At 63.2% G+C, this 57,671-nt stretch carries 51 protein-coding genes (1 of these 51 running past the window's edge); 41 read left to right on the top strand and 10 right to left on the bottom strand.

What is annotated here, in order from left to right:
• The 10 genes from alaS to nusB all read left to right on the top strand — a co-directional run.
• On the top strand, nt 1-1,734 hold the 3' portion of the coding sequence (gene alaS / locus PQ627_RS18605) for an alanine--tRNA ligase (protein ID WP_274262842.1). It extends 945 nt beyond the left edge of the window; only the last 1,734 of its 2,679 coding nucleotides appear in the window; its start codon lies off the left edge, out of view; its stop codon occupies nt 1,732-1,734.
• A gap of 2 nt (nt 1,735-1,736) precedes the next feature.
• Nucleotides 1,737-2,327 carry a Holliday junction resolvase RuvX gene (gene ruvX, locus PQ627_RS18600; RefSeq protein WP_144658939.1) on the top strand — a complete coding sequence of 197 codons (591 nt, stop codon included), beginning with the start codon at nt 1,737-1,739 and terminating at the stop codon, nt 2,325-2,327.
• Nucleotides 2,324-4,084: an endolytic transglycosylase MltG gene (gene mltG, locus PQ627_RS18595; protein WP_274262841.1), complete on the top strand. Its 1,761-nt coding sequence runs from the start codon at nt 2,324-2,326 to the stop codon at nt 4,082-4,084. Before ruvX ends, mltG begins: the two co-directional genes overlap by 4 nt.
• Nucleotides 4,081-4,935: a shikimate dehydrogenase gene (locus PQ627_RS18590; protein ID WP_274262860.1), complete on the top strand. Its 855-nt coding sequence runs from the start codon at nt 4,081-4,083 to the stop codon at nt 4,933-4,935. Before mltG ends, PQ627_RS18590 begins: the two co-directional genes overlap by 4 nt.
• A 26-nt stretch (nt 4,936-4,961) precedes the next feature.
• Nucleotides 4,962-6,161, top strand: a complete 1,200-nt coding sequence (gene aroC, locus PQ627_RS18585; RefSeq protein WP_274262840.1) for a chorismate synthase — start codon at nt 4,962-4,964, stop codon at nt 6,159-6,161.
• The gene (locus PQ627_RS18580; protein WP_274262839.1) at nt 6,161-6,727 is read left to right on the top strand and encodes a shikimate kinase; all 567 of its coding nucleotides are present in this window, start codon (nt 6,161-6,163) and stop codon (nt 6,725-6,727) included. Before aroC ends, PQ627_RS18580 begins: the two co-directional genes overlap by 1 nt.
• Nucleotides 6,724-7,815, top strand: a complete 1,092-nt coding sequence (gene aroB / locus PQ627_RS18575) for a 3-dehydroquinate synthase (RefSeq protein WP_274262838.1) — start codon at nt 6,724-6,726, stop codon at nt 7,813-7,815. The genes PQ627_RS18580 and aroB overlap by 4 nt, the downstream gene beginning before the upstream one ends.
• Complete coding sequence (locus PQ627_RS18570) at nt 7,812-8,333, top strand: tetratricopeptide repeat protein (RefSeq protein WP_144658934.1); 522 nt, start codon at nt 7,812-7,814, stop codon at nt 8,331-8,333. Before aroB ends, PQ627_RS18570 begins: the two co-directional genes overlap by 4 nt.
• Nucleotides 8,334-8,488: 155 nt before the next feature.
• Nucleotides 8,489-9,052, top strand: coding sequence for an elongation factor P (gene efp, locus PQ627_RS18565; protein WP_011774957.1), 564 nt, complete (start codon nt 8,489-8,491; stop codon nt 9,050-9,052).
• Nucleotides 9,052-9,462, top strand: a complete 411-nt coding sequence (nusB, locus tag PQ627_RS18560; protein WP_144658933.1) for a transcription antitermination factor NusB — start codon at nt 9,052-9,054, stop codon at nt 9,460-9,462. The genes efp and nusB overlap by 1 nt, the downstream gene beginning before the upstream one ends.
• A gap of 69 nt (nt 9,463-9,531) precedes the next feature.
• Here the strand turns inward: nusB and PQ627_RS18555 are convergent, their stop codons facing one another.
• Entirely contained in the window at nt 9,532-10,773 is a 1,242-nt protein-coding gene (locus PQ627_RS18555) for a PrsW family intramembrane metalloprotease (protein ID WP_443192764.1), read from the bottom strand.
• A 155-nt stretch (nt 10,774-10,928) separates the two neighbouring features.
• Here PQ627_RS18555 and pyrR point away from each other — a divergent pair, with 155 nt between their 5' ends.
• From pyrR to PQ627_RS18490, 13 genes are all read left to right on the top strand, one after another.
• Nucleotides 10,929-11,513 (top strand): bifunctional pyr operon transcriptional regulator/uracil phosphoribosyltransferase PyrR, encoded by a 585-nt coding sequence (pyrR, locus tag PQ627_RS18550; protein ID WP_144658931.1) that lies wholly within the window; start codon nt 10,929-10,931, stop codon nt 11,511-11,513.
• Complete coding sequence (locus PQ627_RS18545; RefSeq protein ID WP_274262837.1) at nt 11,510-12,538, top strand: aspartate carbamoyltransferase catalytic subunit; 1,029 nt, start codon at nt 11,510-11,512, stop codon at nt 12,536-12,538. The genes pyrR and PQ627_RS18545 overlap by 4 nt, the downstream gene beginning before the upstream one ends.
• The gene (locus PQ627_RS18540) at nt 12,538-13,863 is read left to right on the top strand and encodes a dihydroorotase (RefSeq protein WP_274262836.1); all 1,326 of its coding nucleotides are present in this window, start codon (nt 12,538-12,540) and stop codon (nt 13,861-13,863) included. The genes PQ627_RS18545 and PQ627_RS18540 overlap by 1 nt, the downstream gene beginning before the upstream one ends.
• Nucleotides 13,863-14,384 carry a PH-like domain-containing protein gene (locus PQ627_RS18535; RefSeq protein ID WP_274262835.1) on the top strand — a complete coding sequence of 174 codons (522 nt, stop codon included), beginning with the start codon at nt 13,863-13,865 and terminating at the stop codon, nt 14,382-14,384. The genes PQ627_RS18540 and PQ627_RS18535 overlap by 1 nt, the downstream gene beginning before the upstream one ends.
• Nucleotides 14,365-15,609 carry a glutamine-hydrolyzing carbamoyl-phosphate synthase small subunit gene (carA, locus tag PQ627_RS18530; protein WP_274262834.1) on the top strand — a complete coding sequence of 415 codons (1,245 nt, stop codon included), beginning with the start codon at nt 14,365-14,367 and terminating at the stop codon, nt 15,607-15,609. Before PQ627_RS18535 ends, carA begins: the two co-directional genes overlap by 20 nt.
• Nucleotides 15,609-18,917: a carbamoyl-phosphate synthase large subunit gene (carB, locus tag PQ627_RS18525; RefSeq protein ID WP_144658926.1), complete on the top strand. Its 3,309-nt coding sequence runs from the start codon at nt 15,609-15,611 to the stop codon at nt 18,915-18,917. The genes carA and carB overlap by 1 nt, the downstream gene beginning before the upstream one ends.
• Nucleotides 18,910-19,782 carry an orotidine-5'-phosphate decarboxylase gene (gene pyrF / locus PQ627_RS18520; RefSeq protein ID WP_274262833.1) on the top strand — a complete coding sequence of 291 codons (873 nt, stop codon included), beginning with the start codon at nt 18,910-18,912 and terminating at the stop codon, nt 19,780-19,782. The genes carB and pyrF overlap by 8 nt, the downstream gene beginning before the upstream one ends.
• Before the next feature lie 157 nt (nt 19,783-19,939).
• Entirely contained in the window at nt 19,940-20,266 is a 327-nt protein-coding gene (mihF, locus tag PQ627_RS18515; protein ID WP_144658924.1) for an integration host factor, actinobacterial type, read from the top strand.
• Nucleotides 20,267-20,287: 21 nt separating this feature from the next.
• Nucleotides 20,288-20,860, top strand: a complete 573-nt coding sequence (gene gmk, locus PQ627_RS18510) for a guanylate kinase (protein ID WP_144658923.1) — start codon at nt 20,288-20,290, stop codon at nt 20,858-20,860.
• 38 nt (nt 20,861-20,898) lie between these two features.
• Nucleotides 20,899-21,159 (top strand): DNA-directed RNA polymerase subunit omega, encoded by a 261-nt coding sequence (gene rpoZ, locus PQ627_RS18505; RefSeq protein WP_017197559.1) that lies wholly within the window; start codon nt 20,899-20,901, stop codon nt 21,157-21,159.
• Between the two features lie 27 nt (nt 21,160-21,186).
• A complete protein-coding gene (coaBC, locus tag PQ627_RS18500) occupies nt 21,187-22,446 on the top strand; it encodes a bifunctional phosphopantothenoylcysteine decarboxylase/phosphopantothenate--cysteine ligase CoaBC (RefSeq protein WP_274262832.1) in 1,260 nt (419 codons plus the stop codon).
• Nucleotides 22,447-22,522: 76 nt separating this feature from the next.
• Nucleotides 22,523-23,752 (top strand): methionine adenosyltransferase, encoded by a 1,230-nt coding sequence (gene metK / locus PQ627_RS18495; RefSeq protein ID WP_274262831.1) that lies wholly within the window; start codon nt 22,523-22,525, stop codon nt 23,750-23,752.
• A 163-nt stretch (nt 23,753-23,915) separates the two neighbouring features.
• Nucleotides 23,916-26,042, top strand: coding sequence for a primosomal protein N' (locus PQ627_RS18490; protein ID WP_274262830.1), 2,127 nt, complete (start codon nt 23,916-23,918; stop codon nt 26,040-26,042).
• On the opposite strand, the gene PQ627_RS18485 is transcribed toward PQ627_RS18490, so the two are convergent.
• Genes PQ627_RS18485 through PQ627_RS18470 form a run of 4 tightly spaced genes read right to left on the bottom strand, consistent with a single transcriptional unit; the run spans nt 26,039 to nt 29,965 of the window.
• Nucleotides 26,039-27,136 (bottom strand): glycosyltransferase family 4 protein, encoded by a 1,098-nt coding sequence (locus PQ627_RS18485; protein ID WP_274262829.1) that lies wholly within the window; start codon nt 27,134-27,136, stop codon nt 26,039-26,041. The genes PQ627_RS18490 and PQ627_RS18485 overlap by 4 nt on opposite strands.
• Entirely contained in the window at nt 27,133-28,077 is a 945-nt protein-coding gene (locus PQ627_RS18480; protein ID WP_274262828.1) for an alpha/beta fold hydrolase, read from the bottom strand. Before PQ627_RS18480 ends, PQ627_RS18485 begins: the two co-directional genes overlap by 4 nt.
• Nucleotides 28,078-28,086: 9 nt before the next feature.
• A complete protein-coding gene (locus tag PQ627_RS18475) occupies nt 28,087-28,968 on the bottom strand; it encodes an aldo/keto reductase (protein WP_144658917.1) in 882 nt (293 codons plus the stop codon).
• Between the two features lie 34 nt (nt 28,969-29,002).
• Complete coding sequence (locus PQ627_RS18470) at nt 29,003-29,965, bottom strand: sugar-binding transcriptional regulator (RefSeq protein WP_144658916.1); 963 nt, start codon at nt 29,963-29,965, stop codon at nt 29,003-29,005.
• A 122-nt stretch (nt 29,966-30,087) separates the two neighbouring features.
• Between PQ627_RS18470 and PQ627_RS18465 the strand changes: the two genes are divergently transcribed.
• From PQ627_RS18465 to holA, 8 genes are all read left to right on the top strand, one after another.
• A complete protein-coding gene (locus PQ627_RS18465) occupies nt 30,088-31,872 on the top strand; it encodes a glycerol-3-phosphate dehydrogenase/oxidase (protein WP_274262827.1) in 1,785 nt (594 codons plus the stop codon).
• Nucleotides 31,873-32,041: 169 nt separating this feature from the next.
• Complete coding sequence (locus tag PQ627_RS18460; protein ID WP_274262826.1) at nt 32,042-32,794, top strand: MIP/aquaporin family protein; 753 nt, start codon at nt 32,042-32,044, stop codon at nt 32,792-32,794.
• Between the two features lie 79 nt (nt 32,795-32,873).
• A complete protein-coding gene (glpK, locus tag PQ627_RS18455; protein ID WP_144658913.1) occupies nt 32,874-34,388 on the top strand; it encodes a glycerol kinase GlpK in 1,515 nt (504 codons plus the stop codon).
• Nucleotides 34,389-34,701: 313 nt separating this feature from the next.
• Entirely contained in the window at nt 34,702-37,230 is a 2,529-nt protein-coding gene (gene leuS, locus PQ627_RS18450) for a leucine--tRNA ligase (RefSeq protein ID WP_262278562.1), read from the top strand.
• Nucleotides 37,231-37,289: 59 nt separating this feature from the next.
• Nucleotides 37,290-38,273 carry a DegV family protein gene (locus PQ627_RS18445; RefSeq protein WP_274262825.1) on the top strand — a complete coding sequence of 328 codons (984 nt, stop codon included), beginning with the start codon at nt 37,290-37,292 and terminating at the stop codon, nt 38,271-38,273.
• Between the two features lie 128 nt (nt 38,274-38,401).
• Nucleotides 38,402-39,286, top strand: a complete 885-nt coding sequence (locus tag PQ627_RS18440) for a helix-hairpin-helix domain-containing protein (RefSeq protein WP_274262824.1) — start codon at nt 38,402-38,404, stop codon at nt 39,284-39,286.
• Nucleotides 39,279-40,997, top strand: a complete 1,719-nt coding sequence (locus PQ627_RS18435) for a ComEC/Rec2 family competence protein (RefSeq protein ID WP_274262823.1) — start codon at nt 39,279-39,281, stop codon at nt 40,995-40,997. The genes PQ627_RS18440 and PQ627_RS18435 overlap by 8 nt, the downstream gene beginning before the upstream one ends.
• Nucleotides 40,916-41,932 (top strand): DNA polymerase III subunit delta, encoded by a 1,017-nt coding sequence (holA, locus tag PQ627_RS18430; RefSeq protein WP_274262822.1) that lies wholly within the window; start codon nt 40,916-40,918, stop codon nt 41,930-41,932. Before PQ627_RS18435 ends, holA begins: the two co-directional genes overlap by 82 nt.
• Nucleotides 41,933-42,034: 102 nt before the next feature.
• On the opposite strand, the gene rpsT is transcribed toward holA, so the two are convergent.
• Together rpsT and PQ627_RS18420 are read right to left on the bottom strand one after the other, a co-directional pair.
• A complete protein-coding gene (rpsT, locus tag PQ627_RS18425) occupies nt 42,035-42,295 on the bottom strand; it encodes a 30S ribosomal protein S20 (protein ID WP_144658908.1) in 261 nt (86 codons plus the stop codon).
• Between the two features lie 169 nt (nt 42,296-42,464).
• Nucleotides 42,465-43,001 (bottom strand): type II toxin-antitoxin system PemK/MazF family toxin, encoded by a 537-nt coding sequence (locus PQ627_RS18420; RefSeq protein ID WP_274262821.1) that lies wholly within the window; start codon nt 42,999-43,001, stop codon nt 42,465-42,467.
• A 160-nt stretch (nt 43,002-43,161) separates the two neighbouring features.
• Here PQ627_RS18420 and lepA point away from each other — a divergent pair, with 160 nt between their 5' ends.
• Together lepA and hemW are read left to right on the top strand one after the other, a co-directional pair.
• Nucleotides 43,162-45,015 (top strand): translation elongation factor 4, encoded by a 1,854-nt coding sequence (gene lepA / locus PQ627_RS18415; protein WP_144658906.1) that lies wholly within the window; start codon nt 43,162-43,164, stop codon nt 45,013-45,015.
• Complete coding sequence (hemW, locus tag PQ627_RS18410; protein WP_274262820.1) at nt 45,016-46,245, top strand: radical SAM family heme chaperone HemW; 1,230 nt, start codon at nt 45,016-45,018, stop codon at nt 46,243-46,245.
• A gap of 46 nt (nt 46,246-46,291) precedes the next feature.
• Here hemW and PQ627_RS18405 read toward each other — a convergent pair whose 3' ends face one another.
• Nucleotides 46,292-46,705: a DUF4870 domain-containing protein gene (locus tag PQ627_RS18405; RefSeq protein WP_144658904.1), complete on the bottom strand. Its 414-nt coding sequence runs from the start codon at nt 46,703-46,705 to the stop codon at nt 46,292-46,294.
• A gap of 119 nt (nt 46,706-46,824) precedes the next feature.
• A complete protein-coding gene (locus tag PQ627_RS18400) occupies nt 46,825-47,676 on the bottom strand; it encodes a DUF3097 domain-containing protein (protein WP_274262819.1) in 852 nt (283 codons plus the stop codon).
• 230 nt (nt 47,677-47,906) lie between these two features.
• On the opposite strand from PQ627_RS18400, the gene hrcA reads away from it, so the two are divergent.
• Genes hrcA through PQ627_RS18385 form a run of 3 tightly spaced genes read left to right on the top strand, consistent with a single transcriptional unit; the run spans nt 47,907 to nt 50,854 of the window.
• Complete coding sequence (gene hrcA / locus PQ627_RS18395) at nt 47,907-48,914, top strand: heat-inducible transcriptional repressor HrcA (protein WP_274262818.1); 1,008 nt, start codon at nt 47,907-47,909, stop codon at nt 48,912-48,914.
• Nucleotides 48,915-48,962: 48 nt separating this feature from the next.
• A complete protein-coding gene (gene dnaJ, locus PQ627_RS18390; RefSeq protein ID WP_144658901.1) occupies nt 48,963-50,090 on the top strand; it encodes a molecular chaperone DnaJ in 1,128 nt (375 codons plus the stop codon).
• Between the two features lie 2 nt (nt 50,091-50,092).
• Nucleotides 50,093-50,854, top strand: a complete 762-nt coding sequence (locus PQ627_RS18385; RefSeq protein WP_274262817.1) for a 16S rRNA (uracil(1498)-N(3))-methyltransferase — start codon at nt 50,093-50,095, stop codon at nt 50,852-50,854.
• A 36-nt stretch (nt 50,855-50,890) separates the two neighbouring features.
• Here PQ627_RS18385 and PQ627_RS18380 read toward each other — a convergent pair whose 3' ends face one another.
• On the bottom strand, nt 50,891-51,829 hold the full coding sequence (locus PQ627_RS18380; protein WP_274262816.1) for a GerMN domain-containing protein: 939 nt from the start codon (nt 51,827-51,829) through the stop codon (nt 50,891-50,893).
• A gap of 273 nt (nt 51,830-52,102) precedes the next feature.
• On the opposite strand from PQ627_RS18380, the gene PQ627_RS18375 reads away from it, so the two are divergent.
• The 5 genes from PQ627_RS18375 to PQ627_RS18355 all read left to right on the top strand — a co-directional run bounded on the left by PQ627_RS18375 (nt 52,103) and on the right by PQ627_RS18355 (nt 57,597).
• Nucleotides 52,103-53,185 carry a PhoH family protein gene (locus PQ627_RS18375; RefSeq protein ID WP_144658899.1) on the top strand — a complete coding sequence of 361 codons (1,083 nt, stop codon included), beginning with the start codon at nt 52,103-52,105 and terminating at the stop codon, nt 53,183-53,185.
• Nucleotides 53,182-53,655: an rRNA maturation RNase YbeY gene (gene ybeY / locus PQ627_RS18370; protein WP_274262815.1), complete on the top strand. Its 474-nt coding sequence runs from the start codon at nt 53,182-53,184 to the stop codon at nt 53,653-53,655. The genes PQ627_RS18375 and ybeY overlap by 4 nt, the downstream gene beginning before the upstream one ends.
• On the top strand, nt 53,652-54,983 hold the full coding sequence (locus PQ627_RS18365; RefSeq protein ID WP_274262814.1) for a hemolysin family protein: 1,332 nt from the start codon (nt 53,652-53,654) through the stop codon (nt 54,981-54,983). The genes ybeY and PQ627_RS18365 overlap by 4 nt, the downstream gene beginning before the upstream one ends.
• Nucleotides 54,967-55,929, top strand: a complete 963-nt coding sequence (gene era, locus PQ627_RS18360; protein ID WP_144658896.1) for a GTPase Era — start codon at nt 54,967-54,969, stop codon at nt 55,927-55,929. The genes PQ627_RS18365 and era overlap by 17 nt, the downstream gene beginning before the upstream one ends.
• Before the next feature lie 108 nt (nt 55,930-56,037).
• Nucleotides 56,038-57,597, top strand: a complete 1,560-nt coding sequence (locus PQ627_RS18355; protein ID WP_274262813.1) for an LCP family protein — start codon at nt 56,038-56,040, stop codon at nt 57,595-57,597.
• Nucleotides 57,598-57,671 lie beyond the last annotated feature (74 nt).

The raw sequence follows: 57,671 nt of genomic DNA, 5'->3' as shown, positions 1-57,671 counted from the left end.
CGCCTGATCCGCCGTGCAGTGCGCGCCATGCGCCTGCTCGGTGTCGAGAAGGCCTGCCTGCCTGACCTTCTTCCCGTGTCCCGTGATGCCATGAAGGGGGTCTACCCCGTAGTGGAGACCGACTTCGCCCGCATCAGCCGCATTGCCTACGCTGAAGAAAAAGCCTTCCTCCGCACCATCGCTTCGGGCACTGCGCGCCTGGAAGACGCTGTGGCCGAATCCAAGGCCGCGGGAGTCCCGCTCTCCGGCGCTGACGCCTTTACCCTGCACGACACCTATGGCTTCCCCATCGACCTGACTTTGGAGATGGCAGAAGAGGCAGGCTTGAAGGTCGACGAGGCAGGTTTCCGTGCGCTCATGCTCGAGCAGCGTCAGCGCGCCCAGGCCGATGCCAAGGGCAAAAAGGGCGGCCACGCCGACCTCACCGCCTACCAGGAGCTCCTGGGCCAGGGTGAGACCGTGTTTACCGGCTACGACGAGCTCGAGGGCGAGTCGAAGGTCCGGGGCATCGTCAACGGCGGCCGGGCAGTTTCGCACGCCTCCACCGGCGACGAAATCGAGCTCGTCCTGAATGAAACCCCGTTCTATGCCGAAGCCGGTGGCCAGTCCGCCGATACCGGCCTCATCACCGGCGATGGCTTCGTCGTGGAGGTCCTTGACGTCCAGCGTCCCATCAAGGGCCTGAGCGTGCACAAGGCGATTGTCCGTGAAGGCGAGATCGCCTCCGACGCAGTGGTGCGCGCCGCCGTCGACCGTGAACGCCGGCACGCAGCCGAGCAGGCGCACACGGGAACGCACATTGTCCACGCTGCCCTGCACCAGATCCTTGGCCCGGAGGCCACCCAGCGTGGTTCCTTCAACAAGGCCGGATACCTGCGCTTCGACTTTGCCTGGGGTGAGGGACTGAGCCCGGCAACGCGGTCTGAGATCGAAGAAGTTTCCAACATCGCCATCCGGAACAACTACCGCGTTGACACCAAGGTGATGGGCCTGGCAGAAGCCAAGGCACTCGGTGCCATGGCACTGTTCGGCGAGAACTACGGCAGTGAAGTCCGGGTCGTGGAGATCGACGGCGCGTGGTCGCGTGAACTCTGTGGCGGTACGCACGTGTCCAACACGTCACTCATCGGCAGCCTGTCGCTGCTCGGCGAACAGTCCGTTGGTTCCGGAAACCGCCGCGTCGAGGCCTTCGTAGGCCTTGATGCGTTCCGCCACCTGGCTGCCGAGCGCGCGCTGGTGACCGAACTGACAGAGCTGTTGAAGGTTCCTTCCGGCCAGCTCGCCGACAGGATTTCCAGCACGCTGAACAAGCTCAAGGCGACCGAAAAGGAACTCGACCGGCTCCGCAAGGAACAGCTCGCCGCCGCGGCCGCCAACCTTGTGGGGACGGCAAAGGACGCCGGCGGGGTGCGCGTTGTCGCCCACGACGCCGGACAGGTCGGTGGTGCGGATGACCTGCGGAACCTTGCCCTGGACCTGCGTAACCGCCTCGGCTCGGAGGCCGCGACGGTTGCGGTCGCCGGCGTCAGCAACGATCGCCCGGTCATTCTGATTGCCACCAATGAAGCTGCCCGTGGTGCCGGGGTCAAGGCAGGAGCGCTTGTCCGCCTGGCCGCCGGTATCCTCGGTGGCGGCGGTGGCGGCAAGGACGACGTCGCACAAGGCGGCGGCACCGACGCTGCGAAGGTCTCCGAGGCCCTCACAGCCGTGGTGGACGCGATAGCCAAGCGCTGACAGTGTCCACACGTACTAACGACGACGTCTACCCCCGTGGCATCAAGCTGGGGGTAGACGTCGGTACCGTCAGGGTGGGCCTTGCCCAGTGCGATCCCGATGGAATCCTCGCCACGCCGTTCAAGACTGTAGGGCGGGACGCCAAAAAGAATTCCGATGTCCGTTTGGTGGTCAAGCACGCCGCGGAGTTGGCTGCGGTGCAGATTTTCGTCGGCCTTCCACGCACCATGAAGGGCGAAGAACGGGGCTCCGCCGCCATGGCCGCAGAATATGCTGTGCTGCTGGTCAGGGAGCTGGCCCGCGCCGGTTTGGACGTTCCGGTGAACCTCGTCGATGAGCGGCTTTCCAGCGTGACGGCACACCGCAACCTGCACGAAGCTGGCATGAGCAGCAGGAATCACCGTAAAGTGGTTGATCAGGTTGCTGCTGCTGGAATACTCCAGCACGCGATCGACATGCAAAAAGCCAGAGGAACGGACGTCGGCCGCCGAGTGCAGGCACCGGCGGAACCCGAAAAGCCCAGCAGTGCCCCAACGCTGCAGGCTGCCTCCGGCAACGAACCTGATTCTTCTACGAGGGGACTGCAACTGTGAGCCCGGTCAACAACGACCCCTCCAGCGGTACCGGCGGCGGCATGCCGCTGACCCGCAAAGAGCTGCGGGCGCGGGAGAGATTCCTCGCCACGCAGAACCACAACGTCGTACCCGTTCCCGAAGCGACGCCGGGGGAGGATTCCCCCGCAGCCGAAACTGAGGCAGAACTTCCCCGCCCCGTTCCCGCGGTTCCGGCTGCCCAGGCTCCTGCAGCCCCTCCTGTTCCAGCAGCTCCTCCCGTTCCTGTAGCTCCTCCGGTTCCAGTGGCTCCTCCTGCTCCCGTCCAGAAGCCGGAAGTCGAGGTACCGCATACCGCGGAGGAACAAGCAGCACCGGCTGCTTCCTCGAAGGATGACCAGACAGCTGGCGTCGGTCACGTGGAGCATGCCGCACAGACAGAACACGAAGAATCCGGCCACACCCACGGTGATGGTGAACTGGTTTTTGCTGAATCCGGCAGCACACCAGTGGAAGCCCACGACTACACCGCGCATGACGCCCACTACGGCGTGGACGCGCATGCCGGATTCCATGACGAGGTCCACCATGACGAGGTTCACCATGAAGACCTCCACCATGGCGAACTGCACCATGACGAGCTCCACCATGACGAATTTCATCACGATGAGGTCCACCATGATGACCATGCCCACGAACTCCTTGCACCGGTAGCGACCCCCGCCTCCAAAGCTGCCGCGAAAAAGGCGCGCCGCCGCCGTCGTGTCCTTGCTCTCCTGTTGACGCTTGCTGTCTTTGTCACCGCCGTCGCTGTCGGAGCGCAGTTCTTGAAGCCCCTGCTTGGCATGGACAAGATCACGGACTACCCGGGTCCCGGGACCGGCTCCGTCAGCGTCACCGTTCCCCAAGGCGCAGGACCCAAGGCGGTAGCAAGCGATCTCGTGCAAAAGCACGTCGTGGCCGACGCGGACGCCTTCGTTAAGGAGTTCGTCAGCCAGGGCGGTGAACTGTCCCCGGGTGAATTTACCTTCAAGACCGAAATGAAGAATTCGGACGCCGTGGCGGTCCTGGTCAACAAAGACTCCTCCAAGGTCATGTACTTCGCCCTGAGCGCCGGGCTGCGGATCAACGAATCCTTGGACGCCATTGCCAAGGGCTCCGGCATCCCGCTGGAGCAGCTCAACGCCCTCAACCAGGCTCCTGGACAGTTCGGACTTCCCGCCAAGGCAAAGAACCTCGAAGGCTTCCTGGCGCCGGGAGAGTACCGGTTCGATCTCGGAACTTCCGCCAAGGACATCATCCAGAAGCTGGTCACCACCACCCTGGATGAGCTTAAGTCGCAGGGCATCACTGATCCCGCCAAACAGTACGACGTCGTCACCATCGCCAGCATTGTTCAGGCGGAGGGCGGACAGGCGGACTACGGAAACGTGGCAGGCGCCATCTACAACCGGCTCAAGCCCAACAACGTGGAGACCAGTGGGCTTATCCAATCCGACGCGACGGTCACATACGGGCTTGGCCGGAAGTCCTTCCACGTCACGGAGGAAGAAAAGGCCGACAAGTCGAATCCGTATAACACCTACGCGAACGTGGGCCTGCCCGTGGGTCCGATCGGTTCTCCAGGCAAGACGGCGATCGACGCCGCTGCCAAGCCGACGGTCAACGACTACATGTACTGGGTGACGATCAACCTGGACACCAAGGAGACCAAGTTCTCCAAAACGCTGGCTGAGCACAACACCTACGTTGAGCAATACAACGCCTGGTGCCAGGCCAACGCGGGACGGTGCGTGTGACGCTTCGGGCCGCGGTCCTGGGTCATCCGATCTCCCACTCGAAGTCCCCGGCGCTCCACTTGGCCGCCTACGCCAAGTTGGGTCTTGACATTGGGTACTCGGCGATTGACGTCACGGTGGATCGTCTTCCGGCCTTCATGGAGTCACTCCGGGGGGACGAGTCCTGGTGCGGCTTGTCGGTGACCATGCCGCTCAAGACGGCAATGATCCGGGAAGTCGATGAAGTTCGCGGTGCCGGGGCCCAGTTGGGTGTCATCAACACCGTGGTTTTCGAGCACGACGGCGGAGGGGTGCGGCGCGCTGGATACAACACCGACGTCGCGGGAATCGTCGAGTCGGTGCGGCACGCCGGGGTCGCTTCGGCACCCCATGCTGCCATCCTCGGTGGTGGCGGTACCTCCGCTGCGGCAGTAGCCGCGGTTCATGAGTTGGGTGCCGGCCATGTAGACGTCTTCGTCCGCGACGCTTCACGCGCATCAGACGCAGAAGCCGCGGCGGCCGCCGTCGGGATTTCCCTCGCCGTGCGGCCGTTGACCGAAGCTGCCACCGCTGTGGCGGCAGCTGAGCTTGTCATCTCCACTTTTCCCCCGCGGGCCGCCGATGGCCTGGCCGAAGAATTGGCGTCTTTGCCGGGAACCGGTGAAGGTGTCCTGCTGGATGTTGCCTACGATCCCTGGCCCAGCCGCATCGCCGAAGTGTGGAGCGGCAATGGGGGAGCGGTAGTCCCAGGGCTGGAGATGCTGATGTACCAGGCGGCGGAGCAGATACGGCTCTTTAGCGGACGTGATGTTGATGCCGCCGTCATAGATGTGATGTGCGACTCAGTCGGGCTTCCCCGACGGGTGTTCTAGAGGCCTTACATGGCAGGATTGGTTATATGTTGCGTTGGTTGACTGCCGGTGAATCCCACGGTCCGGCTCTGATCGGAATTGTTGAAGGCGTGCCCGCCGGTGTTGAACTCACCAGCGGGCAAATTCGTGACGCGCTGGCGCGCCGCCGCCTGGGCTATGGCCGGGGTGCCCGCATGAAGTTCGAGCAGGACGAGGTCACCATCATGGGCGGCGTCCGTCATGGCATCACCCAGGGCGGCCCTGTAGCCATCCAGGTGGGAAACACCGAGTGGCCCAAGTGGGAGCAGATCATGTCTGCTGATCCCGTGGATGCCGAACTCCTGGCCGACCAGGCCCGGAACGCCCCCTTGACGCGGCCGCGCCCCGGACACGCTGATTTCACGGGCATGCAGAAGTACGGCTTCGACGAAGCCCGGCCGGTACTTGAACGCGCCAGTGCACGGGAGACTGCCAGCCGCGTTGCGCTCGGTACCGTCGCAGCGCAGTTCCTGAAGCAGCTTGGCATCGAACTCGTCAGCCACACTGTTTCCATTGCCAGCGTCGCTGTCCCCGAGGGGCGTCCCTTGCCGGTCCCCGGCGACGTGATCGCGCTTGACGCCGACCCCCTGCGTTGCTTCGACCGCGAGACGTCCAACGCCATGGTTGCCGAGGTAGACGCTGCGCACAAGGAAGGCGAAACCCTTGGCGGTGTGGTTGAGGTCCTCGCGTACGGGCTTCCCCCGGGACTGGGCAGCTATGTCCACTGGGACCGCCGCCTCGACTCGCGCCTGGCAGCAGCCCTCATGGGCATCCAGGCGATCAAGGGCGTCGAAGTGGGCGATGGCTTCCTGACCGCTTCCCGCCGCGGATCCGCCGCCCACGATGAAATCGTCAAGGATGGGGATGGCAGGATCGTCCGCCAGACCAACCGTGCCGGCGGCATCGAAGGCGGCATGAGCATCGGCGAGGTCCTGCGTGTCCGCGCCGCCATGAAGCCGATCGCCACGGTCCCGCGCGCATTGCGCACCATTGACGTGAGCACGGGCGAGCCAGCAAAGGCCCACCACCAACGTTCAGACGTCTGTGCCGTTCCCGCAGCAGGTGTTGTCGCCGAAGCCATGGTGGCCCTGGTCTTGGCCGAGGCCATCACCGAGAAGTTCGGCGGCGACTCCGTCGCCGAAACCGCACGCAACCTGCAGAGCTACCTGGACAACATCCCGGCAACCCTGGACACGGTCGGCCGGTAGTGATCCGCTCTGTCCTGGACGCCTCCGCGGGCCGTCCCGTTGTTTTGGTGGGCCCTATGGCTGTTGGCAAGTCGGCCATAGGCCAGCAGCTTGCCCAGCAGCTTGGTCTCCCGTTCGTGGACACCGATGCCGTAGTCGTCGCTGCCCACGGCAGCATCGCTGACATCTTCGCTGGTCGGGGCGAACACGCCTTCCGCGAAATTGAAGCCAGGGCCGTGGCGAAATCGATCGAGTCTGCGAAGGAGCAGCCGGCGATCATCTCCCTCGGCGGGGGAGCAGTCCTGGACTCCGGGACCCAGCAACTGCTGGGGGAGTGCACCGTGGTCTACCTGGAGTGCGACGCCGAAACGGTGGCGGACCGCATTGCGCGGAACACCGGCAGGCCACTGCTTCAAGGCGACGCGATGACGCGCTGGGAAGCACTTTTTGCCACCAGGCGTCCTGTCTACGAACGGCTGGCGGACATCGTCATGGACGTGCGTACAGGAACCGTGGTGGACATCGGCCTCCAGCTGGAGGAACGGCTGCGCCAGCATGCAGCCTTGAAAGAGGAAGTTGAAAAGTGAGTAACGAAGCAACTGTCATCAAGGTGACCGGCCAGTCAGTCAACGAAAATTATGACGTCGTGGTGGGCCGCGGTTTGCTGGAGAGTCTTCCGGCAAAACTCGGTGAGCGCGTCCGGCGGGTACTTGTCATCCACCCCCGCGCCCTCCGCCTGACCGGTGATACGGTCCGCGACGAGCTGGAGAGCGCTGGATTCACTGCGCTCACTGCTGAAATCCCTGACGCGGAAGAAGGCAAGCACATCCAGGTTGCTGCATTCTGCTGGCAGGTCCTGGGCCAGAACGATTTCACCCGCTCGGATGCGATCGTTGCAGTCGGCGGCGGTGCAGTCACCGATCTTGCCGGCTTTGTCGCAGCCACGTGGCTTCGCGGCGTCAAAGTCATCCACATGCCCACGAGCCTCCTGGGCATGGTGGACGCGTCCGTCGGCGGCAAAACCGGCATCAACACAGCCGAAGGAAAGAACCTCGTCGGTTCGTTCCACCCGCCGGCAGCCGTACTGGCCGATCTCGATACGCTCCAGACCCTTCCGAAGAACGAGCTCATCTCCGGCATGGCCGAGGTCATCAAGTGTGGATTCATCGCCGATCCCGCGATCCTCGAGCTGATCGAGAAGAACGCGGACGCGGTAATGGACCCGGGATCCGAGGTGGTCCGCGAACTGATTGAACGCGCCATCGCGGTCAAGGCGGACGTCGTCTCCCAGGACCTCAAGGAATCCGGCCTGCGCGAAATCCTGAATTACGGCCATACACTCGGTCACGCCATAGAGCTGGTGGAACGGTACTCGTGGCGCCACGGTGCTGCCGTAGCCGTGGGAATGATGTTCGCAGCAGAGTTGTCCCGCAGCGTCGGCCGCTTGTCCGATGCCGACGCTGACCGGCACCGCACCATCTTGGAAAGCCTTGGCCTGCCCATTACCTACCGCCGGGACCGCTGGCAAGGCCTGCTCGACGGCATGCGCCGCGACAAGAAGTCCCGTGGCGACCTGCTCCGCTTTGTCGTCCTGGACGGAGTTGGCAAGCCCGGAATCCTGGACGTCCCCGACACGTCCCTTCTCTTCGCCGCGTACCAGGAGATCGCATCATGACGATCGCCCTGCGCGAAGGAGTCAGTGACTGGCCTACCGCCGGTTTCCCTGGTGTCCGGATGAACCCTGACACGCTCTTGCCCGTGGTGGTCAACGAGGAAGTCATGGAGACCGCGCTTGCGGCGTCGGAAGATCCTGCCGACCGGATCATGGCCCTTCTGCTGGAAAACCAGCCAAAGGAAGCAGCTGAGCTGCTGGCGGAGGCACGGTACAAGGACCCCGAGTCTTTCCGGCTGAGGATCTTTGAGGCAGAAGTCCACCGTGCCACCAACCGTCTTGACCGGGCTGTCCAGTTGTTCCGCCACCTCTTGCAGGAGGTCCAAGGCACCTCCAAGGAAGCAGTAGTGCGCCAATACCTCGGCCGCGCCTACTTCGTCAGCGGCAACGCCTTGGCAGCATCCGAGGAGTTCGCCAAGGCGTTGGACCTGAGGGTGGCCATGGCTGCCGATGCCGCGCTGATCTACTCCTCGGCGGTAGCCCTGCAGCGGGCCCGTGACGTCATGGAACTGGCGTCCTGAAGGCTGCCTGGAACACCCTTTGCAAGGCAGCTCCGCATTTGACGGTAGAATGGTTTTTGGATTTTTGATAAATACGCGCTGGCGCGCCGATTGGCACGCCTGCTTGGCATAGATAGCTGGCAGCTGGAACCAGTGCGATTAACCAGAGGATACGAGTGGCAACCACAAACGACATCAAGAACGGGACCGTACTGAAGCTCGAGGGCCAGCTCTGGAACATCATCGAGTTCCAGCACGTCAAGCCCGGCAAGGGTGGCGCCTTTGTCCGCACCAAGATGCGCAACGTCATGTCCGGCAAGGTGGTCGACAAGACCTTCAACGCCGGCCTGAAGATTGAAACCGCGACCGTCGACCGTCGCGACTACCAGTACCTGTACCAGGATGGCGAAGACTTCGTCTTCATGGACACCCAGGACTATGACCAGATCACCGTGTCCGGTGCAACGGTTGGCGACGCCACCAACTTCATGCTCGAGAACCAGATGGTCAACATCGCCATCCACGAAGGCACGCCGCTTTACATCGAGCTGCCTCCGAGCGTTGTGCTCGAAATCACCTACACTGAGCCTGGCCTGCAGGGCGACCGCTCTTCGGCCGGAACCAAGCCGGCCACAGTTGAAACCGGCTACGAGATCCAGGTTCCGCTGTTCGTGGAGCAGGGCACCAAGGTCAAGGTCGACACCCGCGATGGCAGCTACCTGGGCCGGGTCAACGACTAGTGAGCGCCCGCGGTAAAGCCCGTAGCAGGGCCTTGGAAGTACTTTTCGAAGCGGAGCAGCGCTCAGTTTCGGCTTTTGACGCTTTGACTGCGCGTCGGGAGAAGACAGACCTGGTCATCAATCCCTACACGGTGGAGATCGTGGAAGGCGTTGTGTCCATGCAGGCAACCATCGACGAGTTCCTTGAGACCTATGCCCAAGGCTGGACCCTTGAGCGTATGCCCTCGGTGGACCTCATCATTCTCCGCATCGGAGCCTGGGAACTTCTCTACAATGACGAAGTTCCCGACGGAGTCGCGGTGAGCGAAGCCGTGGCCCTGGCCAAGACGATGTCCACCGACGAGTCGCCGGCCTTCATCAACGGATTGCTTGGCCGTCTCCAGAAGCTCAAGCCGTCCCTGCTGGCGTAGCCGGCCTGCGGCAATTATGAATGGACCCTCCCAGGGAAACCGGGGAGGGTCCATCTTTCTTAATATGGCCTACTGGAGGACCGCGGCCCGCAATGCCGGGACTTCATGAAGGTGTTCGAGTTCGTCGCGTTGGTGCGCATGGACGTCACGGCCGCTCAGGATCCGTTGGCGGGTAAAAGCCAAGGCTGTTGCTCCCTTGATGAAGGCTTTCATCTGGGGCCAGCGTCCCCGTGATGCCGCCCAGCGAAGTGCCTGGCGCCTTCCCCTTGTTGTGGCCAGCATCTCCACCTCCGCGGGCGTGAACCATCCCGCGCGGGCGTATTCAAGAAGTCGCTGCCGGGTCAGCTTTCCCTCGGCGAGCCGAAGCAGGATGATGCCAACGGCTGCCGTCAGGAAGATGGGCACCTGGACGACGAAGTACTCGGCCAGGAAGTTCTGGCCCATGCTGTTCCAGCGGTTGTGGAGGAACATCGCGGGCAGCAGGCCGATGAAGAAGGCCAGGACCGCGTATCCGGGGTGCCACTTGCGGGCGGCAAAGCCCATGATCAACCCGGTTGTGCCGGTGAAGACAGCATGGGCAAAGGGTGACATGACCCCCCGCAAGATGAAGATGCGTACCAGGTCGGTGCCGGGGTCGTTGGAGGAGGCTATTTCACGACCGAAGTAGAGGATGTTCTCCGTGAAGGCAAAGCCGGCAGCGATGGTGAAGGCAAAAACCACTCCATCGACGGGGCCGTCGAAGTACTTCCGGGCCGCGAGGATCAGGACCAGAAGACCCAATGACTTGGTGAACTCCTCCACAATCGGTGCTTGGACCGTGGCCATGAAATAAGCGAAGGCTTCTTCGCTGGAGGTGGGTGCAGCCAATGCGAAGATTGGCTGGATCAAGAGTGTGCCGGCGATGGACACTGCTGCGCCCCAGGTAAAGGCGAACCAGAGAAGCCGGGGTGGTTCCGGCTCCCAGCGATCAATAAGGCGCACGGTCAAAAGGACGATGGACAACGGAATCAGGGACACCAGGAAACCGATGACGAATCCGCTTATGCCGGTATTGCCCAGCAGGAACGGAACCACCAACAAAAGACTCCCCAGGGCCAGGACCGCGCCAACGATCAACAAGGGCAGCGTGCCCCAGCTGCGCCGTACCGGTGGCATCGCCCAGGTCTGCTGCGGAAGCGGAGCCCGGTTGCCCGGTGCCGGCTGGTAATTCCCGGGCTGGACGTGGCCGATCCACGTAGGGTTCGCCCCCGGCTCCAGGTAGGGACCCGGGTGGGGCTGTCCGCCGTACTGGCCTGGGTGATTCATGCTCATGGAAACGAGCCTATTCCACGGGTCGAAGTGTGAGCTTAAACTCACTGTCCCGGCGCTGACCCGATCGGTGGTCATGGGCCCGCTGTGATAGTTTTGAGGAGCAAATATTCCTTTTTTAATTCCGTCCCGTGAGGCGGGGAAAGGGGAGACGAGCGATGACTGAAGTCACTTCTGCGCACCTGCCGTCGCGGGTTGTCCTCAACCAGGCGGATATTGATCGTGCGCTGACTCGTATCGCCCATGAGATCCTCGAAGCCAACAAAGGCTCGCAGGACCTGGTTCTTTTGGGCATTCCCAGCCGCGGCTACCCACTGGCTGTTCGGCTCGCCAACAAGATCGCAGCAGCCGACCCCACTGTAAACGCCGCAGCAATCGTCGGTCAGTTGGATGTCACCATGTTTCGTGACGACCTCTCACACCAGCCCACGCGGCCACCGCACCACACCCGGCTTCCCTTGTCCGGAATCGATAACAAGGTGGTCGTGCTGATTGACGACGTCCTGTATTCCGGACGCACCATCCGCGCCGCCCTGGACGCCTTGGTTGACCTTGGCCGCCCCCGGATTGTCCGCCTTGCGGTCCTGGTGGACAGGGGCCACCGCGAACTCCCCATCCGCGCCGACCACGTGGGCAAGAACCTTCCCACGTCCTCTGCCGAAAAAGTCCGCGTGCACCTGGAAGAAACCGACTCCGTGGATGGCCTTCCCGTCAATGAGGTAGTAATCGAGGCGGGTAAGTGAAGCATCTTCTTTCCACGGAAAACCTGGTCTCAGCAGATGCGATCCGTATCCTCGATACCGCGGAGGAGATGTCCGCGGTGGGGGACCGCGAGGTCAAAAAGCTGCCTGCCCTCCGCGGCCGCACTGTAGTGAATCTCTTCTTCGAGGACTCCACGCGCACGCGAATTTCCTTTGAAGCCGCTGCCAAACGGCTCTCCGCCGACGTCATCAACTTCGCGGCCAAGGGATCCTCCGTCTCCAAGGGCGAATCCCTCAAGGACACCACCCAAACCCTCGCTGCCATGGGCGCGGATGCCGTCGTCATCCGGCACTGGGCTTCCGGCGCGCCGCACCGGCTCGCTGCCACCGATTGGATTGACGCAGCCGTCATCAACGCAGGCGACGGCACGCATGAACACCCCACCCAGGCGCTCCTGGACGCGTTCACCATGCGCAGGCATTGGTCCAAGCTCAACGGCGTCGCTTCCACCGGAGCCGACCTCAAGGGCATGCGCGTAGCCATTGCCGGCGACGTGCTGCACTCCCGGGTGGCCCGCTCCAACGTTTGGCTTTTGAAAACCCTGGGCGCGGAGGTCACACTGGTGGCGCCCCCCACTTTGCTGCCCATCGGCGTCGAGCACTGGCCCTGCAAGGTCAGCTACAACCTGGACGAAACGCTGGAAGGTGGCATCGACGCGATGATGATGCTTCGCGTCCAGGGCGAGCGGATGAATGCCTCGTTCTTCCCGTCCACGCGTGAATATTCGCGACGTTGGGGCTTCGACGACGCCCGCTTGCGGACCTTGGACGAGCTGGGCATGAAAGACACCATCATCATGCACCCGGGACCGATGAACCGCGGCCTGGAGATCTCTTCCGCCGCAGCGGACTCACCACGTTCGACAGTTTTGGCCCAGGTGCGCAACGGTGTTTCCGTGCGCATGGCCGCCCTGTACTTGCTGCTCTCCGGGGACTCCCGCGAGGCAGCCCCGATAACCACCGCCATACCGGCTTTCGCGAGCCCGTCGAGCAAGGAGAGCAACTGATGGCCGAGAACACTTACCTCATCCGCGGGGCCGCGATCCTCGGCGGCGACGCCCAGGACCTCCTGATCCGCGACGGCGTTATCGCCGCAGTAGGTACCGACCTCTCCGAGGACAGCGCCACCGCCATTGACGGCAAGGGTCTTATCGCCCTGCCGGGCATGGTTGACGTCCACACCCACCTGCGTGAACCTGGCCGCGAAGATGCCGAGACCGTCGAGACCGGTACCCGCGCCGCTGCTTTGGGTGGCTTTACCGCCGTCCACGCCATGGCCAACAGCAACCCCGTAGCCGACACCGCCGGCGTCGTCGAGCAGGTCCACAGCCTGGGTCGTGCGTCCGGCTGGGTGGATGTCCGTCCCGTGGGGGCGGTCACTGTGGGACTTGCAGGCGAGCGGCTCGCAGAGCTCGGTGCCATGGCAGACTCCCGCGCCCAGGTCCGGATGTTCTCCGACGACGGCATCTGCGTTCATGATCCCGTCCTGATGCGCCGTGCGCTGGAATACGTCAAAGCGTTCGACGGCGTGGTGGCCCAGCATGCGCAGGAACCGCGCCTTACCGCCGGGGCCCAGATGAACGAAGGATCAGTTTCGGCGGTCCTGGGTCTGACCGGCTGGCCGGCTGTTGCCGAGGAAAGCATCATTGCCCGCGATGTCCTGCTTGCCCAGCACGTTGGTTCCCGTTTGCACGTATGCCACGTCTCCACGGCCGGTTCCGTTGAAATCGTGCGCTGGGCGAAAGCCCGCGGTATCAACGTCACCGCCGAGGTAACCCCGCACCACCTCCTCCTGACGGACGAGCTGGTCCGCAGCTACGACCCCGTGTACAAGGTCAACCCGCCGTTGCGCACCGATGCTGATGTCCAGGCCCTGCGCGAAGGATTGGCAGACGGCACCATCGACGTCGTCGGCACCGACCACGCGCCGCACCCCAGCGAGCACAAGGAATGCGAGTGGGCGCAGGCGGCCATGGGCATGACGGGCCTGGAAACGGCCTTGTCTGTCGTCCAGGAAACCATGATCGAAACCGGACTTATGACGTGGGCGGACTTCGCGAGGGTTACCTCGTTCACTCCCGCAGTCATCGGCCGGGTCGCCGACCAAGGCCGCCCACTTGAGGTTGGCGAGCCCGCCAACGTCATCCTGGTGGACCCGGCTGCGCGTTGGACCGTTGACCCCCATAAAATGGCAACCATGGGCCGCAATTCACCGTTCAAGGGCAAGGAGCTGCCCGGATCCGTGGTGGCGACCTTCTACAAGGGCCACCCGACAGTCCTCGAAGGCCGCCTCAATACGCCGTACAAGCACCCGGCAGTCAGCAGCAGCTGATGAACAACCAGACACTGACCGTGCTCATCACGGTGCCGCTGATCGTCGTCGTCCTGGCGATGATCTGGCTGGGCTGGCGAAACCGGCTGCGGCGACAAGCCGACGTCGAACGCCTCCCCGGGGTGCCGGAGCAGCTGACGCCCGCCAGCGTCGTCGCCGATGGCCAGTACGTGACCACCACGACGGCGGGGGACTGGCTGGACCGGATCGCAGTCCAGGGCCTGGGTATCCGGACCAACGCGGAACTGAGCATCCACGCTGAAGGCGTATTGTTCGACCGCAACGGTGCCGAGCCGGTGTTCATCCCTCGTCGAGCCCTGGTGGAGACCCGTGAAGCCAACGGCATGGCCGGGAAATTCGTCGAAAAGGACGGACTCCTGGTCATCAGCTGGAGACTTGGCGACCGGGAACTCGACACCGGTTTCCGGTCCAGGCACTCAGCCGACAAGACGCTCCTCCTCGAAGCACTCAAAGAATTGATCTCCGCAGCCCCTCAGGCAGATGCCGATAGTGGAAAGTAATAAAGTGACGGAAAGTAACTCAGCCACCAAAACCACCCCCACAGCAGCAGTGCTGGTGCTCGAAGACGGCCGCATGTTCCGCGGCCGCAGTTACGGCGCCGAGGGCACCGCGCTCGGTGAGGCCGTCTTCGCCACCGGTATGACCGGCTACCAGGAGACCATCACCGATCCCTCCTACGCCCGCCAGCTGGTTGTCCAGACGGCGCCGCACATCGGCAATACCGGCGTCAACAGCGAAGACGCTGAATCCCGCCGCATCTGGGTGGCAGGGTACATCGTGCGCGACGCCGCCCGCCGCCCTTCCAACTGGCGCTCCGAGCGCAGCCTTGACGAGGAATTGGTCGAGCAGGGAATCGTCGGAATCCAGGGCGTGGACACCCGCGCCATCACCCGCCACCTCCGTGAGCACAAGACCATGCGCGCAGGCATCTTCTCCGGCGAGGCCGCACAGGCATCGGATAAGGAACTGCTGGACATCGTCCTGGCCAGTGCCCCCATGGAAGGCTCGGCCCTGGCGGAGGAAGTTTCCATCGACGAGGCCTACGTCGTGGACCCCAAGGACCACGGCTGGGAAGGTGAGCCGCGGTTCTCCATCGCCGCCGTGGACCTTGGCATCAAGGCCATGACTCCCGTGCGCTTCGCCGAGCGCGGCGTACGCGTGCATGTCCTGCCCGCCACGTCCACGCTCGAGGACGTCAACGCCGTCAACCCCGACGGTTTCTTCATGTCCAACGGACCTGGCGACCCCGCCACCGCCGACCACCAGGTTTCGCTGCTGCGTTCGGTGCTGGACGAGAAGCTGCCGTACTTCGGTATCTGCTTCGGCAACCAGATCCTGGGCCGTGCCCTGGGCTTTGGCACCTACAAGCTCCGCTACGGTCACCGCGGCATCAACCAACCGGTGATGGACCGCCGCACCGGCAAAGTCGAAATCACCTCCCAGAACCACGGCTTCGCCGTGGACGCACCGCTGAACGGCTCCACTGTGGCTCCTGAGGAGCGCTACGGCCGCGTGGAGGTCAGCCACGTTTCCTTGAACGACGACGTCGTTGAAGGCCTCGCCTGCCTCGACATCCCTGCCTTCTCGGTCCAGTACCACCCTGAAGCCGCCGCCGGCCCGCACGACGCCGCGTACCTCTTCGACCGCTTCATCGACCTCATGGCCGATGCCAAAGCCGCCGCCCCCGCCACCACCACCGACTCCAAGACTGAGGACAAGAAGTAATGCCCAAGCGTACAGATCTCAAGAGCGTCCTTGTCATCGGTTCCGGTCCCATCGTCATCGGCCAGGCGGCTGAGTTCGACTACTCCGGTACCCAGGCACTGCGGGTCCTGAAGGAGGAGGGCCTTCGGGTCATCCTGGTCAACTCCAACCCGGCCACCATCATGACGGACCCCGAGTTCGCCGATGCAACGTACGTGGAGCCCATCACGCCCGAGGTGGTCGAGAAGATCATCGCCAAGGAGCGCCCGGATGCCGTGCTGCCTACCCTGGGCGGCCAGACCGCACTGAACACAGCGATTGCCCTCGACAAGAACGGCGTCCTGGAGAAGTACAACGTCGAACTCATCGGTGCCAACATCGCGGCCATCGAGCTTGGCGAAGACCGTGAGAAGTTCAAGGGCGTCGTGGAGCGCTGCGGCGCCGAGTCTGCCCGCAGCCACATCATCCACACCATGGATGAGGCCTTCAAGGCCGCCGAGGACCTGGGCTACCCGATGGTTGTGCGCCCGTCCTTCACCATGGGAGGCCTCGGTTCCGGCCTCGCCTACAACGAGGACGATCTCCGCCGCATCGTGGGCCAGGGTCTTCAGTACAGCCCCACCACCGAGGTCCTGCTCGAAGAGAGCATCCTTGGCTGGAAGGAATACGAGCTCGAGATGATGCGCGACAAGAACGACAACGTCGTTGTGGTCTGCTCCATCGAGAACTTCGATCCCGTGGGTGTCCACACCGGTGACTCCATCACGGTTGCGCCCGCCCTGACCCTCACGGACCGTGAGTACCAGAAGCTGCGCGACGTCGCCATCGCCGTCATCCGCGAAGTCGGCGTGGACACCGGTGGTTGCAACATCCAGTTCGCCATCGACCCCGCTACGGGCCGCGTGGTGGTCATCGAGATGAACCCCCGTGTTTCGCGCTCCTCTGCGCTGGCATCGAAGGCCACCGGCTTCGCCATCGCCAAGATCGCCACCAAGCTCTCCCTGGGCTACACCCTGGACGAGATCCCCAACGACATCACCCAGAAGACCCCGGCTTCCTTCGAACCGACCCTGGACTACGTGGTGGTCAAGGTTCCGCGCTTCGCGTTCGAGAAGTTCCCGGCGGCCGACAACACGCTCACCACCACCATGAAGTCTGTAGGCGAGGCGATGGCCATGGGCCGCAACTTCACCGAAGCCCTGCAGAAGGCCTTGCGCTCACTGGAGCAGAAGGGCTCTCAGCTGGACTTCAGCTCCGTGCCCGAGTACGAAGTTGCCGAACTCATCGAGAAGGCCAAGCGTCCCACCACCGACCGCCTGCACCAGGTGCAGCGTGCGCTCCTCGGTGGCGCAAGCGTGGAAGACCTCTTCGCGGCAACCAAGATCGACCCTTGGTTCCTGGACCAGCTTCAGTTGCTCAATGAGACCGCGCAGGAGATCCGGAAGGCGGGCGTCCTCACCGCGGACATGCTTCGCAACGCCAAGCGCCACGGTTTCTCGGACGAGCAGATCGGTGCCCTGACGCACAACTCCGAAGCTGTTGTCCGTGGTGTCCGCCAGGCCCTTGGCATCCGCCCGGTCTACAAGACGGTGGATACCTGTGCAGCCGAGTTTGCCGCCTACACCCCGTACCACTACTCGGCCTATGACGAGGAAGACGAAGTCGGCCTGCACTCCAAGCCGTCCGTGATCATCCTGGGCTCGGGCCCCAACCGCATCGGCCAGGGCATCGAGTTCGACTACTCCTGCGTCCACGCCTCCATGGCGCTGCGCAAGGCCGGTTACGAGACCGTCATGGTCAACTGCAACCCCGAGACTGTCTCCACCGACTATGACGTCTCCACCCGCCTCTACTTCGAGCCGCTGACCCTTGAGGACGTCCTCGAGGTCATCGCCGCTGAAGAGCGCACCGGTGGAGTCATGGGCGTGTTCGTCCAGCTCGGTGGCCAGACTCCGCTCAAGCTCGCCCAGCAGCTTGCCGACGCCGGTGTGCCGATCCTTGGCACGTCGCCCGAAGCGATCGACCTCGCCGAACACCGCGGTGCCTTCGCCCGGGTCCTGGATGAGGCCGGCCTGACCTCACCGAAGAACGGCACCGCCGTCTCCTTCGAGGACGCCAAGAAGATCGCCGATGAGATCGGCTACCCGGTCCTGGTCCGCCCGTCCTACGTGCTGGGCGGCCGTGGCATGGAAATCGTCTACGACGAAGCCAACCTGTCGCGCTACATTGCCAACGCTACGGAAATCACCCCGGACCACCCGGTGCTGATCGACCGCTTCCTGGAGGACGCCGTCGAAATCGACGTCGACGCCCTCTTCGACGGCACCGACATGTACCTCGGCGGCATCATGGAACACATCGAAGAAGCCGGTATCCACTCCGGTGACTCCGCCTGTGTGCTGCCCCCGATCACCCTCGGCAACAACGTGATCGAACGTGTTCGTGAAGCTACCCGTGCGATCGCCGAAGGCGTTGGTGTCCGCGGCCTGATCAACATCCAGTTCGCCCTGGCATCGGATGTCCTGTACGTGCTGGAGGCCAACCCGCGTGCCTCCCGGACGGTTCCGTTCGTCTCCAAGGCGACCGGCGTGCAGATGGCCAAGGCCGCAGCGCTCATCGGTACCGGAGTGACCATCAACCAGCTCCGCAGCGCCTACAAGATGCTGCCCGAGACCGGCGACGGTTCCACCCTTCCGCTGGACGCTCCGGTTGCCGTGAAGGAAGCCGTCCTCCCGTTCAGCCGTTTCCGCACCCCGGCGGGCAAGGTTGTTGACTCCCTCCTGGGCCCGGAAATGCGCTCGACCGGTGAAGTCATGGGCATCGACAAGCACTTCGACACCGCCTTCGCCAAGAGCCAGTCCGGCGCCAACAACGCGCTGCCCACCGGAGGCAAAATCTTCGTTTCCGTGGCAAACCGCGACAAGCGTTCGGTGATCATGGGCGTCAAGCGTCTGTCCGACCTCGGCTTCGAAATCGTCTCCACCGGTGGAACGGCCGACGTCCTTCGCCGCAACGGCATCCAGGCAACTCCTGTCCGCAAGGTTGCCGAGGGCAGCAGTGCCGAAGGCGAAGGCACCATCGCTGATCTGGTTGTCGCCGGCGAGATCGACATGGTGTTCAACACGCCCTCCGGCGGCGAGGCCCGCAGCGACGGCTACGAACTCCGGGCGGCAGCAACGTCGATCGGAATTCCCTGCATCACCACCGTGGCTGAGTTCAACGCCGCGGTCCAGGCCATCGAGGCACTGCGCACTTACGAGTGGTCGGTGACCAGCTTGCAGGAGCACGCTGCCAACCTGACGGCTTCCCTGGAAGCTGCCAATGCCTGAGTCCGGCACCACGCCTGAAAGCCAGCAGCCTGTCCGGGAGTCCTTCGGCTCCCGGCTGGCTGCGGCCATGGTTGACCGCGGTCCGCTCTGCGTCGGAATCGACCCCCACCCCAGTTTGCTGGCGGATTGGGGATTGAACGACGACGTCGCCGGGCTGGAGCGCTTTTCGCTCACCGTCGTGGAGGCCGTGGCTTCCCTCGCTGCCGCGGTCAAGCCGCAGGTGGCCTTGTACGAGCGCCATGGCTCTGCCGGTATGGCGGTGCTGGAACGGACCCTTGCCGCTTCGACGGAGGCCGGAGTGCTCAGTATCGCGGACGCAAAGCGTGGCGACATCGGCTCCACAATGGCCGCCTACGCCGATGCCTGGCTCCGCGATGGTTCAGCCTTGGCCGCGGACTCAGTGACGTTGAGCCCGTACCTCGGCTTTGAGTCGCTGCGTCCGGCCTTGGACCTTGCCGCCCAGTACGGCAGGGGAGTATTTGTGCTCGCCCTGACTTCCAACCCGGAGGGCAAGAGCGTCCAGCATGTCGGTGGCTCCGATTCCGTCGCGCGACGGATCGTTGCCGAAGCAACTGCAGAGAATGGGCGCTACGAAGGGTCCCTGGGATCAGTTGGCCTGGTTGTGGGCGCCACCATCGGCTCCGCCCTGAGGGATCTGGACATCGACCTCGGCCCGGTACGCGGCGCAATCCTCGCGCCCGGGTTGGGTGCGCAGGGTGCCACGCCGGCAGATCTGCGTGCGACCTTCGGCTCCGCCTACCCGGCTGTCCTGGCCACTTCCAGCCGGGGAATTCTCGCGGCCGGCCCCACTGCTGCCGCGTTGCGTTCCGCAGCGGAGGAGACTCTGGCGGGGCTGCTTTCCTAAGGCAACGCGGGGTCACTTATGGCCCATGTTGAGGTGTTCAACGGGCCATAAGTGACCCCGCGTTGGTCCAACTCATTGCGCAACCGGGCCCCTGCAGGTAGGTTCAGGATCAGTCGCCTGACCTGCATCATTAACTCGATCTGACAGGGGTTCTGCAGTGGGCCTTAAAGAGTTGACACCGCAAGAACGTGCCGATGCGTTGGAAAAGGCCGCGAAGGCCCGCGCGGTGCGGGCCGCGGCCAAGGAGAAGCTCAAACACGGCCAAGTGAGCATCGCGGAGTTGATCTCTTCGGGAGCCACCGACGAGGCGATCGCACGCATGCGGGTAGTGGAGCTGCTGGAAGCTTTGCCGGGCATCGGTCCGGTCCGGGCGGCCGCAATCATGGCGGATATCGGAATTGCCGGATCCCGGCGCATCAGGGGGTTGGGAATTCATCAGGCTCAAGCGCTGGTAGATTTTATGGATACCCAACAAAGCGTTTGACGCATTTCCCCGAAGGAATCCGTGAGCAAGAATCCTGGACTGACCGTCCTTGCCGGCCCTACTGCCGTGGGCAAGGGAACCGTATCGACCTACATCAGGGACAACTATCCAGAGGTTTGGCTTTCGGTCTCTGCCACCACCAGGGCAGCCCGTCCGGGCGAGAAGGATGGGGTCCACTACTTCTTCAAGTCGGCCGAAGAGTTCGATGCCTTGGTCGCTGACGGCCAATTGCTGGAGTGGGCTGTGGTCCACGGCCAGAACCGCTATGGCACTCTTCGCAGCACGGTGGAGGCCGCCATCGCCGAGGGAAAGTCGGTCCTGCTTGAGATCGACCTTCAGGGTGCACGGCAGGTCAAGGCCGCCGTCCCCGATGCCAACTTCGTCTTCCTGGCACCGCCCAGCTGGGACGAAATGGTCCGTCGACTGGTTGGCCGCGGCACCGAAACTGCCGAAGAACAGCAGCGTCGGCTGGAAACCGCTAAACTGGAACTTGCTGCTGAACCGGAGTTTGACCACACCGTCATCAATGACGACGTTCGCCGGGCAGCGGACGAGCTTGTTTCACTCATGGGGCTTACCCCGCACGGGCGCTAAAGCGCCTTTATGTTGGCCCGCTAGAATTTGGAGAATTCGTGTCCACGAACCTTGAAGGCATCATCAACCCGCCGATCGATTCGCTGCTTGAGGCTGCCGATTCGAAGTACGGCCTGGTGATCTTCGGCGCCAAGCGTGCCCGTCAAATCAACGCTTACTACGCCCAGCTGCACGAGGGCCTGTTCGAGTACGTCGGTCCGTTGGTTGACACCAAGCTGAACGAAAAGTCGCTCTCGATCGCGCTCCGCGAGATCAACGAAGGCCTGCTGGTCTCCACGCCGATCGAGCCCGCAGAATAATACAGACTGCCTGTTGACGGAGGTCACGTGCGCATAGTCCTCGGAGTCGGGGGAGGGATTGCAGCCTACAAGGTCGCATCGCTCCTCCGGCTTTTTACTGAAGCCGGCCACCAGGTCACGGTGATTCCCACGGAGGCAGCTACCCGTTTCGTCGGGGTCGCCACGTGGGAAGCGCTGTCGGGCAACCCAGTGAGCAACAGCGTCTTTGACGACGTCGACAAGGTCAACCATGTCCGCCTCGGGCATCAGGCAGACCTGATCGTAGTTGCTCCGGCCACTGCCGATCTCCTGGCGAGGGCTGCCACCGGGCAGGCCAACGACCTCCTGACCAATACATTGCTGATGGCCCACGGCCCTGTGCTCTTCGCTCCGGCGATGCATACGGAGATGTGGCAGCACGCAGCAACGCAAGCCAACGTGGAAACGTTGCGCAGCCGTGGCGTGACAGTCCTCGAACCGGCCTCCGGACGACTTACCGGCGCCGATTCCGGTCCGGGCCGCCTGCCCGAGCCCGAAGCTATCTTTGCTGCGGCCATCGCGTTGGCGGACGCGGCCGGCACAATTGAAGGCACTACGGTGCCTTCTGCCCAGCACGCATCGCTTGCCGGCAGGACCGTCACGATTTCAGCCGGTGGAACCAGGGAAGCCCTTGACCCCGTCCGGTTCCTCGGCAACCGATCTTCCGGCAAGCAGGGCGCTGCCCTGGCCGCCGCTGCCCTGGCTGCCGGAGCCACCGTGCGTTTCCTGGCCGCACATATGGATGTCGAGCCGCCCGCCGGCGTCGAGCTTGTCCGCGTTGAGTCAGCCTTGGAACTGCGCGAGGCAGCGCTGAAAGCGGCCGCCGATTCCGACGTCGTCATCATGGCCGCGGCCGTCGCGGACTTCCGTCCGGCGGAGGTTTCGGACACCAAAATCAAAAAGGTCGACGGCGAGGACGCACCGCTGGTGCGCTTGGTCCGGAACCCGGATATCCTCCATGAGCTCGTGGAACGGCGGAACACACACGGTGGCCAGCAGCTGATCGTCGGTTTCGCGGCGGAAACCGGAGACGCCCAGGGCGATGTCCTGGAGCACGCAACTGCCAAGCTTAAACGCAAGGGCTGCGATCTTCTTGTTGTCAACCAGGTGGGAGTCGGGCAGGTCTTCGGCCAGGACGAGAACTCCGTGGTCATCCTCTCCGGCAATGGCGCTGAACCTCAGTCCGCGGCCGGTTCCAAGGCTGATGTCGCTGCCGCGGTGGTCGATCGCGTGGGTGCCGAACTCGCGCGGGTCTTCCCGGCCATGTGACCGAGCCCATCCCAGAATTCTTAGCAAAGGGACACACGGCCGATGCCGTGATCCCGCAACCCAGTAAGGTGGTCGAGTGACTTTACCGCTGCACCATGAACACCATGGCACCCCGTCCAAGCTCCGCCTCTTCACGTCAGAGTCGGTGACCGAAGGGCACCCGGACAAGATCTGCGACCAGATCAGCGACTCCATTCTTGACGCGTTGCTCGCCGCGGACCCTGAATCGCGCGTGGCTGTTGAAACGATGGCCACCACTGGTTTGGTGCACGTTGCCGGTGAGGTCACCACCGATGCCTACGTCGAAATTCCGCAGATTGTCCGTGAGACCATTCTCGGCATCGGCTATGACTCGTCCGCCAACGGATTCGACGGTGCCCGCTGCGGTGTTTCGGTCTCCATCGGCCAGCAGTCCAACGACATCGCAGGCGGCGTGTTCAACTCGCTGGAGGCCCGCGAAGGACGCCAGGAGGACGATTACGACCTCCAGGGTGCCGGCGACCAAGGCATCATGTTCGGCTATGCCAGTGATGAAACGGCTTCCTACATGCCCACGCCCATCTGGCTGGCACACCGCCTTTCGGAACGCCTCACCGAAGTCCGCAAGAACGGCGAACTTGCGTACCTGCGGCCCGACGGCAAGACCCAGGTCACGGTAGGGTACGACGGCGACCGGCCGGTTTCCGTTGAGACGGTTGTCATCTCCAGCCAGCATGCAGAGGAAGCGGGCCTTGAACAGCTCCGCGCCGACTTGGCCAGCTATGTCATCGAACCCGTGCTTGCGGCATCGAACCTTGACCTTTCGCGTACGGCCAACATTCTGAACCCCGCCGGAGCCTTCGTCATCGGCGGACCGGTAGGCGATGCCGGTCTGACCGGCCGAAAGATCATCGTGGACACCTACGGCGGCTTCTCCCGGCATGGCGGTGGAGCATTCTCCGGCAAGGATCCGTCCAAGGTTGACCGCTCCGCGGCCTACGCCATGCGTTGGGTAGCGAAGAACGTGGTTGCCGCCGGCCTTGCCAAGCGTGCCGAGATCCAGATCGCTTACGCCATTGGCCAGGCACGCCCCGTAGGAACGTACGTGGAGACCTTCGGCACGGAGACGGTCGACCCCGCACGCATCAGCGAAGCGATCGACGAGCTCTTCGACCTCCGTCCCCGCGCCATCATTGATGCCTTGGACCTCAAGCGTCCCATCTACGCCAAGACGGCTGCACATGGGCACTTCGGACGGGACGAGCCCGACTTCACCTGGGAGCGGCTGGACCGGGTGGCGGACTTGAAGGAATACTTCAACGCCTGATTCGACCCGCGATCACCGCGATGTTGTTTTGTCGGTGGTTCGTGATTGGCTTTAGCCAGAGAGATGCCCGCAGCCGGTCAATCCCGCTGCGGGCATCTGCATTCATGCGGTAGATAGTCCTGGTGCGCGGTAGTTATCGTGCGACGAGCTGGAGGTGAAGGTTATGGCAGGCCCAGAGGCCCAGCCGTCATTGCTTCAGCCCTCGCTGCTGCAAGGTTTCCCGGACCGGCCCTCTGTCCAGGGTCCGCCCTTGGCAGGATACCTTCCTGTGGCCCGCGTGGTCCTGGAGTCGCCTCTGCCGCACCTGGACAGGCCCTTTGATTACAGCGTCCCTGCTGAACTGGCCGAGGAAGCGGCTCCCGGCGTGCGGGTGAAAGTGAAGTTCAACGGCCAGGAACTGGGCGGCTACATACTGGAGCGACTCGATACTTCAGACGCAGCATCACCGTTGACACCCCTGCATAAGGTGGTTTCCCCGGTGGCTGTGCTGACGCCTGACATTGCCACGCTGGCCGGCAAGGTCGCCGCCCGGTACGCGGGGACCCTGAGCGATGTCCTTCGTTCGGCAATCCCCCCGCGGGTTGCCAAGGTGGAGAAGGAACTGCTGGGCGGGGATGTGCCGCCCGGCAATGTCTCGGAAACCGGGGGAGAGGAAACACCGGCTTTCAATGCCCATGCCTGGGGTCGCTACACCAATGGCACAGCGTATCTGCAGCACCTGGCCAGCGGCGGTTCGCCCAAAGCCGTTCTCACCGCCCTGCAAGGATTTGGTCCTGATGGATGGCCGGCCTTGGTGGCCGCTGCGGTGGCCACCGTCAGATCCTCGGGACGCGGCGCGATCGTGGTGGTTCCTGATTACCGGGATCTTGACCGCGTGGAAGCGGCGCTGGCAGCGGTCCTGCCGCCGTCCGACGTCGCCCGCCTGACCGCCGATGACGGCCAGACGCCCCGCTACCGCAACTTCCTGCGCCTCTTGAGCGGGTCCGCGGGGGTGGCCGTAGGTACCCGTTCCGCTGCTTTCGCGCCGGTCAAGGATCTTGGACTGGTGGTGTGCTGGGATGACGGGGACGATCTCCACATTGAGCAACGGGCACCCTACGCGCACACCCGCGAGGTCCTGCTCTTGCGGGCGGAGCAGGAGAATGCCGCGTGCCTGATGGCATCGCACAGCCGGAGTACGGAACTCCAGCGCCTGGTGGAGCTGCAGTGGGCTGTCCCGGTTGAAGCGCCCCGAAGCATGGTTCGCTCCACAGTGCCGCGTGTCCTGAATACCGCTGACAGTTTCGAACAGGAACGCGATCCCTTGGCACGCATCGCGCGTTTGCCGGGAGCCGCATGGCGAGCCGCGAAGGAAGGGCTGGAACGTGGCCCGGTACTGGTGCAGGTTGCCCGGGCAGGCTACGCGCCGTCGCTGGTGTGCGAGACGTGCCGGGAGCTTGCCCGGTGCAACACGTGCCAAGGACCGCTGGCCGTTTCCAGCAGCTCCGCGATTCCTGCATGCCGTTGGTGTTCCACGCCTGCACCCCAATGGCGTTGCACGCATTGCAGCGGCACCAGGTTGCGCAGGGGCGCTGCCGGCGCCATGAGGACGGCCGAAGAGCTTGGCCGGGCGTTCCCAGGCAAGGCTGTGGTGACCTCGTCCGGCGAACACGTCAAAGCGACGGTTCCGGATGCTCCTGCCTTGGTGGTGGCGACCGTCGGAGCCGAACCGGTGGCGCCACATGGCTACGCGGCGGCTTTGTTGTTGGATGGCAATTCCTTGCTCCGGCGCGAAAACCTTCGAGCCGGCGAGGACACTGTGCGTCGGTGGTTCAACGCTGCCTCCTTGGTAAAGCCTGCCAGCGAGGGTGGCTTGGTGGTCATCACTGCGGACGACACCGCAGCGACGGGTGCCCTCTTGCGGTGGGACGCCGCCGGTTACGCCTCGCGTGAGTTGGAGCTCCGGAAAGAGCTTCAGCTGCCCCCGGCGGTCCGTGTCGCCTCGGTGACGGGTACCAGGGCCGACGTCGGGCATTTTGCCGGGACGTTCGAGGCCGGCGCCCCGCTGGCCAAGCGGCTCCGGAAGGCCGGGCCGGCGCCCGTGCAGCAGTTCGTCGGGCCATCCTCAACGGTCGGCCCATCGTCAGCGGTCTCAGGGCAGGACGAGGTGGACGTCCGCATGCTCTACTTCATTCCCTACGCTGATGCAGCCGAAGCGACGCGTGCCATGCGTGCAGTCAAAGTGGCCAGTGCGGCCAAGCGCACCGCTGGACCCGTCCAGCTCCGCCTTGACGGAGTAGACGTCCTCTAGCGCTGTGTGTTTGAGGCCCTGCGGCGCTGCAACGCCACGACTTCTTCGGCTGCGGCCAGCAACTGCCGTGCCGAATCGTCCCAGTTGAACGCGGCGGCACGCTCAACGGAACTGCGGGAGCGCTGCTGCCACAGGGCCTCGTCACTGAGGGCGTTCACGGCAGCGGCGAAGTCCGTGGGCGAGCCCGGATCAACGTAACTGACGGCGTCGCCGCCGACTTCCCTGAAGATGGGGATGTCACTGGCAATCACGGGGGTTCCCAACGCCATGGCCTCCACCAGCGGCAGGCCATAGCCCTCGGCCCGGGAAAGGCTGATGAGGGCGGTTGCCCGGAGCAGGAGGGCGTCATACTCGGCGTCCGTGACGCCGTTGTGGAAGATGACCTTCGCCCCTTCCGGAACCAAAGCCTGCAGTTCTGCCTTGCGCTCGGCAGTGATGCGGCTCAAAAGGTGCAAGGTGTAATCCTGCAGTCCGGCCATGCCACGGATCATGGTTTCCACGTTCTTGTAGGGCATGAACGAGCCCATATACAGCAGCGTCTTGTCAGCCCCAGCCGTGGCATCGCGCGGTGTCTGTCCCGGTTGGGGTGCATTTCCCACAATCCGCACAGGCCGTTTCGTGAGCCTGTATTTTGCCATCAGGGCTTCGGTGGTGTGGCTGATGGTGGCCACGATGTCGGCCCGGTTCAACAACAGCCTCTGCGGCCAGTACGCCTTGTGGTACAGCCGCCACAGGATGCGTACCGGAGCGGGCAGGAACCCCGGGGGAGCCGGGTGCTCGTAGTAGATGAGGTCGTGGAGGGTCAGGACCAGCCCATACTTGCGCCCCAGTGTGCCCATGGTCTGCATGGGGCACACCACGACGTCCGCGCCCAGGGGATTGACCTTGCGGGAAACGAACAACTCCAAGGGAGAAAGAGGGCTGTTGATCAGGACGTAAGGGACGTCGGGCAACAGGGCGAGCTGCCGCTTGTCGCTGATGAGCATCGTGACGTCGGCGATTTTCGACGTCGCGGCGATGAGGCTGGAACCGTACCGGCTGATGCCATCGTGGTGGTCCGTTCGGGTAAAGCGGGCGTCGATGACAATTTTCACGCGGGATGTTCCTCCAGGAAGGCGCGGATCGCCGCTGCTGCGGGGACCGGGGTTTCGTAGTGGATCAAATGCCCGACGCCGGGAATGACTTCCAGCGTTGCGTCCGGCAGGCGCTCCATGAGTTTGTGCTGGCTGGGGAGGGTGGCTATCTCGTCTTTTTCGCCGGCCACCAGCAGCACGGGCAGATGCAGTTGCTCGGCGACGTCCGCTACGTTCCCCGAGACGGAGGCCTTGAATGATTCGAGCAGGCTGTTACGGTCCGCAAACGCGCTGAAATAGGCGTCATGCTGGCCGTGGATGAAACGACGAAGTTCCTTGTCCTTGGTCTTGGCCATGGTGACACTCATGATCCGGACTATTACGCGGTTTCGGAGAAGCGCCAAGCCAACACGGCGCGGGAGCTTTGCCGATGCCTGGTAGTACAAGACAGCAAGCTTGGTCATGATGCCCTTGGGTCCCTCCAGGGCAGGTGCTGCAATGGGGTTGATCAGGATCAGCGGGTACACCGCACCCGGATGCGCCGCGGCGAAGTGGCTTGCGATGATCGAGCCGAAGGAATGGCCCAGCAACACGGTCTTGGGTCCAAGGTCCAGTGCGGCCATGAAACCGGTGATGAAGTCCCCGTACCGTTCCACCGTATGTTCATCACCAACAAACGGCTCCGAACTTCCGAAGGCTGGCAGGTCCGGCATGATGATCCGCATCTCGGGAAGCTGGTCCGCTACCCGCAACAAGCCGTGATGGTCACCCCTGAAGCCATGGATGACAAGGATGGTGCGGGTGCCCGGTGTTACGGCTACAGGCTCGTAGATCCAGTAGGCCACGGTGCTTCCGTCGACTTCCACTTCGGAGGCCCGGGTCCGCGGACGCAGCTCTTTGCTGAAATATTGGGTGGGGGCCTGTGCGCCCTTGGGAGAGCGCCCGGTGTCCACTGAGTCCATGCGGTTGTCCTACTTCACGTTGTCCGGGTGCGACCCGGTTCGATGATGGCGTTCCAGTCCGGCCATACCGTCCATGTCAGCCGCGTCGAGTTCAAAATCGAAGACTTCGTGGTTTTCCTTGATCCTGGCTGCCGAGCTGGCCTTGGGAATGACCAGGTTGCCCAGCTGCAGGTGCCAGCGCAGGATAATCTGCGCGGGAGTGCGGTGGTATTTTTCGGCCAGTGCGACGATGGCGGGATCTGCCAACACCTGGCCCCTGCCGAGCGGACTCCACGCTTCCGTGGCAATGCCCAATTGCTGGTGCAGAAGCCGCAAACGGCTTTGCTGAAGCCAAGGGTGCAGCTCGATCTGGTTGACTGCGGGGACCACTTCGGCCTTCTGCATCAGTTCGTCCAGATGACCTGGCTGGAAGTTGGACACCCCGATCGCGCGGACCTTGCCCTCTCTGTACAGGGTCTCCAGCGCCTTATAGGTTTCGACAAAAAGTCCCCGCTCTGCGCAAGGCCAGTGAATGAGATAAAGATCCACGTAGTCGAGTCCAAGATTGGAAATGGAGGTGTCGAAGGCGCGGAGCGTGGAATCATAGCCGTGGTCGTCGTTCCAGACCTTGGTGGTGACGAAGAGGTCCTCGCGGGCCAGGGTGTGGAGGGACTCGCCGGAGCCGCCCGTGTCACTGTTGTAGCGCGCGGCGTCACCGATGGCGCCGCCCAGTGCGCGCCCCACACCTACTTCGTTTCCGTACATGGCCGCAGTATCGAAGCGCCGGTACCCCTCGCCCAATGCGGTGGAGACCAGGACATCGGCATCCTTGGGTGGGACTTTGTAGAGGCCAAAACCCAGACGTTCCATGGTGACGCCGTTGTTCAAGGCCAGCGGGCTGGGGGATCTCATAGCAACGACTCTACCCACTCCTTGCACGAATACTTCAGGAGTGCCCGTTGAAACTGACCAGGCGTCGTGCTGAGGCCTCATCCAAAATCAAGTCTGTTGCCAGGCCCGCAGCCAGTGCCCCCTGAAGCCCGTTGATTTTTGAAGCCCCGGAGACCACGCAGATGCGCCGGCGGACTTGCCGGAGTTGCTCATGGCTTGGACCGGTTGAGCGCTCGTTCAAGGTGATGCCGTCCGAGGATCCATCGCTGCGGAAAAAGACCGTTGCGACATCCCCTACGACGTCGTCCGCGGCCAGCATGGTGAGGTCGTGTTCATCGAGGTATCCGCCGGCATACACGTGGCTCGGGTAGTCGGAGTCGACTGAACCCACGCCGAATATGGCAATGCTCATTCGGGCCTGCAGATCCAGGATCCGTTGAACGCTTCGCTCATTCCACATGGCGGTCTTCGTGGCGGCGTGGTCGAAAAACGCGGGGACAGGGAACTGTTCCACACGTGCTCCGTACGCGCTGCCGAAACGGCGCATGATGTCGCTGGCGTACGTGATGCCGGTGGTCTGCATGTTTCCGGCGCCGTTGAGCTGGACCACGATGCTGTCGTGCGTGACCTTCCGGGTGAGGTGTCTGCTGACCGCGCTGAGGGTGGCGCCCCAAGCGACTCCGATGATGGCGTTCGAGTCCACCAGCGGCCCGATGGTCCGCGCAGCCTGCATGGCGACGCGGTCCAGGGTCTCGGCTTCGTTGAGCGTGTCCAGTACCGGGACCACGTGGACATCCACCCCGTACTGGCTCCGGATCTGGCTTTCCAGCTCTGGTCCGGTATCGAAAGGACTGCGGATCTGTACCTGGACCAACCCCGTTTCGCGGGCCGAGGACAGAAGCCTGGAGACCGTGGACCGGGAGGTCCGCAGTTCGCGGGCGATCGCATCCATGGTCAGGTCCTGCAAGTAATACATTTGTGCAGCCCGGAGCGCGTCCGAGTGACGTGATCGTGCCATCTCATTTCCTTAATGCACGTTTGTGCAAATAGCTTGACTCCATTTTCCACCTTCGCAAGATTAGTGGTGAACGGTGCAGCAGCGAGTGGCGCAGCGCACGAACCAAGCCCAAGGGAGCAGTTTTGGGACACAACAGGATTTCCGGTACCTCACAGCACTCACAGCAGCGTGACTCCGTCGTCGCACTTCAGGAGCGGCCGACGGCGAAGGTACTCATCATCGGCGGTGGCATCAATGGTGTCGGAACCTTCCGGGACCTCGCACTGCAAGGCGTCGACGTAGCGCTCGTGGAACGCGGCGACTACTGCCAGGGAGCCAGCGGTGCGTCGTCGCACATGATCCACGGCGGCATCCGTTACCTCGAGAACGGCGAGTTCCGCCTTGTCCAGGAGTCCGTCGTTGAGCGCAACAGGCTGCTCCGGATTGCCCCGCACTACGTGAAGCCGCTGCAGACGACGATCCCGATCTTCAGCACTTTCTCGGGAATCCTCTCCGCTCCGACGCGCTTCCTCACCCACAAGCAAGGCAAGCCCAAGGAACGCGGTGCGTTCCTCATCAAGGTCGGCCTGAGCATGTATGACTTCTTCTCCCGCGACGGCGGCAGCGTTCCGCGCCACCAGTTCCGCGGACGTACCCGTGCACTTGCCGAGCTCCCCAAGTTGCACTCCGGCATCAAGTACGCAGCAACCTACTTCGATGCCTCCGTGCACAACCCTGAGCGCCTGACCTTGGACGTCCTGCAGGATGGCGAGAAGGCCGGCCTCGGCGGTGGACTTCCCGGAGGAAGCGCCCGTGCCAGCAACTACGTCTCGCTCGTCTCCATGGGAACTGACGGAGCCCGCCTGCGCGACGAACTGACCGGCAAGGAATTCGACTTCCAGGCCGACGTCATCGTCAACACCACTGGTGCTTGGGTGGATCTCACCAACCAGGCCATGGGGGCTGCCAGCAGGTTCATGGGCGGCACCAAGGGCTCCCACATTGTCCTGGACCACCCCGAACTGCTCGCTGCCTGCAACGGCCGCGAAATCTTCTTCGAGCACACCGATGGCCGCATCGTACTGATCTACCCGATGGGCGACCGCGTGTTGGTGGGTACCACCGACGTGGACGCCGATATGTCCGAGGACGCCGTCTGCACCGAAGAAGAAATCGACTACTTCTTCGACCTGGTGGGCCATGTCTTCCCCACCATCAAGGTCGAACGGGACCAGATCGTTTACAGCTTCGCAGGTGTCCGTCCGTTGCCGCGGCACGATGAGACCCAGCCGGGCTTCGTCTCCCGTGACTACCGCATCGAGCGCAACGTCCGCATCGGAAAAGACGCCGTGACAACGCCGGGCGGCAAGGACGCCGTCGTACTCAGCCTGGTAGGCGGCAAGTGGACAACGTTCCGCGCGTTGGCAGAACACATGACAAACGATGTCCTGCGCGAACTGGGGATGGAACGGAAGGTCTCGACGGCGAAACTCGCCATCGGCGGAGGCGCCGGCTTCCCGGATACGGAACAGGGCGAACAGGAATGGATCAAAAAGCACATGGGTCCGGGCCTGGACGCTGACCGTGTTGCCGTCCTGCTGACCCGTTACGGAACCCGGGCAGAGGCTGTCATCGACTACCTCAACGCCGGACAGGACCAGCTGTTGCGCTCCACCCGCGAACTCAGTGTCCGTGAACTGGCCTTCATGGCCGAACACGAGCAGATCGGACACCTGATCGATGTCCTTATCCGCAGGACGTCCCTCGCGTTCCGGGGCCTCGTGACCGGTGAACTGCTTAACGAGATCGCAGCAGCCCTGTCCGAGCCTCTCGGTTGGGATGAAGCAACCCGTGAGGCCGAAATCCGGCACGCACACGATGTTCTCCAGCGGTTCCACAAGGTAGACGTGCACAGCCTCGTGGCTTAGCCCGGCACCGAAAACAGCTTGACCGTCCCACCACGCGGCAGGGGCGGAATGGGGGTAGGTGGGCCTGATAGGGGACCACCACACCGGGACGGTTCCGGAGACAACGGAACCGTCCCAACAGCCTCTTCACCCGCGAGGAGGCTGACAACAGAAAATAGAGGAGTCAAAGATGTCTCTTGGAATAGTTTTCCTTTCCGAAGTATTCGGAACCATGATGCTGACCCTGCTGGGTTGCGGTGTTGTGGCCAACGTTGCGCTCAAAGGCACCAAGGGCAACAACGCTGGATTCTTGATGGTGACGTGGGGCTGGGGTATTGCGGTCTTCGCGGGCGTTTTCGTGGCTGCAAAGTCCGGTGCGCACCTGAACCCGGCTGTCACGTTGGGCCTGTTGGTCAACGGCAAGGGAGAGTACGCGCCGGACGTGGCGGTCACGTTCGGCTCGACCCTGACCTATTTTGGTGGTGAACTCCTCGGTGCGTTCCTGGGCGCCGTGGTTTGCTGGCTCGCCTACAAGCAGCACTTCGACGAGGAACCCCTGGCAGCAAACAAGCTGGGCACCTTCTCCACCGGACCGGCCATCCGTTCAACCCCGTGGAACCTGATCACCGAAATCATCGGCACGTTCGTCCTGGTGTTCGTGATCCTGACCTTTGGCGGAACCCCTTCGGGACTCGGCCCGCTGGCTGTAGCGCTGCTCGTCGTAGGTATCGGTGTGTCCCTCGGTGGTCCGACCGGCTACGCCATCAACCCCGCACGTGACCTCGGTCCGCGTATCGCACACGCCGTCCTTCCCATCAAGGGCAAAGGCTCCAGCGACTGGGCCTACTCCTGGGTTCCTGTCGTAGGACCCCTGGTTGGCGGCGCCCTGGCCGGGCTCGTGGGCCTTCTGGTACCGGGCATCATGCCGGCACTTGCCGGCTGAGCCCGACCGCAGCAATCGTTCTTATCCACACGCAACAGAACCCACTGAGTAATCCACAACAACAGACAAGGACGTCACAATGAACCAATACGTCATCGCCATTGACCAGGGCACCACCAGCTCGCGTGCCATTGTCTTCGACCACTCGGGGAACATCGTCTCCACCGGTCAGATGGAACACGAGCAGATCTTCCCGCAGGCCGGCTGGGTTGAGCACAACCCGGCCGAAATCTGGAACAACACCCGGGAAGTCATTGCCTCGGCACTGTCAAAGGCGAACCTGACACGGCACGACATTGCCGCCGTCGGCATTACCAACCAACGCGAAACGGCAGTGGTCTGGGACAAGAACACCGGCGAGGCTGTCTACAACGCCATTGTGTGGCAGGACACCCGTACGCAGCCGATCGTCGACCAGTTGGCGCAGGATGGAGGCCTTGAGCGCTTCAAGCAGAAGGTGGGCCTTCCCCTGGCCACCTACTTCTCCGGCACCAAGATCAAGTGGATCCTGGACAACGTGGACGGTGCACGCGAGAAAGCCGAAGCGGGCGACCTCCTCTTCGGCAACACCGACGCCTGGGTCCTCTGGAACCTGACCGGCGGTGTCGACGGCGGCGTGCACGTCACCGACGTCACCAACGCTTCGCGCACCCTCTTCATGGACCTTGAGACACTGCAGTGGGACCAGGAAATCCTGGACATCTTCGGTGTCCCCGCATCCATGATGCCCACCATCAAGTCCTCCTCCGAGGTTTATGGCCAGGTCCACACCTCGCAGCTGCTGCGCGAGACCCCTGTTGCGGGCATCCTCGGTGACCAGCAGGCCGCAACCTTCGGCCAGGCCGCTTTCCAGCCCGGCGAAGCGAAGAACACCTACGGCACCGGATGCTTCCTGATCTTCAACACCGGCGAGGAAATCGTCCACTCCAAGAACGGCCTCCTCACCACCCTTGGCTACAAGCTGGGAGACGAGAAGCCGCACTACGCCCTTGAAGGCTCCATCGCCGTGACGGGTTCACTGATCCAGTGGCTGCGCGACAACCTGGGCATGATCAGTTCCGCCCCGGAGGTCGAGCAACTCGCCGCTGCTGTGGAGGACAACGGTGGCGTCTACATCGTTCCCGCCTTCTCCGGCCTCTTCGCCCCGTACTGGCGCGCGGACGCCCGCGGCGCAATCGTGGGCCTCACGCGGTTCGCCAACAAGGGCCACATCGCCCGTGCCGCCCTGGAAGCCACCGCTTTCCAGACCCGCGAGGTACTTGACGCCGTCAACGCCGACTCGGGCGTTCCGCTCACCGAGTTGAAGGTCGACGGCGGCATGGTCGCCAACGAGGCACTGATGCAGTTCCAGGCGGACATCCTCGGTGTGCCCGTGGTCCGCCCGAAGGTCGTGGAAACCACGGCGCTCGGTGCTGCCTATGCGGCTGGCCTGGCTGTTGGATTCTGGAAGGACCTGGGCGAGCTCAGCGCCAACTGGAACGAGGACAAGCGCTGGGAGCCGCAGTTGCCGGCTGAAGAACAGGAACGCCAGCTGCGCCTCTGGAAGAAGGCAGTGACCAAGTCCATGGATTGGGTCGACGAGGACGTTAAGTAAGCATCACTCGACAGACCTGACGCCTTAGCCGTTATGGGGGCCCCGCCCGCTTCGCGGACGCCCGAAGCCGCTCCCGGGCCCCCATAACGGCACGGAGTCAGCGAGCCGGCCTTTCCTAAGCCGCTCGATGCGACTGGGCTGGGGGATCGTGCGCTATTGTAGATCTATGCGTGCGATCCTTCTGCTTAGCTAGCCGCCCGGCTTTATCAGCCGTGCGGCCGCCCCTCCATTGTTGAGGGGCTTTTGTGTGTCCGGGGTATTCCGGGCCGCAGCAGGAGGCAATACCGCCATCGAAGAACAGAAGAGGGCAGCAGTGAGCGTTCAGCCGGAGACAGAGACCGGAACAGCACAGACAGCCGCAGCCGAAGCGCCTGAAGAAGGCGTCTACAGCTTCGCTGCGATGGAAGCCAAGTGGCCGCAGGTCTGGGAGGACCTCAAAGTCTTCACGCCCGCCGACGACGGCTCGCGCGAACGCCGCTATGTCCTGGACATGTTCCCCTACCCTTCCGGTGACCTTCACATGGGTCACGCCGAAGCGTTTGCGATGGGCGACGTCGTCGCACGTTACCTGCGCCAGAAGGGCTTCGACGTCCTGCACCCCATCGGCTGGGACTCTTTCGGCCTGCCCGCCGAGAACGCAGCCATCAAGCGCAACGCCCACCCCAGCGAGTGGACCTATGCCAACATCGACACCCAGGCGGCATCGTTCAAGCGCTACGCCATCTCGGCCGACTGGTCGCGCCGCATCCACACCTCGGACCCTGAGTACTACCGGTGGACCCAGTGGTTGTTCAAGCGCTTCTACGAGCGTGGCCTGGCCTACCGCAAGGACTCCCCGGTCAACTGGTGCCCCAAGGACCTCACCGTCCTGGCCAACGAGCAGGTCGTCAACGGTGCCTGTGAGCGCTGTGGCACGCCGGTCACCAAGAAGTCCCTGAACCAGTGGTACTTCAAGATCACTGACTACGCCGACCGCCTGCTCGAAGATATGGACCAGCTGCAGGGCCACTGGCCAGAGCGCGTGCTGGCCATGCAGCGCAACTGGATCGGCCGGTCCGAAGGTGCCCACGTGCGCTTCGTCATCGAGGCTACGGAAGACCGGGCCGAGCGCGAAGTCACCGTCTTCACTACCCGTCCCGACACCCTCTACGGCGCAACGTTCTTCGTCGTCGCAGCTGACGCACACCTGGCCCTGGATCTGGTGACCCCTGAGCAGCACGACGAACTGATGGCTTACCGCGAGAAGGTCAAGGCCCTCTCGGAGATCGAACGTCAGTCGACCGAGCGCGAGAAAACCGGCGTCTTCACCGGCCGCTACGCCATCAACCCGCTCAACGGTGAAAAGCTGCCGGTGTGGGCCGCGGACTACGTGCTGGCCGACTACGGCACCGGCGCCATCATGGCGGTGCCCGCCCACGACCAGCGCGACCTCGACTTTGCCAAGGCCTTCGACCTGCCCGTACGCCCTGTGCTTGAAACCGGCGACGAGAACCCGGCCGAGACCGGTGTGGCTACCGCTGGCGAAGGCACGCTCATCAACTCCGGCGAGCTGGACGGTCTGTCCAAGGCCGAAGCCATCCCGGCGGCCATCCAGATCCTGGAAAAGCTCGGAACCGGCGAAAAGTTCGTCAACTTCCGGCTGCGTGACTGGCTGCTGAGCCGTCAGCGTTTCTGGGGCACGCCCATCCCCATCATCCACTGTGGTGAGTGCGGGGAAGTACCCGTGCCCGATGACCAGCTTCCGGTCCGGCTTCCCGACAACCTGCGTGGCGAAGCGCTGGCCCCGAAGGGGACCTCCCCGCTGGCCGCCGCCGTCGAGTGGGTCAACGTTGAATGCCCCAACTGTGGACGTGCTGCCCAGCGCGACACGGACACCATGGACACCTTCGTGGATTCCTCCTGGTACTTCCTGCGCTTTGTATCGCCCCAGTACACCGAGGGCCCCTTTGATCCTGAGAAGATCAATGACTGGATGCCCGTGGGCCAGTACGTAGGCGGCGTGGAGCACGCCATCCTGCACTTGCTGTACGCCCGGTTCTTCACCAAGGTCATCAAGGACATTGGGCTGATTGAGGCCAACGAGCCGTTCTCTGCCCTCCTGAACCAGGGGCAGGTGCTCAACGGCGGCAAAGCCATGAGCAAGTCCCTCGGCAACGGCGTGGACCTCGGTGAGCAGTTGGACAAGTTCGGCGTCGACGCCGTCCGCCTCACCATGGTCTTTGCCTCCCCACCGGAAGACGACGTCGACTGGGCGGATGTATCGCCGTCGGGTTCGGCCAAGTTCCTGGCCCGTGCCTGGCGCCTTGGCCAGGACGTCAGCAGCGAGCCCGGTGTCGACCCGGCCACGGGCGACCGTGCCCTGCGCACGGTGACCCACAAGACCATTGCCGACGCTGCCGAGCTCCTGGACAACAACAAGTTCAACGTTGTTGTGGCACGCCTCATGGAGTTGGTCAACGCCACCCGCAAGACCATTGACTCCGGTGCAGGCGCAGCGGACCCCGCCGTCCGCGAGGCAGTCGAAGCCGTTGCCGTCATCCTGAGCCTCTTCGCTCCATACACCGCTGAGGACCTCTGGAACGCGCTTGGACACCCGGCATCCGTGGCAAACGCCGGCTGGCCCACCCATGACGAAGCCCTGTTGGTCCAGGACACCGTCACTGCCGTGGTCCAGGTCCAAGGCAAGGTCCGTGATCGTCTGGAAGTGTCTCCTGACGTCGCCGAAGACGAGCTCCGCGAGCTCGCCTTGGCTTCGGAGAACGTTCAGCGCGCCCTGGACGGCCGTGGCATCCGCACCGTGATCGTGCGGGCACCTAAACTGGTGAACATCGTTCCTGCCTAGCAGGGATTGCGCGGCCGCCGGCACTGTGCCGGCGGCCGGCCATCATCTTTGGAGGTTGCGTGCCTGAGCGAGAACCACCCGCCTGGATGTGGCTAAAGGAAAGGGTGGCGCGCCTCCGGCAACCAGCGGCGCCGGTTCCTGTCGCTGACGAGCCACTCGCCGCCGTCGTCAAGACTGCCGTGGTCACCGATTCGGCCGCCGCACTGCCCGCTGACTGGGTTTCTGCCTTTACGGCCGACGGTCGTTTGGCCGTTGTGCCCATGCCCGTGATGGTGGGGAATGAAATTTACGGCGAAGGTGAAGACGACATCACCCAGACGTTGTCGTTGGCACTCGCTTCGGGCGCCGCGGTAAAGACATCCCGGCCATCACCCGGGCAATTTGAGCAGGCGTACCTGGCAGCCCAACGCCGTGGATTTGAGTCAGTGGTCTCCATCCATATTTCTTCCGAGCTCTCGGGAACCGCCGACGCCGCCCGCCTGGCTGCGGCCCGCGTGGCGATTCCCGTGGAGGTCGTTGATTCCCGGACAGTAGGCATGGCCCTGGGGATGGGTGTTCAAAGCGCTGTCGTTGCCGCGGCCGACGGTCGAGGGGCTGCCGAGGTCCGGGGCTTCGCCGAACAGCGGATGGAACGTACCAAGGTGTATTTCTACGTCCCCAGCCTGGAGCAGCTGCGTCGGGGTGGGCGTATCGGCGCGGCTGCGTCGCTCTTGGGTACGGTGCTGGCCATCAAGCCGATATTGGCGGTCGACGGCGGCAAGATCGTGCCGCTCGAGAAGGTGCGTTCCGCTGTGCGCGCCATAGCCCGTCTCGAGGAGATCGTTGCTGCCGACGTTGCCTCCCGCCCGGCAGGCCAACAACGCTTGGCGGTCCACCATTTCGGCAACCAGATCGAGGCCGAAGCTCTGGCTGCGCGGTTGAACGAAAGCTGCCCGGACTGCCCGGCGCCCCAGATCAGTGCCCTGCCCGCCGTCCTGGCCGCGCATGCCGGGCTTGGAGTTCTGGCGGTCATCGTGGGGGAGAGCAGTACTCCGGCGGGATAATATTGCGGCAAAACTTTACGCCGAATCTTCTGCGTGTGGAGTGCTGCGGGAGCCGTGCTCTGTTCCGGTTATCCACATAGCGCTGAAACCGCGCGCCGGTGCCGCCTAAGCGGCCGTAGGCTCGGTTCATGCCACGCTGGAACCGCGACGTATCCCCAGACGCCGCAGCGCGGGCCGCGCGGGAGCGGTTTGCCTCCCGAATGATCCCTGACGGCGGCGGTCAACCGTTGTTGGACCTGGCTGATGCCGCTTATCCCGAGGCAGCCACAGACGATTTGGACTCGCTGTTGGCAGGGGGAGCGGACCATGGTCAGCCTGGAACCCGGCTGCGGTGGCGCACATCCTGGAGGGTTGCTGCGCTTCTTGCGGTGGTGGGTGCTTCACTCGTTGTTTGGCACTTCTGGCAGCTCGCAGACGGACAAGCAACCTCGGAGCCGCTAAGCGAGGCTGGGGCATCGACAGGTCCGACCAGTCCGGGTACCACCACAAGAGCAGAAGTGACTGACTCCCCGGACTCTTTGCCTGCGGCCCCGGAAGGGGGAGCAGGGGTGGTCGTTGTCCATGTGGCCGGTGCGGTGGGCAAGCCCGGGGTTGTCTCATTGCCGCAGGGGAGCCGGGTGTTCCAGGCCATCAGTGCAGCCGGTGGAGCGGCGCCGAATGCCGAGCTGGCAGCCCTCAACCTCGCCGAAGTGCTCACGGACGGAAGCAAACTGCATGTTCCCGCGGTGGGAGAGAAACCCCCGCCGGCGGCGTCCTCCCAGGCCGCCACCGGGAGCGCCAGCGGTATAGCTGGTCCAGCAGCGGCGGCTGGCGCCAAGATCAATATCAACACGGCGTCATTGGAGGAACTTGGGACATTGCCGCGGGTAGGGCCGGTTACAGCGCAACGCATTGTGGATTGGCGGAAGGAGCACGGAGCCTTCACGTCCGTGGACGAACTTGATGCCGTGGACGGGATTGGGCCCAAGCTCATGGAGTCACTCAAGGATCTTGTGACGGTGCAAGGTGGCTGATGCCGGAGCCGAGACTGAGCCAGCCAAGCGATCGGATCTCAGGCTGGTGCCCGCCGTCGTCATCTCCTGGGGTGCGGCGCTTGTGGGCAGCTTCAATGGCGCACTTTGGTCTTGGACAACGGCAGGGATCCTGGCGATCGCCGGAGCGGTCCTGATGATCGGTGGACGTCGGCTGCAAACCGCCGGAGCCCGCGCGAGGACAATGAAGGCCACTTTTGCGCTGGCGTGTTTCATGGGCGCGTCAGTCGCAGTCCACTGTGCGGTCGTTGCAACCCAACGTGAGGCCGGACCCCTGGCGGAGGCAGTCGCGGGCAAAGAGGGAGTGGTCATCCAGCTCATGATCACTGGAAGCCCGAAGGAAGCCAGCGTGCCGGGTCATACAGGTGCATCCAGATGGACAGTGGAGGCCACCATGAAGGAGGTCACCGCCAAGGGCACAGTGACGCGGGGAGCCGCCGAGGTCGTGGTGACCGGAGGCGATTCGTGGAAGGAGGTGCAACCCGGCCAACTTGTCAGAACCACCGGGATCCTGAAGGAAGTGCGGGAGGGGCAAACAGAAGCAGCTATTCTGTCGGCGTCGTCCGGACCCGTCGTGATCCGCTCACAGTTCGATGTCCGCCAATCGGCAGGACAGCTTAAGCAAGCGTTTGGCAGCGCCACACAATGGTTGCCTGCTGACGCAGCCGGGCTTTTGCCGGGGATGGTTACAGGGGATACCAGTGCGCTGCCGGAGAGCCTGGGAACGGCTATGAAGACCACCGGTATGACTCATTTGACAGCCGTGAGCGGCGCCAACTGCAGTCTTGTCCTTGGAGGGTTCATAGTGATGGCCCGGACCTTCCGGTTGTCGCGACCATGGGCGGGAGCCGTGGCTGCTTGCGGACTGGCGGGCTTCGTTGTCATGGTCGGCCCTGATCCGAGCGTCTTGCGTGCAGCCGTCATGGGGGCCGTAGGTCTGGCCGCCCTGGCGGGCGGGCTTCGTGGACGGTCCCTCACATTCCTGTGCGTTGCCACAGCGGTCCTGTTGCTTATTGACCCGGCTATGGCCGGGAACGTGGGTTTCCTCCTGTCCGTGCTGGCCACTCTCGGTATCGTGCTGTTGGCCCGTCGGATTGCGTCCTGGATCCCTGCCCGCGTTCCCAGGTGGATTGCTGCCGGAGTGGCCGTTCCCTTGTCCGCCCAGCTGCTGTGTGGCCCCGTCATCGTGGCACTTCAGCCGCAATTCACCCCGTATGCATTCCTAGCCAATGTAGTGGCCGGTCCTTTGGTGGCCCCAGTAACCATTCTCGGTACGATCGCTGTTCCACTGGCCGCGTTGGTGCCCTGGATGGCGGTGGTGCCCGTGGCCCTCGCCGGTGGATGCGCGGCGGCAGTTGCGGGCGTGGCCAGGTATTTCGCGGGCCTGCCCGGGGCGGCACTGCCGTGGGCCGACGGGCCGACCGGAATTGCATCCATGATGCTCGGCTCAGTGGTCACCATCACTGCAGTCTGGATGCTGCTGCATCCGCGGCCGTTTATGGCACGCGTCATGGCCCTGCACACAGTCGTAGTGGTGGCTTTGGAACGCATCTCGTGGCACGGGCATGGCAGACTTGATACCTGCAAGAATTCGTCCGGAAGGAAACACCAGTGGCTGCTGCCCAAAACACCCGGGCCAAGAACTCCGCGGCGAACAACGTCTCCTGGCGGGACGCGGTTCCGGCCGCCGTAGTGTTGATCACGGGACCGGAGGAGTACCTCGGCATCCGTGCGATGGACCGGATCCGCACGCAGGTACGCACCAGCACGCCGGATGTGGAGCTCACCCGTCTGAACGCCGGCTCCTACGAGGCCGGGACACTGGCGATGACTGTCACCCCGTCCCTCTTCGGTGAAGGCAAGCTCATAGAGGTCGAGGGCCTCGAAGCCATGAACGATGCGTTCCTGGCAGACGGTCTGGCCTACCTTCAACATCCTGACCAGGACGTTGTCTTGGTCCTTCGGCACGGCGGTGGTGTACGTGGCAAGAAGCTGCTCGATGCCGTGAAAGCCGGCGGGTGGCCCGTGATCGAATGTCAGCCCCTGAAAAAGGACGCCGACAAAACTGCTTTCGTTGTCGCGGAGTTCAAAGCTGGCGGCCGCCGCATTGAAGGTGAGGCTGTCCAAGCGCTGGTGAATGCCGTCGGAGCCAATCTTTCTGAACTGGCATCGGCGTGCGGCCAGCTCATTGCCGATGCCACAACCGCTGTGACGGCAGAGACGGTGGAGCGCTACTACGGTGGGCGTGTGGAAGCCACAGCCTTCAAAGTCGCGGATGCCGCCATGGCCGGCAACGGCCCGGTGGCGTTGTCCACGCTTCGGCACGCGTTGGCTACCGGCGTCGATCCTGTTCCACTGGTGGCTGCCTTGGCTGCCAAGCTTCGGACATTGGCCAAAGTTGCCGGGGCGAACGGATCATCGGCGAGCATTGCCAAGAATCTTGGAATGCAGCCTTGGTTGGTGGAGCAGGCCCAACGTGATGTGCGTCGGTGGACCCCTGAGGGCCTGATCCGTTCCATCCAGGTCATTGCCGAGGCGGACGCGCAGGTGAAAGGCGAATCCCGCGACCCGGTGTACGCCGTGGAGCACGCTGTGACCGTGATCGCCACCTCCGCCAGCCGACGCTGAAGCTGGTTGAAGCACCAGGCGGCAAACGCCGTTGGTTAAAACCCAAAGGCCGGCACCCAAAGGGGCGCCGGCCTTTGATCAGCTCAGTCGAACTGGAAAACCTTAGAGTGCGTTGACCTTCTTGGAGATCGCCGACTTGCGGTTCGCAGCGTTGTTCTTGTGAATAACGCCCTTGCTGACAGCCTTGTCCAGCTTACGGCTGGCAGCAACAAGTGCAGTTGCAGCAGCATCCTTGTCAGCAGACTCAACGGCGGTGTTGACGGCGCGGATGGCCGTCTTCAGCTCAGACTTGACGCTGTTGTTACGCAGGCGAGCCTTCTCGTTGGTGAGGATGCGCTTCTTCTGGGACTTGATATTAGCCACGTATGAACTCTCTTTTTAATGCGGAAATTGGTCTAGAGGGTTGTCAGGTTGGCCATCGACTGAGCGGCGTGGGGATGCCTATGGCAGCCAACCATGAGTGGCCGTCGACCTGCACGGACACACAGCTATAAAGGATAGCAGATGAGGCCCGTAAACGGAGACTTGTCGCTCAACGCCTGCTTTGCTGCCCTTGGAGGCTCCGCAAAACCTCCTGGAATTGCCGTTTGCCCATCACGGCGCCTTCGCGCCGGACGGCCGAAGGATCCAGTCGGATGATGCGCCGTACGTTGACTTCGCTTGGCCTGCCCTGCCTGTCCCACGGTCCGCTCCCGATGTCGACGTAGTCATCGGCGCGCCTGCCGTTGTCATGGTCCTTTGACGTGAGCATCAGTCCCAGCAGCCATTTCCCATCACGCCCGATGAGAAGTACAGGACGGTCTTTGCCCTGCGAATGGTCCTCTTCGTAGGGAACCCATCCCCATACGATTTCGCCTGGATCCGGTTGGCCATCAGGTTTGGGGGAGTAGCTGGGCCTCACGGCTCCGACGAAGTCGCCCGGGTAGGAGGCTGCGGAATGTCCGACGGCGGATGGCCGGGCCGGCTTCCTGGCGCCAGTTGGCGGGGCGGCGGCTTTTGAGCCCGAGCCTCCCAATGCCCGGAGGGAACGCAGCAGGAATTTACCCAAAGGGCGCATATCGAAGGCCATGTGAATACGCTACATCCGTCTGTGGCGGGCAACCCGCTGCGCAATGTACGGCGAAGCGCTGGTTCGTGGGAGACTAGAGGATCAGATATGCGGCGTGTTCGGGCTGGCTTATGCCCAGTTCCATGATTTGCCGTGTGAGTGTCGACAGTAAGGATCCTGCGTGTCTCCCATGGCCCGCACCGCACCGGTGCCCGCCGCAACAGATCCGGCCATCATCCGGAACTTCTGCATCATTGCCCACATTGACCACGGTAAGTCCACCTTGGCCGACCGCATGCTGCAGTTCACCGGCGTCGTTCAGCAACGCGACATGAAGGCCCAGTATCTGGACCGCATGGACATTGAACGTGAGCGCGGCATCACCATCAAGTCCCAGGCTGTTCGCATGCCGTGGGAACTCGATGGCACCAGCTACGCCCTGAACATGATCGACACCCCAGGTCACGTGGACTTCACGTACGAGGTCTCCCGGTCCTTGGCAGCCTGCGAGGGCGCGATCCTGTTGGTGGACGCGGCACAGGGCATCGAAGCCCAAACCTTGGCCAACCTCTACCTGGCGATGGAAAACAACCTCACCATCATTCCGGTGCTGAACAAGATCGACCTCCCTGCGGCGCAACCCGAGAAGTACGCGGCTGAGCTTGCCAACCTTATCGGTGGAGACCCGGAGGATGTCCTCAAGGTTTCCGGTAAAACCGGCGTTGGCGTAGAAGCACTGCTGGATAAGATCGTCCGCGACCTCCCGGCACCTGTTGGCAATCCCGACGCCCCCGCGCGTGCCATGATCTTTGACTCGGTCTACGACACCTACCGTGGCGTGGTCACCTACGTCCGTGTGGTGGATGGCAAGCTGCACCCACGCGAACGCATCCAGATGATGTCAACCCGCGCGACGCACGAACTCCTCGAAATCGGCGTGAGTTCGCCGGAGCCCACCCCGTCCAAGGGCCTGGGTGTTGGCGAGGTGGGATACCTCATCACCGGCGTGAAGGATGTCCGCCAGTCCAAGGTTGGCGATACCGTCACCAACCAAGCCAAGCCGGCCTCTGAGTCTCTCAGTGGTTACGCAGACGCGAAGCCCATGGTCTTCTCCGGCCTCTACCCCCTGGACGGCACGGACTATCCGGTGCTCCGTGACGCATTGGAAAAGCTGATGCTCAATGACGCAGCCCTGGTCTACGAGCCTGAGACCTCGGCTGCGCTGGGCTTCGGGTTCCGTGTGGGCTTCCTTGGGCTGCTGCACCTGGAAATCACCCGCGAGCGTTTGGAACGCGAGTACAACCTCGACCTCATCTCCACTGCACCCAACGTGGAGTACGAGGTCACCTTGGAAGACAAGCGGGTTGTCCACGTCACCAACCCCAGCGAGTACCCCACGGGCAAGATCGCTGAAGTCCGCGAGCCCATGGTCTCCGCTACCGTCCTTGCGCCCAACGAGTTCGTCGGCGCCATCATGGAGCTGTGCCAGAGCCGTCGTGGTCAGATGAAGGGCATGGACTACCTGTCCGAGGACCGCGTTGAACTTCGTTACTGGATCCCGCTGGCCGAAATTGTGTTCGACTTCTTCGATCTCCTGAAGTCCAAGACGCGCGGCTACGCCTCGCTGGACTGGAAGGCCGACGGCGAGCAAGTGGCCGACCTCGTCAAGGTCGACATCCTGCTCCAGGGCGAACAGGTGGACGCGTTCAGCGCCATCACGCACCGTGACAAGGCCTACGCCTATGGTGTGATGATGACCGGGAAGCTCCGCGAACTGATTCCACGGCAGCAGTTCGAGGTGCCCATCCAGGCTGCCATCGGCTCCCGCATCATTGCCCGGGAGAGCATCCGGGCCATCCGCAAGGACGTTCTTGCCAAGTGCTACGGCGGTGACATCACCCGTAAGCGCAAGCTGCTCGAAAAGCAGAAAGAAGGCAAGAAGCGCATGAAGATGGTTGGCCGCGTTGAGGTGCCCCAAGAGGCCTTCATCGCAGCGCTGACCACGGACGAGTCAAAGGACAAGGCCAAGAAGTAAATGCCCAGCGTCCTACCTTTGGGCGATCCGGCACCTGCGGACGGCATTTTGCCGCCGCAGGTGCTGGACGGCGTCGAGCAGCGCAAATTCGGCCTCTATGTGCACATCCCGTTCTGTGCCGTGCGCTGTGGTTATTGCGATTTCAACACCTATACCGCGACCGAGCTCGGCGGCGGAGCGTCACAGGATGCCTATGCTGCGACGGCGGTTTCCGAGCTCGGCTTCGCGGCTGCGGCTCTGGATGCCTCGGGCCTCCCGCGGCGACCCCTCAGCACAGTTTTCTTCGGGGGCGGTACCCCCACCCTCCTGCCCGCGGAAGATCTGGCGCAGATCCTGCGTGCCGCCGTCGGGCATTGGGGTCTTGAGCCCGGCGCGGAGGTGACCACCGAGGCGAATCCCGACTCCGTAACCCCTGAATCCCTGAAGATCCTTGCCGAGGCCGGTTTCACCCGGGTGTCCTTCGGTATGCAGTCGGCCGTTCCCCACGTGTTGAAGGTCCTGGACCGCACGCACACCCCCAGCCGGGTGCCCTTGGTGGTTCAATGGGCCCGTGAGGCCGGCCTGGCCGTCAGTTTGGACTTGATCTACGGGACACCGGGGGAGTCCATGGCGGATTGGGAGCTCTCGCTCAAGACCGCCCTGTCCTACGAGCCCGATCACATCAGCGCCTACGCGCTGATAGTTGAGGACGGCACCAAGCTTGCCGCGCAGATCAGGCGCGGCCAAGTCCTCGGAATCGACGACGACGACCACGCCGCCAAATACGAACTGGCGGACCAGATGATCTCAGCATCGGGTTTGGACTGGTACGAGGTCAGCAACTGGGCCAGGACCCCGGAACAGGCCTGCAGGCACAACCTGGCCTACTGGCGCGGAGATGATTGGTGGGGGATCGGCCCCGGTGCGCATTCGCATGTTGGCGGCGTCCGGTGGTGGAACGTCAAACACCCGACGGCCTATGCGTCACGGTTGGGAGCTGGAACCTCGCCGGCAGCCGGGCGCGAAACCCTTGACCCCGGAACCCGCGAAATCGAGCGGATCATGCTGGAGGCGCGCCTCGGAACGGGGCTTGCCGTAGATGCCCTCGATGCTGTGGGCCGTCATGCCATGGCAGGCCTCATCGCTGATGGGCTGGTTGATCCTGTTCAGGCGTTCAAGGGTCGGCTGATTCTGACGCTGAAGGGCCGTCTGCTCGCCGACGCAGTAGTCCGCAGGATCCTGCCGGACTGAACCGGCTAAGCCAGTAGTGGAGCTCCTGCGTCCTAAGCCGGGGCCTCTACTTGATCCAGCGCAGGTTGAAGCGGTAGCGGTGCGGCTGACCGTGGTTGACCCTGATTCCCGCTGAGACGGAGAAGCAGGTCAGCGCTACCCAGATGCCCGTGGCGATGACTGCGAAGATGTTTCCCACCACCGGAAGCAGTACCAGGATGTTCGCCAGCACGGCGGCAATAGTGGGAGGCAGCGTGAAATTCAGTGCCTCTTTGGATTCCTGTGCGGTGAACGGCCCGCGGTCGCGGAAAATCAAGTAGATCAAAAGAGCGGGCACGCATCCGAGGATGCCGCCGAAGTGCGCCAAAGTGGCCCACTGCCGGTCCTCACTGGCCGTCAGCGGGAGAGCGTTGGCAGGCGCGCCGTGGTACTGGGGCCGGCCTGCGGCGCTGCCCGGTTCTTCAGGAGCGTTATCTGCCACGGTGTCTTCCCTTTGCTGTAAAGATGCTGCGGTGTTGCTGTCCAAGAATACCGGCCCGGACGTCCTTCCCGGGACCAACGCCCCGCAGATGCCTCAGATCCTGTCGTGCTGGCGGTCCTTCAGGGTGCGGTCAGGAAGTCGATGACTTCCTCAACGCGGCCCAGCAATGACGGTTCAAGGTCCGCGTAGCTGCGCACCGCACCCAGAAGCCGCTGCCAGCCCAAACCTATGTCCTCGGCGGTGTCGTGGGGCCACCCGAAGGCGGTGAGAATCCCGGTCTTCCAATCTGTCCCCCGGGCCACAGCCGGCCATTGCTCAATGCCCAGGACCTTGGGCCGGATTGCCTGCCACACATCCACATAGGGGTGCCCGACGATCAGGACATTCCCGGCAGCGCCGGGGACGGTCATGGCCTCGGCTGCGATCCTGGACTCCTTGGAGCCTTGGACCAGGTGATCCACCAGGATGCCGAGCCGGCGGTCGGGCCCGGGGCGGAAAGCTGCGATGGCTGATTTGAGGTCGTCCACTCCATGGAGGGGTTCGACCACAATTCCCTCGACCCGAAGATCGTCACCCCAGACCTTCTCGACGAGTTCGGCGTCGTGCTTGCCTTCAACCCAGATGCGGCTGGCCTTGGCTACCTGCGCCCGCTGTCCCTCGACTTTTACTGAGCCCGAGGCCGTCCGTCCTGCCGGAACCGCCGCAGCAGGAGGACGGGGAGCTGGAGGCATCAACCGGATGGCTTGCCCTTCTAGGAGAAATCCATAGCCGAGCTGGAATGACTTCGTTTTGCCGCGCCTGTCCTCCAGGGCCACGATGTGCATGCCGCCTGTCTTTTCGACCCGGGTGACTTCGCCCACCCACCCCGACTGGACGTCCTCCAGGACCATTCCGCGTTGGACCGGAACTTCGGGGAGTTGGCGTTTGGCCGGTGCCGTCAGATCCTGCGGGCCCCAATTGTCGAAAGCCAAGGAATTCCTACCTCTGTGGTGATATGGGAAAGGACAGGCAGCAGCTGAATTCAGGCTGTGCTGGTTAGCCGTCCCGGATCCAGTCCGGGGACGGTTTCAATGCTAACAACGTGGTAGCTCATACTAGACTTGTTAGCACTTGGGCATGTTGAGTGCTAAGTGTGGTGGCCCGATGGAGGTCCCACAGGGGACGGTCCCAAGGACCATGGCAGTCGTCAGGAGGTGGAGCAATGAGTGAGCCACGCAAGCTGGAAGTGCTGCGTGCCATCGTTGAGGATTATGTACATTCCCGGGAGCCCGTGGGATCGAAGGCCCTCGTTGAGCGCCACCACCTGGGTGTTTCCAGTGCCACCATCCGCAATGACATGGCCGTCCTGGAAGAGGAGGGTCTCATTGCTGCCCCGCATACCAGCGCGGGCCGGATTCCCACGGACAAGGGCTATCGACTCTTCGTGGACCGCATCTCGCAGGTCAAGCCGTTGTCAGCCGCCGAGCGCCGGGCCATCCATTCGCTGCTGGAGGGCCCGGACGACGTCGATGACATTCTTGAGCGCACCGTCAGGCTCCTTTCGCAACTGACCAACCAGGTCGCCGTCGTGCAGTACCCGCACTCGCACCGCGCCTTGGTGCGCCACGCGGAGTTTGTCCTGCTGGCACCCAAGCAAGTGCTTGTGGTCCTCATAGCGGATACCGGAAGCGTTGCGCAGAAGGTGATCGAGGCCGGCGCCGATGTGAGCAACGAGGCCCTGATGTTGTTGAGGTCACGTTTCCTTGGCAGCATCGCCGGCACCCAGCTGGCCCTCTTGCCGCAGGTGCTTCCGTCAGTGGTTGCCCTGTGTCCGCCCGACCTTCGGGCCCTCGCGCAAACGCTCGCAAATGGCCTGGAATCGTTGAGCGATGCCAGCCGTGAAGAGCGCATCCTCATGGCCGGTACGGCCAACCTTGCACGGTCCAACGTCGATTTCCCCTTGAGCATCGGTCCGGTGCTGGAGGCACTTGAGGAACAAGTTGTCATGCTCCGGTTGTTGTCGGACATGGGAGACGATCCTCGAGGCGTCACTGTCAGCATTGGCCGGGAGAATCCGTACGACGGTCTCGCCGAGGCATCTGTCGTGGCCACCGGCTACGGATCAGGTGCCAAGGTGGGCATCCTCGGACCCACCCGCATGGACTATCCCACCACCATGGCGGCAGTACGCGCCGTGGCCCGTTACCTTTCCCGCATTCTCGGCGGCTGAAAAGCGGCGAGGAAACATCCGCAGTACAACCAGGAAGAGATACCGACTTTGAGCAGCCACTATGACGTTTTGGGAGTCTCGCCGGAAGCCACCGGGGAAGAGATCAAAAAGGCGTACCGCAAGCTGGCACGGAAACTCCACCCGGACGTAAACCCCGGTGAAGATGTCGCGGAGCAGTTCAAGGCCGTGACCCATGCATACGAAGTGTTGTCAGATCCCCAGAAACGCCGCGTCTACGACGCCACCGGCAATGAGAACGGAACTGACAACGGCTTCGGTGGCGGGTACGCAGGCCAAGGCTTCGCCTTCCAGGACATCTTCGACACGTTCTTTGGCGGGGGCGGTGGACACGGAGGGCCGGCCTCACGCGTCCGGCGCGGCCAGGACGCCCTCATCAGTGTCCGGATCGACCTCAAGGACGCGGTGTTCGGCGTCAACAAGAAGCTTGAAGTCGATACAGCCGTGGTCTGCCCAACGTGTGATGGCAGCTGCTGCCGTCCCGGCACCCACCCCGAACGCTGCGACATTTGCGGCGGCAGCGGCCAGGTCCAGCGCGCAGTGCGCTCCATCCTTGGCCAGGTCATGACCACCGCGCCCTGCGGAACCTGTGAAGGATTCGGCACAGTTATCAAGGATCCCTGCAACGAGTGCAGTGGCCAGGGCCGCATCCGGAGCCGCCGTTCGTTGACCATCAAGGTGCCGGCAGGTGTCGCCACCGGCACGCGCATCCAGCTGTCCGGCCAGGGCGAAGCCGGCCCCGCCGGTGGTCCGGCGGGCGATCTCTACGTGGAGATCCGCGTAAACAACGATTCCACGTTCGTTCGTGAAGGTGATGATCTCCACGCCACCCTGAGCGTGCCCATGACAGCAGCAGCCCTCGGGACGGACTTGGAGCTTGATACTTTCGACGGCGCACAGGACATTGAGGTCAAGGCGGGGACGCAGTCCGGGGAGATCATCACCCTTCGCGGCCTTGGCGTCACCCATCTCCGCGGCTACGGCCGTGGCGACCTCAAAGTGCACCTGCACGTGGAGACTCCTACCAAACTGGACCACGCCCAGGAAGAACTGCTGCAGCAGCTCGCCAAGCTTCGCGGTGAGCAGTTCACCGAAGGCAAACTGGTGGCCAGCGGCGGAATGTTCGCAAAGCTCCGGGACAAGCTCGGTAACCTGTAGCGGTGAGCAATCCCGTCTTCTTCGCCCCGGTCGGCAGCCTTGACCAGTTGCGCTCCGGTGCCGCATTTGTCCTGGAGGGACCGGAGGCGCGCCACGCCGTCACGGTCAAGCGCTTGGCCGTCGGCGAGTCCGTTGACATCGCCGACGGCGCTGGTGCCCGCCTCACCGGAACCGTCGCCGACGTCGGCCCCGGCACCTTGACGGTGACGGCGGCGGATGTCGTCTTCGAAGAACAGCCCCAGGTGCGTTTGGTCCTGGTGCAGGCCTTGGCCAAGGGCGACCGTGACGAGCTGGCCATCGAGACGGCCACTGAGCTTGGAATCGATGCCGTGGTTCCCTGGCAGTCCGAACGCTCGATTGTGCGTTGGAAGGGTGACCGCGCAGCCAAAGCCCACGCGAAGTGGGAGTCTGTGGTGACCGCCGCGGCAAAGCAGGCGCGCAGGGCCTGGATACCTCCGGTCCGCCCGATCGTCGACTCGAGCGGACTGGCCAAGGCCGTTGCGGAAGCCGACCTCGCCATCATCCTCCACGAGGACGCCAAGAACCCCTTGCGGGAGGTCCTGGAGAAGCTGGATGCTGGCGACTCCCCACCGCGCGAGGTTCTTCTGATTGTCGGGCCCGAAGGCGGGATCTCACCGCGCGAAGTAACGCGGCTGAGCGACGCTGGGGCCGTCACCGCACTGTTGGGTCACCATGTGCTGCGGTCGTCGACGGCGGGACCTGCCGCCGTCGTTCTGGCCAGCGACGTCCTCGGACGCTGGTAGCCGGCCACCGACGCTCGCAAGCTACGCACAAGACGCCTAGGAGACGCTGAACAGGCGGGTATCCGTGCTCGATTCGATCGCCTTGCCGGCGTCGTCCACCTCGGAGACCCGGAGCTCGTACTTGCCGGGTTTCAGCGTGGCGCCGAAGCTGAAGAGACCGTACTGACCGGGCTCGCCGGTTGCCTTGGTCTGGCCCGTGAGCAGGCTCGACTTCTCTCCCTTGCCGTTGTCCTGGAGGATCTGCCAGCTGATGGGCCGGGAGTTGTCCGTGATGCGGCCGTTGAACTTGATGAGCCCTGCCGGCAAGGAGACGTCCTCCTGGGGATCAATGATCCACAGCGGTGCCACCAAGGAAGCGTCGCGCGTCATGGGTTCGCCAAGTTTTACTTGTCCGAACGCCATGTAGTCCTTGTGGCCGTCCACCAGGATGACCACCTGGATCTGCTGGCCCGAGTTGATGAGTCCGGAGGACGACGCTGCCGCCGTGGCTGTGTACACCAGCTGCTGAATGGCCCTCTGGGCCATCCCGGCGTCCAGGTTCGAGTTGAAGGCGTCGCGGGAGACATCGACGGTGATCACGTTCTTCCCCGAGATGGAGGTCGCCAGGTTTCCAGGTTCCTGCCAAGGCGTGAAGAAATCATGATCCAACGGCTTCTCGGCCATCATGATCTTCAAGGCGGTGGTGACAGGGTTGCCGTCACCGGAAATGTCCCGGAATTCGCGGTAGAGGTAGACCTCGTCCTTGCTTCGCCCAATCCAATAGACCGGAATTTTGGTGGAAGCCTGGGTTGTCTCCAAGGGGGCGTTGCTCGCGGGCGCGTCCTGCACGGACAGCGACGGCGGGCTCGACGTCGCCTGGCTGCCCCCGCCGCCGTTGGCAATGCAACCGGTCAGCAGCAGGACAGCAAGCATCGCAGGCGCGGCGACGGCGGACCGTGTCCGCTTTCGTGCGCCTTTCCCGGTGCTCGCTGGCATGGCTATGATGCTTCCTTTTGGTCAGGGCTGCGGGGGTTCCAACCACCCGGTTAAGCCAGCTTGGCACATCGACGACGGCGTCCGGCCGGGTTTGGGTGGACGGCGGTCAACTGAAACATGATTGATACCGGCTTGATGCCGAGTTGAGACAAAATGTCTTCGGTATCGTTTCGGCCCAGGTTCCGGCGCCTTGCCGAGGTTCATCCGGCCCGGGGCTGGCGTAGGATTGCGTCATACCATCAACCGGAGGAGAACAGGCCGCAGGCCAGCACTATGAGTGAATCTTTGAACGGGCGGCTCAGGACCGGAAACGGGAACCAGCCGCTGACCGAGTTCCCGCACACTTTACCGGGCACGCGCACGGAAGTTGTTACGTTCGACAACTCCGACCAGATGGTTCACTCGCTGGGCAGCCATGATGAAGCGCTGCGGTACATCGAGGAACAGTTCCCGGACGTGAACTTCCACGTTCGTGGCAACGAGCTCTCCATGACCGGTCCTTCCACGGTGATTCCACGGATTATGCGCCTCCTTGAGGAAGTACGCGGCCTCGTGGCCAAGGGGACCGTGGTCACGCCCGACGTACTTCAGCAGCTGGTGTCCCTGCTGCGGACCCAGTCCGTGCAGAATCCCGCGGATGTCCTGACCCACAACATCCTCTCCAGCAGGGGCAAGACCATCAGGCCCAAGACGCTGAACCAGAAGAACTATGTTGACGCCATCGACGACAACACGGTGATCTTCGGAATTGGCCCTGCAGGTACCGGTAAGACGTACCTCGCCATGGCCAAGGCTGTGCAGGCATTGCAGAACAAGGAAGTCAGCCGGATCATCCTGACGCGGCCCGCCGTTGAGGCGGGGGAGAGGCTGGGCTTCCTTCCTGGAACACTCAGCGACAAGATCGACCCATACCTGCGTCCCCTGTACGACGCCCTGCACGACATGATGGATCCGGAATCCATCCCTCGCCTGATGGCTGCCGGGACCATCGAAGTAGCGCCTTTGGCCTACATGCGTGGCCGTACCCTTAACGACGCCTTCATCATCCTTGATGAAGCCCAGAACACCACTCCGGAACAGATGAAGATGTTCCTGACGCGCCTCGGGTTCGGGTCGAAGATGGTAGTCACCGGTGACGTCACGCAGATCGACCTTCCCTTTGGCTCGACCTCGGGTCTGAGGATCGTCCGCGAAATCCTCACCGGTATCGACGACGTCAATTTCTCGATCCTGGAGGCGGCTGACGTGGTGCGGCATCGCCTGGTGGCCGATATCGTCTCCGCTTACAGCGCATGGGACGACGCCCACCGACCCGCGGCCGCTGCCAACACCCATAAACGTGGAGAACGTAAATGAGCATTGAAGTCAACAACGAGTCCGGCGTGGCAGTCGATGAAGCACAGCTGGTGACGTTGTCCCGCTTCATTTTCGAACGCCTCTATATCCACCCCCAGGCGGAGCTGTCGATCCTCTTGGTGGACGAACCCGCCATGGAGAAGCTCCACATTGAGCTGATGGACGAGCCCGGGGCAACGGATGTCCTGTCCGTGCCCATGGACGAGCTGACGCCGGGGACGCCGGACAAGCCCACTCCGCAAGGCATGCTCGGGGACATCGCCATCTGCCCGCAGGTGGCCGAAGTCCAGGCGCGCAACGCCGGTCACTCCCCGCAGGATGAAATGCTGCTGCTGGCAACGCACGGGATCCTGCATCTGCTGGGCTTCGACCACGCAGAACCCGAGGAAAAAGAAGAAATGTTTGGCCTGCAGCGCGAACTGCTGTCTGAATTCCTGGGCAAGGATGCCCCCATGGAGACCATGCAGTGACCTCGCTCATCCTGGTCGGCATGGCGCTGGTTTTCCTCAGCTTTGTAGCCCTGCTGACTGCAGCGGAGGCTGCGTTCAACTTCCTGCCCCGCCACGAGGCCGAACAATCCCTTGGCCGAAGCAAGGGCAAGGCGCTGGCCGGCATCCTGGAAAACCCCATAGCCCATATGAGGGCGCTGCGCTTTTGGCGTGTGTGGTTTGAAATGGCGGCGGCCGTGGCGGTCGCCGTTGTCCTCCACAGCTTGTTGGACAACGTGTGGCTCGCCGGACTGGCCGCGACGGGCATCATGGCAGTCATCGGCTTTGTGCTGGTCGGTGTTTCGCCGAGGCAGCTTGGGCGCGCCCACTCAGGGCCGGTAGTGCGCTTCACCGCGCCCCTGATCAGGTTTCTGTGCTGGGTACTGGGCCCGATCCCGGGCTGGCTTGTTGCCTTGGGCCAGGCGGTAGCCCCTGGTGCTCCGGCCGGCGATGATGCTTTCGTCAGCGAAGAAGAGTTCCGCGAGTTTGTGGACCGGGCGGCCGAGTCCGACATGATCGAGGACAACGAAGCGGAACTTATCCACTCGGTCTTCGACTTCGGCGACACCCTGGTACGTTCTGTCATGGTTCCCCGCACGGACATTGTCAGCATCGGCACGGGCGCAGACCTTGAAACCGCCATGGGATTGTTCCTGCGGTCGGGCTATTCCCGAATTCCCGTGATCGGTGAGAACACTGATCAAATCCGCGGCATCCTGTACCTGAAGGATGTTGCCGCGGCCATGCACCGCGGTGAGCCGGGACTGCAGCCGCACGACGTCGATTCGCTGGCCCGTGATGTCCGGTACGTTCCCGAGTCCAAGCCGGTGAGCGACCTCCTGCGCGAGCTCCAGCAGGAGTCCACCCACGTGGCGATTGTCATTGATGAGTACGGGGGAACCGCCGGTTTGGTGACCTTGGAAGATCTCATCGAGGAAATCGTCGGCGAGATCGTCGACGAATACGACGCAGCCGCTGAAGAAGCCGTCGACTTGGGTGACGGACAGTACCGCGTCAGCGCCCGCATGAGCATTGATGACCTTGGTGAACTCTTCGATATCGAACTCGACGACGACGAAGTGGACACCGTGGGCGGGCTCCTGGCCAAGGCCCTTGGACAGGTTCCCATCGTCGGAAGCTCCGTTGAAGTGAACGGGGTGTTCCTTAAGGCAGATAGGCTTGAGGGTCGGCGTAACAGGGTCAGCCATATTATTGCGGCCGCCATGCCAAAGGAAGACACTGACCTTGAAGACCTTCTCGACGACGCCGACTCAACGCAACAGGGAGTTCCACGTGAGCAAGCAAAATAAGAAATTCGACGCCGACAGCGACTTCGGCGGCTTTCACGCGGGCTTCTCGGTGCTGGTCGGTCGACCGAATGCCGGCAAGTCCACACTGACCAATGCCCTTGTCGGCCAGAAGGTAGCGATCACTTCGGCCAAGCCGCAAACCACCCGCCACACCATCCGCGGCATCGTCCACCGCGAGGACGCGCAACTGATCCTCGTGGACACACCGGGTCTGCACCGGCCCCGAACCCTTCTCGGCAAGCGGCTGAACGAGCTCGTTGCCGATACTTTGGCCGAGGTCGACGCCATCGGCTTCTGCTTGCCTGCCAACGAAAAGATTGGTCCAGGCGACAAATTCATTGCCGCCCAGTTGGCCGGCGTCGGACGTAAGCCGATCGTCGCGTTGGTGACCAAGACTGACCTGGTGGACCGTCAGGCCCTGACCGAGCAATTGCTTGCCGTCGCAGAGCTGGGCCGGGAGGTCCTGGGCGAAGCAGGGTGGGCCGATATCGTTCCGGTTTCAGCGGCCGACGGTTTCCAGGTTTCCACCGTCGCGGACGTTCTGATCAGCCACATGCCTCCCTCCCCGCCGCTCTACCCGGATGGCGAGCTGACAGATGAGCCCGAAGCGGTCATGATCGCCGAACTCATCCGCGAAGCGGCTTTGGAAGGTGTACGTGATGAGCTTCCGCACTCGTTGGCAGTAGTGGTCGAGGAGATCGTGCCGCGTGAAGGACGTACTGAGGACAATCCGCTCTTGGACGTCCGCGTCAATCTCTACGTAGAGCGTCCGTCGCAGAAAGCCATCATCATTGGCAAGGGCGGCAGCCGGCTGCGCGAAGTCGGAACCAATGCCCGCAAGGGCATCGAAACCCTTCTCGGTACCCGGATCTACCTCGATTTGCATGTCAAAGTTGCCAAGGACTGGCAGCGCGATCCGAAGCAGCTGGTCAAACTCGGCTTCTAGCCCATCAGAGCTGGATCCGGCGTGGCTCCCGGCCCGATAAGGAACTTCCCAGAAACGGCAACTATGATTGCGGGGATCGAGCTGTTTTAAGGAAAGGTAAACCGAATAGTGCGACGTCGTGACGCCCGCCCGGAGGGCACCGGCACCGCTGGCCCCGTTGCGGCACGCCATGGAGCCGAGGCCGACGGCACTCCGCGCCATATGAATGAGCGCAAGGGATGGCCGCTCTGGTTGAAGATCGTCACCGGCGTGGTGTCCGTCGCGTTGGTCGCCGGCGTCGCGTTTGCTGCTTTCTGGTTTATCCGACTCCAGACGAACATCACCAAGGCCCCTCTGAGTGCGGATGAAAGCCGCAATGCGGGTGAGGCCACGGCCAATGACAAGACCGACCGGCTCCAGATCCTGATCCTTGGCTCTGATACCCGTGACGGCAAGAATGCCGAATACGGCACCAGCGAAGACTCCACGGGTTATGGTCACTCGGATGTCATGATGCTGCTGGACATCTCTGCCGACAACAAGCGCGTCAATGTCCTCAGCTTCCCCCGGGATCTGTTGGTGAACGTTCCCCAGTGCACCGACCGCACCAACAACCAGACCTTTCCTGCCCGAAGCGGCGTGATGATCAACGAGGCCATGGCAGAGGCCGGCATCGGTTGCGCAGTCGACACCATCAACAAGCTGACGGGCCTCGAGATCGACCACTTCATGATGGCGGACTTCAACGCCGTCAAGGAGCTTTCCCACGCCGTCGGCGGTGTGAATGTCTGCGTCAGCGACCCCGTCTTTGATCCGGACTCCCGCCTCCGCCTGCCGAAGGGCGACTCGCTGGTCGAAGGCGAGCAGGCCCTGGCATTCCTGCGCACCAGGCATGCGTTCGGCGACGGAGGCGATTTGGGTCGCATCAAGGGCCAGCAGGCATTCCTTTCATCCCTGACTCGAAAGCTCAAGAGTGAAGGCACGCTGGGCAATCCGCAGCGTCTCCTGCAAATCGCAGACGTCGTCACCCAAAACCTGACAGTGGACGAGGGCCTCGCCTCGGTCCCTTCGTTGTTGACCATCGGTGGGCGGCTGAAGGACATTGACGTGTCCAAGGTAGCGTTCGTGGCAGTGCCTACCCAGGCTGCAGCCGTGGATCCGAACCGCCTTGAACTGGTTGAACCCCAAGCGTCCCAGCTCTTCGCAGCACTGCGCGCGGACCTCGACCTCACCACCCCCGGTGCGACGGCTACTCCCTCGCCGTCAGAAAGCCCGGCCCCGCAGCCGACAGCCACAACACCCGCCGCGCCTGCCTATGACAAGGCGATCCAGCCTGTTTCGGTGGCCAACGGCAGTGGTGTCGCCACCCGCGGCCAGGAATTGATGGCCGTTCTGACGGGCGGCGGATTCGCGCAGGCTGTGTCTTACCTGGCCAACCCCGTGGACCAGACCGTGCTTTACTACGGAACGGGCTTTGCCGACGTGGCCGCCGACGTCGCCAAGCTCTATGGCATCCCGGACGCCCAAGTTCAAGAGGCACCTGGCGTGGCTGGTGTGCAGCTCTACGTGGGTACGGACTTCACAACCGGCACGGCCTACGGAGCAGCGTCGGTTCCCTCAGATGTGGTCAACCAAACTGCCAAGGACGCGGTGTGCCAACAGGTGAACCCGTTCTACATCGATCAGTAGCGGATAACGCAGGCGACTCATGAGAGAGGCCGGGCCAGTTGAAGAACAGGCCCGGCCGCTCTTGGTACTTTGTT

Origin of the sequence: Paenarthrobacter sp. AB444 (assembly GCF_028736865.1) — a bacterium.
GTDB classification, from domain to species: Bacteria; Actinomycetota; Actinomycetes; order Actinomycetales; family Micrococcaceae; genus Arthrobacter; species Arthrobacter nicotinovorans_B.
Note: the sequence above shows the minus strand (reverse complement) of the source record. Positions and strands in the feature narration are given on the sequence as shown.

What these genes read in the sequence shown, in the direction of transcription:
- PQ627_RS18375 (WP_144658899.1), top strand. Translation starts at nt 52,103, where the DNA reads ATGAGTGAATCTTTGAACGGGCGGCTCAGGACCGGAAACGGGAACCAG.
- PQ627_RS18555 (WP_443192764.1), bottom strand. Translation starts at nt 10,773, where the DNA reads ATGAGCATGAATCACCCAGGCCAGTACGGCGGACAGCCCCACCCGGGT.
- carA (WP_274262834.1), top strand. Translation starts at nt 14,365, where the DNA reads ATGCCGATAGTGGAAAGTAATAAAGTGACGGAAAGTAACTCAGCCACC.
- pyrF (WP_274262833.1), top strand. Translation starts at nt 18,910, where the DNA reads ATGCCTGAGTCCGGCACCACGCCTGAAAGCCAGCAGCCTGTCCGGGAG.
- hemW (WP_274262820.1), top strand. Translation starts at nt 45,016, where the DNA reads ATGCCCAGCGTCCTACCTTTGGGCGATCCGGCACCTGCGGACGGCATT.
- PQ627_RS18420 (WP_274262821.1), bottom strand. Translation starts at nt 43,001, where the DNA reads ATGGCCTTCGATATGCGCCCTTTGGGTAAATTCCTGCTGCGTTCCCTC.
- PQ627_RS18570 (WP_144658934.1), top strand. Translation starts at nt 7,812, where the DNA reads ATGACGATCGCCCTGCGCGAAGGAGTCAGTGACTGGCCTACCGCCGGT.
- PQ627_RS18470 (WP_144658916.1), bottom strand. Translation starts at nt 29,965, where the DNA reads ATGGCACGATCACGTCACTCGGACGCGCTCCGGGCTGCACAAATGTAT.
- PQ627_RS18475 (WP_144658917.1), bottom strand. Translation starts at nt 28,968, where the DNA reads ATGAGATCCCCCAGCCCGCTGGCCTTGAACAACGGCGTCACCATGGAA.
- PQ627_RS18380 (WP_274262816.1), bottom strand. Translation starts at nt 51,829, where the DNA reads ATGCCAGCGAGCACCGGGAAAGGCGCACGAAAGCGGACACGGTCCGCC.
- aroC (WP_274262840.1), top strand. Translation starts at nt 4,962, where the DNA reads ATGTTGCGTTGGTTGACTGCCGGTGAATCCCACGGTCCGGCTCTGATC.
- PQ627_RS18540 (WP_274262836.1), top strand. Translation starts at nt 12,538, where the DNA reads ATGGCCGAGAACACTTACCTCATCCGCGGGGCCGCGATCCTCGGCGGC.
- carB (WP_144658926.1), top strand. Translation starts at nt 15,609, where the DNA reads ATGCCCAAGCGTACAGATCTCAAGAGCGTCCTTGTCATCGGTTCCGGT.
- hrcA (WP_274262818.1), top strand. Translation starts at nt 47,907, where the DNA reads ATGAGTGAGCCACGCAAGCTGGAAGTGCTGCGTGCCATCGTTGAGGAT.
- pyrR (WP_144658931.1), top strand. Translation starts at nt 10,929, where the DNA reads ATGACTGAAGTCACTTCTGCGCACCTGCCGTCGCGGGTTGTCCTCAAC.
- PQ627_RS18440 (WP_274262824.1), top strand. Translation starts at nt 38,402, where the DNA reads ATGCCACGCTGGAACCGCGACGTATCCCCAGACGCCGCAGCGCGGGCC.
- PQ627_RS18460 (WP_274262826.1), top strand. Translation starts at nt 32,042, where the DNA reads ATGTCTCTTGGAATAGTTTTCCTTTCCGAAGTATTCGGAACCATGATG.
- PQ627_RS18480 (WP_274262828.1), bottom strand. Translation starts at nt 28,077, where the DNA reads ATGGACTCAGTGGACACCGGGCGCTCTCCCAAGGGCGCACAGGCCCCC.
- ybeY (WP_274262815.1), top strand. Translation starts at nt 53,182, where the DNA reads ATGAGCATTGAAGTCAACAACGAGTCCGGCGTGGCAGTCGATGAAGCA.
- PQ627_RS18535 (WP_274262835.1), top strand. Translation starts at nt 13,863, where the DNA reads ATGAACAACCAGACACTGACCGTGCTCATCACGGTGCCGCTGATCGTC.
- glpK (WP_144658913.1), top strand. Translation starts at nt 32,874, where the DNA reads ATGAACCAATACGTCATCGCCATTGACCAGGGCACCACCAGCTCGCGT.
- PQ627_RS18490 (WP_274262830.1), top strand. Translation starts at nt 23,916, where the DNA reads ATGGCAGGCCCAGAGGCCCAGCCGTCATTGCTTCAGCCCTCGCTGCTG.